The 55,344-nt window shown below is 61.3% G+C and carries 55 protein-coding genes, 1 tRNA gene and 1 pseudogene (1 of these 57 only partly in view); 19 read left to right on the top strand and 38 right to left on the bottom strand.

Going from position 1 to position 55,344, the window contains the following annotated elements:
• Positions 1-2 precede the first annotated feature (2 nt).
• Positions 3-2,252, top strand: a complete 2,250-nt coding sequence (locus PRZ01_RS11895) for a tetratricopeptide repeat protein (protein ID WP_273597003.1) — start codon at positions 3-5, stop codon at positions 2,250-2,252.
• A gap of 45 nt (positions 2,253-2,297) precedes the next feature.
• Here the strand turns inward: PRZ01_RS11895 and PRZ01_RS11890 are convergent, their stop codons facing one another.
• The 3 genes from PRZ01_RS11890 to PRZ01_RS11880 all read right to left on the bottom strand — a co-directional run bounded on the left by PRZ01_RS11890 (position 2,298) and on the right by PRZ01_RS11880 (position 4,492).
• Positions 2,298-3,260, bottom strand: a complete 963-nt coding sequence (locus tag PRZ01_RS11890) for a 2-hydroxyacid dehydrogenase (protein WP_273597002.1) — start codon at positions 3,258-3,260, stop codon at positions 2,298-2,300.
• A gap of 69 nt (positions 3,261-3,329) precedes the next feature.
• Positions 3,330-4,052, bottom strand: coding sequence for a nitroreductase (locus PRZ01_RS11885; protein ID WP_273597001.1), 723 nt, complete (start codon positions 4,050-4,052; stop codon positions 3,330-3,332).
• Positions 4,049-4,492 carry an acyl-CoA thioesterase gene (locus PRZ01_RS11880; RefSeq protein WP_273597000.1) on the bottom strand — a complete coding sequence of 148 codons (444 nt, stop codon included), beginning with the start codon at positions 4,490-4,492 and terminating at the stop codon, positions 4,049-4,051. The genes PRZ01_RS11885 and PRZ01_RS11880 overlap by 4 nt, the downstream gene beginning before the upstream one ends.
• A gap of 353 nt (positions 4,493-4,845) precedes the next feature.
• Between PRZ01_RS11880 and PRZ01_RS11875 the strand changes: the two genes are divergently transcribed.
• Together PRZ01_RS11875 and PRZ01_RS11870 are read left to right on the top strand one after the other, a co-directional pair.
• A complete protein-coding gene (locus tag PRZ01_RS11875) occupies positions 4,846-5,403 on the top strand; it encodes a phasin family protein (RefSeq protein WP_273596999.1) in 558 nt (185 codons plus the stop codon).
• Positions 5,404-5,575: 172 nt separating this feature from the next.
• Positions 5,576-6,577, top strand: a complete 1,002-nt coding sequence (locus PRZ01_RS11870) for a DUF3667 domain-containing protein (protein WP_273596998.1) — start codon at positions 5,576-5,578, stop codon at positions 6,575-6,577.
• On the opposite strand, the gene PRZ01_RS11865 is transcribed toward PRZ01_RS11870, so the two are convergent.
• Together PRZ01_RS11865 and PRZ01_RS11860 are read right to left on the bottom strand one after the other, a co-directional pair.
• Positions 6,578-7,228: an LON peptidase substrate-binding domain-containing protein gene (locus PRZ01_RS11865; RefSeq protein WP_273596997.1), complete on the bottom strand. Its 651-nt coding sequence runs from the start codon at positions 7,226-7,228 to the stop codon at positions 6,578-6,580. It abuts the gene before it with no gap.
• A 98-nt stretch (positions 7,229-7,326) separates the two neighbouring features.
• Positions 7,327-8,190: a patatin-like phospholipase family protein gene (locus tag PRZ01_RS11860; protein WP_273596996.1), complete on the bottom strand. Its 864-nt coding sequence runs from the start codon at positions 8,188-8,190 to the stop codon at positions 7,327-7,329.
• A gap of 215 nt (positions 8,191-8,405) precedes the next feature.
• Here PRZ01_RS11860 and PRZ01_RS11855 point away from each other — a divergent pair, with 215 nt between their 5' ends.
• Positions 8,406-10,790 carry a penicillin acylase family protein gene (locus PRZ01_RS11855; protein WP_273596995.1) on the top strand — a complete coding sequence of 795 codons (2,385 nt, stop codon included), beginning with the start codon at positions 8,406-8,408 and terminating at the stop codon, positions 10,788-10,790.
• Positions 10,791-10,811: 21 nt separating this feature from the next.
• On the opposite strand, the gene PRZ01_RS11850 is transcribed toward PRZ01_RS11855, so the two are convergent.
• Complete coding sequence (locus PRZ01_RS11850; RefSeq protein ID WP_273596994.1) at positions 10,812-11,582, bottom strand: sterol desaturase family protein; 771 nt, start codon at positions 11,580-11,582, stop codon at positions 10,812-10,814.
• A 187-nt stretch (positions 11,583-11,769) separates the two neighbouring features.
• Here PRZ01_RS11850 and PRZ01_RS11845 point away from each other — a divergent pair, with 187 nt between their 5' ends.
• The 4 genes from PRZ01_RS11845 to PRZ01_RS11830 are packed head-to-tail and all read left to right on the top strand — an operon-like array spanning position 11,770 to position 15,387.
• Positions 11,770-12,939: an ABC transporter permease gene (locus tag PRZ01_RS11845; RefSeq protein ID WP_273596993.1), complete on the top strand. Its 1,170-nt coding sequence runs from the start codon at positions 11,770-11,772 to the stop codon at positions 12,937-12,939.
• Positions 12,939-13,745, top strand: coding sequence for an ABC transporter ATP-binding protein (locus PRZ01_RS11840; protein WP_273596992.1), 807 nt, complete (start codon positions 12,939-12,941; stop codon positions 13,743-13,745). Before PRZ01_RS11845 ends, PRZ01_RS11840 begins: the two co-directional genes overlap by 1 nt.
• Entirely contained in the window at positions 13,742-14,749 is a 1,008-nt protein-coding gene (locus tag PRZ01_RS11835; protein ID WP_273596991.1) for an MlaD family protein, read from the top strand. Before PRZ01_RS11840 ends, PRZ01_RS11835 begins: the two co-directional genes overlap by 4 nt.
• A gap of 2 nt (positions 14,750-14,751) precedes the next feature.
• Complete coding sequence (locus PRZ01_RS11830) at positions 14,752-15,387, top strand: PqiC family protein (protein ID WP_273596990.1); 636 nt, start codon at positions 14,752-14,754, stop codon at positions 15,385-15,387.
• Between the two features lie 40 nt (positions 15,388-15,427).
• Here PRZ01_RS11830 and PRZ01_RS11825 read toward each other — a convergent pair whose 3' ends face one another.
• Positions 15,428-15,853: an Lrp/AsnC family transcriptional regulator gene (locus PRZ01_RS11825; RefSeq protein WP_273596989.1), complete on the bottom strand. Its 426-nt coding sequence runs from the start codon at positions 15,851-15,853 to the stop codon at positions 15,428-15,430.
• 224 nt (positions 15,854-16,077) lie between these two features.
• Between PRZ01_RS11825 and PRZ01_RS11820 the strand changes: the two genes are divergently transcribed.
• Entirely contained in the window at positions 16,078-17,175 is a 1,098-nt protein-coding gene (locus tag PRZ01_RS11820) for an ornithine cyclodeaminase (protein WP_273596988.1), read from the top strand.
• Positions 17,176-17,191: 16 nt separating this feature from the next.
• On the opposite strand, the gene PRZ01_RS11815 is transcribed toward PRZ01_RS11820, so the two are convergent.
• Positions 17,192-17,440, bottom strand: a complete 249-nt coding sequence (locus PRZ01_RS11815) for a (2Fe-2S)-binding protein (RefSeq protein WP_273596987.1) — start codon at positions 17,438-17,440, stop codon at positions 17,192-17,194.
• Positions 17,441-17,568: 128 nt separating this feature from the next.
• Entirely contained in the window at positions 17,569-18,054 is a 486-nt protein-coding gene (bfr, locus tag PRZ01_RS11810) for a bacterioferritin (protein WP_273596986.1), read from the bottom strand.
• 148 nt (positions 18,055-18,202) lie between these two features.
• Between bfr and hemP the strand changes: the two genes are divergently transcribed.
• Positions 18,203-18,421 carry a hemin uptake protein HemP gene (gene hemP, locus PRZ01_RS11805; RefSeq protein WP_273596985.1) on the top strand — a complete coding sequence of 73 codons (219 nt, stop codon included), beginning with the start codon at positions 18,203-18,205 and terminating at the stop codon, positions 18,419-18,421.
• A 201-nt stretch (positions 18,422-18,622) separates the two neighbouring features.
• Positions 18,623-19,654 carry a collagen-binding domain-containing protein gene (locus PRZ01_RS11800; protein ID WP_273596984.1) on the top strand — a complete coding sequence of 344 codons (1,032 nt, stop codon included), beginning with the start codon at positions 18,623-18,625 and terminating at the stop codon, positions 19,652-19,654.
• Positions 19,655-19,768: 114 nt separating this feature from the next.
• Here the strand turns inward: PRZ01_RS11800 and PRZ01_RS11795 are convergent, their stop codons facing one another.
• The 3 genes from PRZ01_RS11795 to secA form a co-directional block, all read right to left on the bottom strand.
• Positions 19,769-20,437: a PEP-CTERM sorting domain-containing protein gene (locus tag PRZ01_RS11795; RefSeq protein ID WP_273596983.1), complete on the bottom strand. Its 669-nt coding sequence runs from the start codon at positions 20,435-20,437 to the stop codon at positions 19,769-19,771.
• A 44-nt stretch (positions 20,438-20,481) separates the two neighbouring features.
• Positions 20,482-21,039, bottom strand: coding sequence for a PEP-CTERM sorting domain-containing protein (locus PRZ01_RS11790; protein WP_273596982.1), 558 nt, complete (start codon positions 21,037-21,039; stop codon positions 20,482-20,484).
• A gap of 307 nt (positions 21,040-21,346) precedes the next feature.
• Positions 21,347-24,088, bottom strand: coding sequence for a preprotein translocase subunit SecA (secA, locus tag PRZ01_RS11785; RefSeq protein ID WP_273596981.1), 2,742 nt, complete (start codon positions 24,086-24,088; stop codon positions 21,347-21,349).
• A 252-nt stretch (positions 24,089-24,340) separates the two neighbouring features.
• Between secA and PRZ01_RS11780 the strand changes: the two genes are divergently transcribed.
• Positions 24,341-24,676 (top strand): hypothetical protein, encoded by a 336-nt coding sequence (locus tag PRZ01_RS11780; RefSeq protein ID WP_273596980.1) that lies wholly within the window; start codon positions 24,341-24,343, stop codon positions 24,674-24,676.
• A gap of 103 nt (positions 24,677-24,779) precedes the next feature.
• Here PRZ01_RS11780 and PRZ01_RS11775 read toward each other — a convergent pair.
• From PRZ01_RS11775 to petA, 6 genes are all read right to left on the bottom strand, one after another.
• Positions 24,780-24,855 (bottom strand) — tRNA-Thr (locus tag PRZ01_RS11775).
• A gap of 50 nt (positions 24,856-24,905) precedes the next feature.
• Positions 24,906-25,541, bottom strand: a complete 636-nt coding sequence (locus PRZ01_RS11770) for a ClpXP protease specificity-enhancing factor (protein WP_273596979.1) — start codon at positions 25,539-25,541, stop codon at positions 24,906-24,908.
• Between the two features lie 14 nt (positions 25,542-25,555).
• Positions 25,556-26,173 carry a glutathione S-transferase N-terminal domain-containing protein gene (locus PRZ01_RS11765; RefSeq protein ID WP_137941068.1) on the bottom strand — a complete coding sequence of 206 codons (618 nt, stop codon included), beginning with the start codon at positions 26,171-26,173 and terminating at the stop codon, positions 25,556-25,558.
• A gap of 150 nt (positions 26,174-26,323) precedes the next feature.
• The gene (locus tag PRZ01_RS11760; protein ID WP_273596978.1) at positions 26,324-27,106 is read right to left on the bottom strand and encodes a cytochrome c1; all 783 of its coding nucleotides are present in this window, start codon (positions 27,104-27,106) and stop codon (positions 26,324-26,326) included.
• Positions 27,107-27,131: 25 nt separating this feature from the next.
• Positions 27,132-28,541 carry a cytochrome b gene (locus tag PRZ01_RS11755; protein ID WP_273596977.1) on the bottom strand — a complete coding sequence of 470 codons (1,410 nt, stop codon included), beginning with the start codon at positions 28,539-28,541 and terminating at the stop codon, positions 27,132-27,134.
• Positions 28,542-28,603: 62 nt separating this feature from the next.
• The gene (gene petA, locus PRZ01_RS11750; RefSeq protein ID WP_273596976.1) at positions 28,604-29,200 is read right to left on the bottom strand and encodes a ubiquinol-cytochrome c reductase iron-sulfur subunit; all 597 of its coding nucleotides are present in this window, start codon (positions 29,198-29,200) and stop codon (positions 28,604-28,606) included.
• A 226-nt stretch (positions 29,201-29,426) separates the two neighbouring features.
• Between petA and mscL the strand changes: the two genes are divergently transcribed.
• Both mscL and PRZ01_RS11740 read left to right on the top strand, forming a co-directional pair.
• The gene (mscL, locus tag PRZ01_RS11745; protein ID WP_273596975.1) at positions 29,427-29,867 is read left to right on the top strand and encodes a large conductance mechanosensitive channel protein MscL; all 441 of its coding nucleotides are present in this window, start codon (positions 29,427-29,429) and stop codon (positions 29,865-29,867) included.
• A gap of 228 nt (positions 29,868-30,095) precedes the next feature.
• A complete protein-coding gene (locus tag PRZ01_RS11740; protein WP_273596974.1) occupies positions 30,096-32,588 on the top strand; it encodes a DUF1631 family protein in 2,493 nt (830 codons plus the stop codon).
• 1 nt (position 32,589) lies between these two features.
• On the opposite strand, the gene pdxA is transcribed toward PRZ01_RS11740, so the two are convergent.
• Positions 32,590-33,597, bottom strand: a complete 1,008-nt coding sequence (gene pdxA / locus PRZ01_RS11735; protein WP_273596973.1) for a 4-hydroxythreonine-4-phosphate dehydrogenase PdxA — start codon at positions 33,595-33,597, stop codon at positions 32,590-32,592.
• Positions 33,598-33,608: 11 nt separating this feature from the next.
• Positions 33,609-34,367, bottom strand: a complete 759-nt coding sequence (locus tag PRZ01_RS11730) for a Nif3-like dinuclear metal center hexameric protein (protein ID WP_273596972.1) — start codon at positions 34,365-34,367, stop codon at positions 33,609-33,611.
• Between the two features lie 82 nt (positions 34,368-34,449).
• On the opposite strand from PRZ01_RS11730, the gene PRZ01_RS11725 reads away from it, so the two are divergent.
• Positions 34,450-35,634 (top strand): S1C family serine protease, encoded by a 1,185-nt coding sequence (locus tag PRZ01_RS11725; protein WP_273597040.1) that lies wholly within the window; start codon positions 34,450-34,452, stop codon positions 35,632-35,634.
• Positions 35,635-35,678: 44 nt separating this feature from the next.
• Here PRZ01_RS11725 and tatC read toward each other — a convergent pair whose 3' ends face one another.
• The 8 genes and pseudogenes from tatC to PRZ01_RS11685 form a co-directional block, all read right to left on the bottom strand.
• Positions 35,679-36,482 carry a twin-arginine translocase subunit TatC gene (gene tatC, locus PRZ01_RS11720; protein ID WP_273596971.1) on the bottom strand — a complete coding sequence of 268 codons (804 nt, stop codon included), beginning with the start codon at positions 36,480-36,482 and terminating at the stop codon, positions 35,679-35,681.
• Between the two features lie 16 nt (positions 36,483-36,498).
• A complete protein-coding gene (gene tatB, locus PRZ01_RS11715) occupies positions 36,499-37,005 on the bottom strand; it encodes a Sec-independent protein translocase protein TatB (RefSeq protein WP_273596970.1) in 507 nt (168 codons plus the stop codon).
• Between the two features lie 54 nt (positions 37,006-37,059).
• Complete coding sequence (gene tatA / locus PRZ01_RS11710; RefSeq protein WP_273596969.1) at positions 37,060-37,296, bottom strand: Sec-independent protein translocase subunit TatA; 237 nt, start codon at positions 37,294-37,296, stop codon at positions 37,060-37,062.
• 117 nt (positions 37,297-37,413) lie between these two features.
• Positions 37,414-37,800 (bottom strand): histidine triad nucleotide-binding protein, encoded by a 387-nt coding sequence (locus tag PRZ01_RS11705; RefSeq protein ID WP_273596968.1) that lies wholly within the window; start codon positions 37,798-37,800, stop codon positions 37,414-37,416.
• Positions 37,793-38,158, bottom strand: coding sequence for a phosphoribosyl-ATP diphosphatase (locus PRZ01_RS11700; protein ID WP_273596967.1), 366 nt, complete (start codon positions 38,156-38,158; stop codon positions 37,793-37,795). Before PRZ01_RS11700 ends, PRZ01_RS11705 begins: the two co-directional genes overlap by 8 nt.
• Complete coding sequence (gene hisI / locus PRZ01_RS11695; RefSeq protein ID WP_273597039.1) at positions 38,158-38,550, bottom strand: phosphoribosyl-AMP cyclohydrolase; 393 nt, start codon at positions 38,548-38,550, stop codon at positions 38,158-38,160. Before hisI ends, PRZ01_RS11700 begins: the two co-directional genes overlap by 1 nt.
• Before the next feature lie 6 nt (positions 38,551-38,556).
• Positions 38,557-38,997 (bottom strand): annotated as a pseudogene (locus tag PRZ01_RS11690) (NUDIX domain-containing protein); the annotation flags it as partial.
• Complete coding sequence (locus PRZ01_RS11685; protein ID WP_273596966.1) at positions 38,990-39,916, bottom strand: ATP-binding protein; 927 nt, start codon at positions 39,914-39,916, stop codon at positions 38,990-38,992. The pseudogene PRZ01_RS11690 and the gene PRZ01_RS11685, both read right to left, overlap by 8 nt.
• A 225-nt stretch (positions 39,917-40,141) precedes the next feature.
• On the opposite strand from PRZ01_RS11685, the gene PRZ01_RS11680 reads away from it, so the two are divergent.
• From PRZ01_RS11680 to PRZ01_RS11670, 3 genes are read left to right on the top strand one after another with little or no spacing between them, the layout of a single operon-like run.
• On the top strand, positions 40,142-40,750 hold the full coding sequence (locus PRZ01_RS11680; RefSeq protein ID WP_273596965.1) for a PEP-CTERM sorting domain-containing protein: 609 nt from the start codon (positions 40,142-40,144) through the stop codon (positions 40,748-40,750).
• A gap of 46 nt (positions 40,751-40,796) precedes the next feature.
• Positions 40,797-42,731 (top strand): bifunctional metallophosphatase/5'-nucleotidase, encoded by a 1,935-nt coding sequence (locus tag PRZ01_RS11675; protein ID WP_273596964.1) that lies wholly within the window; start codon positions 40,797-40,799, stop codon positions 42,729-42,731.
• Positions 42,732-42,743: 12 nt separating this feature from the next.
• Complete coding sequence (locus PRZ01_RS11670; protein WP_273596963.1) at positions 42,744-43,973, top strand: hypothetical protein; 1,230 nt, start codon at positions 42,744-42,746, stop codon at positions 43,971-43,973.
• Positions 43,974-44,007: 34 nt separating this feature from the next.
• Here PRZ01_RS11670 and slmA read toward each other — a convergent pair whose 3' ends face one another.
• From slmA to argB, 3 genes are all read right to left on the bottom strand, one after another.
• Positions 44,008-44,748: a nucleoid occlusion factor SlmA gene (slmA, locus tag PRZ01_RS11665; RefSeq protein WP_273596962.1), complete on the bottom strand. Its 741-nt coding sequence runs from the start codon at positions 44,746-44,748 to the stop codon at positions 44,008-44,010.
• 89 nt (positions 44,749-44,837) lie between these two features.
• Entirely contained in the window at positions 44,838-45,530 is a 693-nt protein-coding gene (locus tag PRZ01_RS11660; protein ID WP_273596961.1) for a response regulator, read from the bottom strand.
• Between the two features lie 485 nt (positions 45,531-46,015).
• Complete coding sequence (gene argB / locus PRZ01_RS11655; RefSeq protein WP_273596960.1) at positions 46,016-46,936, bottom strand: acetylglutamate kinase; 921 nt, start codon at positions 46,934-46,936, stop codon at positions 46,016-46,018.
• A gap of 128 nt (positions 46,937-47,064) precedes the next feature.
• Between argB and dtd the strand changes: the two genes are divergently transcribed.
• On the top strand, positions 47,065-47,505 hold the full coding sequence (gene dtd, locus PRZ01_RS11650) for a D-aminoacyl-tRNA deacylase (RefSeq protein WP_273596959.1): 441 nt from the start codon (positions 47,065-47,067) through the stop codon (positions 47,503-47,505).
• A 43-nt stretch (positions 47,506-47,548) separates the two neighbouring features.
• On the opposite strand, the gene PRZ01_RS11645 is transcribed toward dtd, so the two are convergent.
• The 7 genes from PRZ01_RS11645 to PRZ01_RS11615 all read right to left on the bottom strand — a co-directional run.
• On the bottom strand, positions 47,549-48,574 hold the full coding sequence (locus PRZ01_RS11645) for a tripartite tricarboxylate transporter substrate-binding protein (RefSeq protein ID WP_409993843.1): 1,026 nt from the start codon (positions 48,572-48,574) through the stop codon (positions 47,549-47,551).
• Between the two features lie 164 nt (positions 48,575-48,738).
• Positions 48,739-50,016, bottom strand: coding sequence for a phenylacetate--CoA ligase family protein (locus PRZ01_RS11640; protein WP_273596957.1), 1,278 nt, complete (start codon positions 50,014-50,016; stop codon positions 48,739-48,741).
• Positions 50,017-50,062: 46 nt separating this feature from the next.
• Positions 50,063-50,887 (bottom strand): ABC transporter ATP-binding protein, encoded by an 825-nt coding sequence (locus tag PRZ01_RS11635; RefSeq protein WP_273596956.1) that lies wholly within the window; start codon positions 50,885-50,887, stop codon positions 50,063-50,065.
• Positions 50,888-50,926: 39 nt separating this feature from the next.
• Positions 50,927-52,255: an ABC transporter substrate-binding protein gene (locus tag PRZ01_RS11630; protein WP_273596955.1), complete on the bottom strand. Its 1,329-nt coding sequence runs from the start codon at positions 52,253-52,255 to the stop codon at positions 50,927-50,929.
• A 108-nt stretch (positions 52,256-52,363) separates the two neighbouring features.
• A complete protein-coding gene (locus PRZ01_RS11625) occupies positions 52,364-53,428 on the bottom strand; it encodes a branched-chain amino acid ABC transporter permease (protein ID WP_273596954.1) in 1,065 nt (354 codons plus the stop codon).
• Between the two features lie 266 nt (positions 53,429-53,694).
• Positions 53,695-54,624 carry a branched-chain amino acid ABC transporter permease gene (locus tag PRZ01_RS11620; RefSeq protein WP_273596953.1) on the bottom strand — a complete coding sequence of 310 codons (930 nt, stop codon included), beginning with the start codon at positions 54,622-54,624 and terminating at the stop codon, positions 53,695-53,697.
• 57 nt (positions 54,625-54,681) lie between these two features.
• Positions 54,682-55,344, bottom strand: the 3' portion of a protein-coding gene (locus tag PRZ01_RS11615; RefSeq protein WP_273597038.1) for an ABC transporter ATP-binding protein. The gene runs 123 nt beyond the window's last position; 663 of the gene's 786 nt are visible here — the last part of the coding sequence; its start codon lies beyond the right edge, outside the window — the gene reads right to left on this strand; it ends in the stop codon at positions 54,682-54,684.

The raw sequence follows: 55,344 nt of genomic DNA, 5'->3' as shown, positions 1-55,344 counted from the left end.
CCATGAACCCAGCCGCACTCCTCCGCACCGCAGCCACACTGGGGCAGCAAGGCAAGCATGCCGAGGCGGCGGCGGTCTATCGGACGCTGTTGCAGAAATTCCCTCTGCGCGAAGATGCCAATAAGGGTTTGTTGATCGCGCTGGAGTCCAGTGGCGCCTGGGCCGAGTTGGAGCAGCAGGCCGGGCATTTGCTTGAAAGGCTGCCGCAATTTCTGCCAGCGTGGCTGTCGTTGGCGCGCGCTTTGCTCATGCAGCAAAAAGATGCGTTGGCCGCCTGCCAGCGCTGTGTCAAGCTTGATCCCAAAAATCCGGGCGCGTACGACTACCTGGGCGTGGCCTGTCGGCGTGCAGGCCGGCTCGACGAGGCTGCGGTTGCGCTCAAGAACTCGCTGCGCTTGCGCCCGCACAGCCTCTCCACCCGCAGCAATCTGGCCAATGTGTGGCGAGAAGCGGGACGGTTGAGCGAAGCAGTTCAGCTGTACAAAGAAGTGCTGGAGGCCGACCCGCAGCGGCTGGATACGTTCTACAACTACGCCCTGGCCTTGTCTGACCTGGGGCATTTGCAGGCGGCTGAGCAGCTGCTGCGGCAGCTCTTGTCCAACGCACCGGGGCTGGCCGATGCCCACAACGCATTGGGCTCGGTGCTGCAGACTCAGGGCCGTTTGCCCGAGGCCGAACAGGCGTACCGGGCGGCGCTGGCGATCAAGCCGGACATGCCGGATGCCGTGTCCAATTTGCTGCTGGTGCTTCACAACCAAAACAAGCTGACCGAGATGCAGCCCTACCTGGGCCGCGCGGTCGCGCTGATGCCGTCGAGCGCCATGTTCCGCCTGGCGGCGTTGGTGTTTGCCTTGCCCAAGATGGCGGGCAGCCAAAAGGACGCGGCCCAGCGACTGGCACAGTTTGACGCGGGCCTGGACGCCTATGCACTTTGGCGAGACGCCGCCGTGCAGCAAGGTGGCTTGCGGCATGACCGCCTGGCCAATCTACCCTTTGCCTTGGCCTATCTGCCGGGCAATCACAAGGACCGGCTGTCAAGATTTGCCGATCTGAGCGCTCAAGAAAACACGCAGCCGCCTCAGCGCCCCGATTGGGCGCCCCGCGCCGCCGGCGAACGTATTCGCCTGGGCATTGTGTCCGCGCACATTCGCCGTCACTCGGTCTGGGACATTGTGCTCAAGGGCTTGATCGAGCATCTGGACGCGAGCTTGTTCGAACTCACGATCTACCACCTCGGCGCCATCGAAGATGCGCAAACCGAGCTCGCCAAACAGGCCGTTGCGCAGTGGCGGGATGCTGGTTCGCTGGCCGGCAGCACGGGTTGGGCAGATCGGATCGCGCAAGACCGGCAAGATGTTTTGTACTACCCGGAGTTGGGCATGGACACCGTGTGCTACGGCTTGGCGCAACAAAGGCTGGCGCCCTTGCAAGCGGCAGGCTGGGGGCACCCCATCACGACCGGCCTCGCCACGATCGACTTGTTTTTCTCGGGCCAGTTGATCGAGCCGGAAGACGGCCAGGCTCATTACCGGGAGCACTTGATCCGTTTGCCCGGCACTGGCTGTTGCACCCGCCCGTTTGAGATTGAAGTTGGGCTTGAAATTGAAGCCCAAGCCAGCGAAGCCGTGGCCCGCCTCATGTCGAACGCAAACGGCGCGTCGCTGTTTCTGATTCCGCAGAGCTTGCTCAAATTCGCGCCTGAGTTTGATGCGGTGTATGTCGAAATCGCCCGCAGACTGGGCCCCTGCCGCTTTGTGATCCCAGTGAGCGAATCCATGCAGGGCCTGCGCGAACCCCTGCACGCGCGCTTGGCGGCGGCATTCGATGCGGCGGGTTTAAAGGCCGACGATTTCGTGGCTTTTCTGCCTTGGCTGAACGAGGGTGAGTTCAGGCACGCGCTGCAGGTCTGCACCGTGTTTCTGGACTGCCCTGCATTCTCGGGCTACACGACCGCGTGGAAGGCGGTGCGCGAAGGCATCCCCGTGCTGACGCTCGAAGGGCCGTTCATGCGGCAACGGCTGGCAGCTGGGTTGCTGCGCCAAATTGGCATGCCGGACTTGATCGCTGGCGCGGTGCCCGCCTACATCGACAAGGCGGTAGCGCTGGCCCAAGAGCCCGCAGCAGATCAACAAGCCCGCCGCCGGGCCATCGCGGCTGCAGCGCCCCGGGCCGATCATGATGTGTCAGTGGTTCGCGCCTTCGAGCGCGAACTATTAAAGCGGATGCCCGGGGCGCCGGCACTCAGCCCCTGAGCACGGCGCACGAGCACGAGCACGAGCACGAGCACGAGCACGAGGCTAGTTGACGGGCGTCACGGCGGCTGCGCCGCTCAGCAGGGCGATCAAGTTGTCGGCTGCGAGATTGCACATGGCCCGCCGCGTGGGGACCGAGGCGCTGGCGATATGGGGCGTCAGCACCACATTGTTCAAGGCCAGCAAGCGGGGGTTCACTGCGGGCTCGCCTTCAAAAACATCCAGCCCGGCGGCCGCCAAACGCCCTTCACCCAGGGCTTGCGCAAGTGCGTTTTCATCTACCACGCCGCCACGCGCGATGTTGGTGAGCGTGGCACTGCGCTTCATCAGCGCCAGCTCAGGCGCGGCAATCAGGTGATGGGATGCGGGCGAGTAAGGCAGCACCAGAACCAAATGATCGGCCTGGGCCAGCACATCTTCTTTGCTGACCCAGCGGGCCCCCAGGGGCGCCTCTTGCTCAGCGCTCAAGCGGCTGCGGTTGTGATAAATCACCCGCATGCCAAAGCCCAGGGCGCCCCGCCGGGCAATGGCTTGGCCGATGCGGCCCATGCCCAAAATGCCCAAGGTGCTGCCGTGAATGTCTGCGCCCGCAAACAGATCCACGCGCCACTGCGTCCACTCACCGCGGCGCAGATAGTGCTCGCTTTCGGTGATGCGCCGGGCGGCAGCCATCATGAGGGCGAAGCCGAAATCTGCGGTCGTCTCAGTCAGCACGTCAGGCGCATTGGTCACCACGACACCGCGCGCCGTACAGGCAGCGATGTCCACATTGTTGTAGCCCACGGTCATCAGGCACACGGCCTTCAAATCAGGGCAAGCGGCCACCAGTTCAGCAGTGATCTGCTCGCTGCCTGAGGCAAAAACACCCTGCTTGCCTTGCAGGCGGCGCTGTAGTTGTTCCGCACTGAGTGGCTCGTTTTCGTCATACCAATCCACGTCGAAGACGGTGCGCAAACGCGCCACTACTTCAGGAAAAATGCGACGGGTGACCAGAATTTTTGGCTTCATGAAAAGTCTTGTGCTTGTGCTTGTGGCTTATATCAGCGGACCCGATTCAGCAGGCAGAGCCAGGCCAGCCTACTCGTAAAACCGCGTGAACTCGGCCACCGGCACGCGCTCGGTCACCAAGCTGTTTTCAATGGCCTGCGGGTCGGCATAACCCAAGGCCATGCCGCACACCAGCATCTGCTCGGGCGCGAATTGCAGCTCGTCGGCGATCAGGCGGTGGAACTGCGTGAAGGCCGCCTGCGGGCAGGTGTGTAGGCCGCGTGCACGCGCGGCCACCATGATGTTCTGCAAAAACATGCCGTAATCCAGCCAACTGCCCTGCTGCATCACCCGGTCGATGCTGAAGATCAGGCCCACCGGCGCATCAAAAAACTCGTAGTTGCGGCCATGCTGCTGCTGCATGCGCGCCTTGTCGGTCTTGGCGATGTCGAGCAAGCCGTACAAGTCCCAGCCCACCTTGCGGCGGCGGTCGATATAGGGCGACTTCCACTGCTCGGGGTAGTAGGCGTACTCCTCTTGGTGGGCGGCGTTCTGCGCAGGGTCGAGATAGGCTGCCGTGATGCGGTCACTCAGACGGGCCTTGGCCGCGCCGGTCAGCACATGCACTTGCCAGGGCTGGGTATTGGTGCCCGAAGGCGCAAATGAGGCCACCCGCAGCAAGTCCTCAATCACCGGCCGCTCCACCGGGCGCGGCAAATAGGCGCGCATGGAATGGCGGGTCAGGATGGCCGCGTCCACAGCGGCCCCTTCCAGCGCCGAAGGCGTGGCAAAGCGTGGGTTGTCAGAGCTCACAGGGTCAGTCCTTTCAAGGCAGACAAGGTTTCAATCGGCAGCGCGGACACCGGCCGGCGCGTGGCCCGGTCCACATAGACATGGACGAAGTGCCCGCGTGCGGCGCACAACTCGGCGCCCGCCGCGAACAGGCCAATCTCGTAACGCACGCTGGAGCGGCCCTGATGGCCGATGCGGATGCCGGCCTCAATGACCTGCGGAAATGCCAGCGAATCGAAGAAGTTGCAATGCGTTTCGATCACCAAGCCAATCACCGAGCCGGCGTGAATGTCCAGGGCGCCCGTGCGGATCAGGTACTGGTTCACCGCCGTATCGAAGAGGCTGTAGTAAACGACATTGTTGAGATGCCCGTAAACATCGTTGTCCATCCAACGGGTGCTCAGGGTCTCGAAATGCGCAAAGGCAGCGCGCCCTTGGGCCTGGGGTCGTGATTCACTCATGGGCATTCGTTCATTTCCCTTCACGCGCGTTGAAATTGCAGCCTGCGCGGCTGCCACCATAGCGGAAAGCGCCCCTCGATGATGTCATGCCCGCGTCATCCCCACGTCATGGCCCTGCGCCATCCTGCGGGCACGGCATCTCGACCGTCCAGCCCTTGAAGGTGGGTGCGTTTGATCTGGCGCAATTGTTGAAATGCACGTTTCGCGTCTTTTTGCTGCATTGCAACAAATTTCACTTGCAAAAGAAATTCTGAGCCCTATACTTTGAATTGTTGCAGTGCAACATTTTACTGACAAAGATCTTCTTTGCAGACCATAACCCGGGGTAGCCCCCGAATCAGGAGTGCTCCATCATGCTGACCGCAGAACAAATCATCGCCGCCCACAAAGCCAACGTCGAAACCCTGTTTGGTTTGACCAATAAGGCCTTCGAGGGTGTTGAAAAGCTCGTCGAATTGAACCTGCAAGTGGCCAAGACGGCCCTGGGTGAAGTCGCCGAATCCGCCAACGCCGTGCTGTCCGTCAAGGACGCGCAAGAGTTGCTGGCCCTGCAATCTTCGCTGCTGCAACCCAGCGCCGAGAAGGCAGCTTCGTACAGCCGCCATCTGTATGACATCGCCTCCAGCACCAATGCCGAAGTGGCCAAGGTCGCTGAAGCTCAACTGGCCGACATCCAAGCCAAGTTCACGGCTGTGGTTGAAAGCGCCGCCAAGAATGCGCCCGCCGGCACCGAAAACGCTGTCGCCCTGGTGAAGTCCGCCGTGGCAGCTGCCAACAACGCGTTCGAGTCCGTGCAGAAGGCTGCCAAGCAAGCTGCTGACGTCGCTGAAGCCAACTTCGAAGCCGCCACCAACTCGGCTGTCAAGGCTTCACAAACGACGGCTCGCGCCACCAAGCGCAGCGCTGCCTAAGCAAGCCAGCACCTGCTGCCCAACCCGGCGTCAACACTGACGCCCTTGGCGCAAAGCCCAGATCCTGTTCGCAGGGCCTGGGCTTTTTTGTGTTCATCCGCAGCCCAAAAGGCATGGGCACCTCTTCCCGCAGCCGACCTCGGTGATGCGCAGATACGGTCTAATGACCGCCATGCCGCAAGCCATGCACAAGCTGATCACTCCTGCTGAATCTGAGCCTGAGCCCGCCCCGGCGACGCCACGTTGGGGCGGCTGGCGCGGCCTTCACCGTTTGTGGCCGACGGCTGTTCTTGCCCCCACGCCCGGCATTTGTCCCAACTGCGGGGTGAGTCTGCCCAACCCGCAGCCCAACTACTGCGGTCATTGTGGACAGGAGACGCAGTTGCTGCCGCCCACGCTGCTGGAATTCGCCCAGCAATTTGGCGGCAGCTACATCGCCATGGAGGGTGCTTTGTGGCGCACCCTGTGGCGCTTGCTGCTGTGGCCGGGTCAACTCACGCTCGAATATTTCGCCGGCCGGCGTCGGCGTTATGTGCTGCCACTCAGGCTGTACCTCACCATCAGCGTGCTGGCGCTGGTACTGCTGCGCATGGTCACCACCCAACAGTTGGAGAAGTTGCCTGACGGCGGCATCCGGTTGGACACCGGCGAGGCGCAGGAGTTAACCCTAGAGTTGGGTCCGTTCCAAGCCGGCATACACAAAGGTGAATTCTTCTGCCGAAATTTCCCGGCCTCAGCCTGTGAACGCCTGAAGCGGCGCATGAAGATGGACCCGCAAGCCCTCAGCGCGGAAATACGCGAGGCACCGGCGCGTTTTTTCAGCCACCTGGGCAGTGCCATGTTCTTGATGCTGCCGGCGTATGCCTTGTGGCTCAAGCTGGTTTACATCGACAAACGGCGCCGCTACACCGAGCACCTCGTCTATGCCCTGCATTTGCACGCATTCTGGTTCGCCATGCTCATCGTCATGGTGGCTGGCCGTGGCTTGGGTGTGCCCGGCTTGGACGGCTTGAGCCTGAGCGCCGCAGCGCTGTATCCCCTGATCGCCATGAGCCGGGTCTACACGGCGCGGTGGTGGAGCACCGGGCTGCGCGCGCTCAGCCTGCTCCTGCTGTACGGCATTACCATGACCGCGATGCTGACCTCGGTCACGATCTGGACGCTGATGAGTTGATCAGCGGCCGGGGGGTTGGCCCAAACGGTCCAACTGATCAGCCACCAGTTCGAGTCTCAGCAAAGGGTTGTCCAGTTGCATGAGGCGCTGGCGTTCATCACCCGTCAAGGGCAACATCTCTGCCCACCGGTTGGCCAGCCAGCCGCTGTCTGACCATTGATAGGGCGGCTGAAAAGGCATGTCCGCCGCCGCCGCACCCTGCTCCAGGCTGTGCAGCAAGGTCTGCAGCAGCACGGCAGCAGGTGCCAGGTCGCCAGGCACGGGCACGGTCGCGTCGGGCGCCAACAGCTCAATCTCACCCATCCACAATCCGTGCGGCAAACATTGGCGGTTTTTCAGTTGAAAGCGCGCCCCGCCATGGCAGCGGACCTGCAGCAAACCCGCGCCCTGCTGCGCAAGAAAATCGATATGCGCCAAGGTTCCGACCTCATGAAAGCGCTCCCTCACAAAACCCGAACCATCGCCCGCGTGTTCATCGCGCTGCCGTATTTCGCCACCTTCGATCAGCAAGACAACGCCGAACGCCTGGCCCGCTTTGTGAACCCGCGAAATCATGTCCAGATAGCGCGGCTCAAAGACACGCAGCGGCAAATACCCGCCCGGAAACAAGACCGTATTCAGCGGAAAAATCGGCACGGTCTGAGTCGTCATGGTGCGGGCCTCTCTCCACAAGGGTGGGCTGAATTGGGCCAGGGTTCGCGCCGGGTTGGTCTCATGGTTTACCGCAGCAATAACGCATTAGTGGCGCATTACTTTGACTTCGCCTCGATGCGTGCGCGCAGCTGCGGCATCATCAAATTGGCTGCATCCCGACCGGCCTGAATGGACTGCCGACGCGCGGCGAAATCGGCGCTGCCCACCCCATCCAGCTTGGGGCGGATCACCACGTCCGCCTCACTCAGCTCGAAGTTATTGATGCTGCGACCCATGATGGAAAAAGTCTGAAGCAGCATGCGCATCGCATCGCCCGGCGGGTTTTTGTCGGGAGGCGATGAAATGTCGACCCCCACCACCAATTCGGCGCCCATCTGCCGCGCATAGCGCACCGGCACCGGCGCAACCAAACCGCCGTCCACATACTCATGCACGCCGATCTTCACAGGTTGGAACACCGCCGGGACTGAGCTGGAAGCCCGCACCGCCGTGCCCGTGTCACCCCGCCGGAACAAGGCGCCCGAGCCATCTGACAAATCGGTGGCCACAATCCCGAGCGGCAGCTTCATTTGCTCAATCAGCTTGCCGCCCGTTTTTTCGCGCACATAACGCGCCAAGGCCTCGCCACGAATCAAGCCGCGGGTCGGAAAGGCCCAGTCCGTGATCGCGCCCTCGTCCATGCTGTCGGCCAGCTTCGCCAGCTCGCGCCCAGTCATGCCCGAGGCGTACAGCGCCGCCACCAAACTGCCGGCGGAAGTTCCGGCCACCAGATCGACCTTGATGCCCTGCTCCTCCAGCACCTGAATGACACCAATGTGCGCAAAGCCCCGCGCCGCGCCGCCCCCCAAGGCCAAGCCCACCCGGGGCAACACTGGGGTAGCCTTGACCGGTGGGACAACAGGTGGCTCCGGTGCCTTGCTGACAGGGGCCGTGGAGCAAGCCACCAAAACCAGGCTCACGGCCAGCGGGCCAAGGATGCCACGAAGGCTGAAATGACGACGTTGGCGGCGAGGGTACAGTGATGTCACTGCAGAAAAAGGGGAACGATTCATCCCGCGATTCTAGGGAGTCCCTGCTGTTCAGTGCTTTGGCACGGTGAGATGATGCCCAGCTCGCCAGAGCCATCCACCCGACGGCCAAGACGTCACCGCCCTCCAACCCACGACAACCCACCATGCCCGTCCGCGCCAATTCCCGCTCCGTTCCACAACTTCTGGGCCGAGCGCTCATCGGCTTGGCTCTGCTGCTGATCTTGTTGCTGGCCGTGGCCTGGGCCTTGCTGCGGGCCAGCGTGCCGCAGCTCAATGGCCGCATCGCCTTGCCCGGCCTGCAAGCACCGCTGAGCATTGGCCGCGATGCCCTGGGCACGGCCGTCCTGCAGGGAAGCCAGCGCCTGGACCTGGCCCGCGGGCTGGGTTTTGTGCACGCGCAAGAGCGCTTCTTCGAGATGGATCTGACCCGGCGTTCTGCCGCGGGCGAGCTGTCCGCCTTGTTCGGCGCCAAAGCCCTGGAGCGCGACAAGCAGCGGCGGCTTCATCGCATGCGCGCGCGCCTGAGCGAGCGTTTTGCCGAACTCCCCGCCGCTGACCGGGCATTGCTGGAGGCCTATGCCAACGGCGTGAACGCAGGCTTGGCCGCGCAGACCGTTCGCCCCTGGCAATACCTGCTGCTGCGTGGCCAGCCTGAAGCCTGGACGCCCGTGGACTCCCTGCTGGTCGTCAGCGAAATGTTCTGGATGCTGCAAGGCACGGGGCTGGATGCCGGCTTTGAGCGGGCGCAACTGCGGGAGCAGGCGGGAGACGCCTTGTTCGACTGGCTCAACCCGAGGGGCGGCAGCTGGGACGCCGCGCTGGACGGCAGCGCCGTCACTCACGCCATGAGCCTGCCCACGCCGGAGCAGTTCGACCTGCGTGGCCCCGCAGGAACAGCTGCACCGCGGGCAACAAGCCCATCAACCCCACCGAGCCTCAGCGCACTCAACAGCACCGCCGAAGCCCCCGTGATTGGCAGCAACAACTGGGCGATTGCGGGCAGCCGAAATGCCCATGGCGATGGTGCCGCCTTGCTGGCCGATGACATGCACCTGGGCCTGGGAGTGCCCAGCATCTGGTATCGCGCGCAGCTTCAGTTGGGCACCGCGCGCGCCGTCGGCTTGACACTGCCGGGCATGCCCAGTCTGGTGGTCGGCAGCAATGGCGCGGTGGCGTGGGGCTTTACGAACGCCTACGGCCAATGGTTCGATTGGATCAAGCTCCCCACCGACCTGCCCGACAGTGCTGTGCAGCAATTCACCGAAACCATCGCCGTCAAGGGTGAAGCGCCACAGACCTTGCAAGTGCGTGAATTCAAGGGCGCGCCTATCGTGCGTACGCTGGGCAAGCAAAACTATGCCTTGCGCTGGATCGCCCACCAGGGCCAGGCTTTCAACCTGGACTTGGACCATCTGCTGCAAGCCCGCAACGTGGATGAAGCCATCTCGATTGCGCAGGGCGCGGGCATCCCGCACCAGAACATTCTTCTGGCTGACGCGCAGGGCCACATTGCATGGACCATCGCTGGACGGCTGTGGACGCAAGCCGGTGTGGCCCAAAGTTATGCCCGCTTCCAGGTGCCCGATGTGCCCCAGCACACCTGGACGCCAAGCGCGCTCTACCCGCTGGTCAAAGACCCCAAAGGCGGCCAACTGTGGACCGCCAACAATCGCCAGATCGATGGGGAAAGCCTGGGCGACGGCGGCTTCGATCTCGGCGCCCGTGCGCAGCAGATCCGCGACCGCCTGCGTGAGCGTGCCACCCACGACGAACAAAGCCTGGCCGCCGTTCATCTCGACAACGAAGCGCGCTTTCTCAAGACCTGGGGCCAACGGCTGAATCAAGTGCTGACGAGGGATGCCAAGTACGCAGCCACTGCCGCGCAGTTGCAGGCCTGGAATGGCCGAGCCGACGCTGACCAAGTGGGCTACCGCTTGATTCGCGCGGTACGCCTGAAAACGCTGGACACCCTCTGGACGGCCTGGACCCTGCCCTTGCTCGGTGAGCAGCAACTCGATGAAAAGCGTCGCCTGCCCTGGCGTGCCCAATTCGAGTACAGCGCCACCGCCGCACTCGATCAACAACCCGCGCATTTGCTGCCCAAGGGCTTTGCTGATTGGAACGCCCTGCTGCTGGCGCAGGTGGATGCCGCCGTGCAAGAACTCACCCACTCAGGGCAACAAGCACTGAGCCAAGCCACCTGGGGCCAGCACAACACCAGCCACATCCAACACGTGCTATCCAAGGCCATCCCCGCGCTGGGGCCGCTCCTTGACATGCCGGCCCGGCCCCAGGGCGGCGACAGCAACCTGCCGCATGTCGCGGCAGCCGCCTTCGGGCAATCCGAGCGCCTGGTGGTGTCACCCGGACATGAAGAGCGGGCCATGCTGTCGATGCCCGGCGGGCAAAGCGGTCACCCCTTGTCTCCCTTCTACGGTGCGGGCCATCAAGACTGGGTGGAAGCCAAACCCACGCCATTGCTGGCAGGTACAGCCTTGCATCATCTGGAAGCGGTACCGGCACAGTAGTGACGTCGTGAGGTTGTGAGGTCAGCTCGCCTGCCCGTACTTCGGATCGGTTGTCCCCATCAACCGGTCCCAAAACATGAAGTAGAAACCGTAGTTGTAGCGGCCCTGCCCATGGTGGGCGGCATGCGCCGTCGAGGTATTGACCCAACGACCAAGGGGATGATTCGCCACCTCGACAGGATAGAACTCACGCCCACAGTGCCCGTAGATGTTGTAGGCCGTGGAGAAGGTCTGAAAAATCAGCAACGCAAGGGGATGAGCCGGGATGACGTACACGATCACGGTGACGATCAAGGCTTCAGCCAAAGCTTCGGTCGGGTGAAAGCTGTAGGCCGCGAAGACGGTAGGGTGAGTCGACTGGTGATGCACCTTGTGCATCAGGCCAAACAGCAGACGCGTGTGCATGGCCCGGTGCAACCAGTAAAACAAGGTGTCGTGCAAGATCACCATGACCGGAATGCTCAGCACGAACCACCACACCGGATAGGCGCTGATGCGAAAGTACACCAGGCTGTGCTGGATCAAGCCCCAGCCGAACAACACCCCGTTGACCGCGCCAAAAATCGCCAATGAGATCAGCGAGTTGCCCAACTCGCGCCGGATGTGCTGACGGGCCGCAAAACGCAAAGGCGCATTGCGGTGCGGTCGCCCCCAGCCGCCTTGTGGCGTAGGCCGTGCCACCCGGTAGGCCAGGGCCGCCATCGCCAGATAACGCAGCCCGTAGATCAGCGTCACGAACATCATGGGCCACACAAAGGGATGCGTGGGCAGCAGAACTTGCCAACTGTTCATCAGCGGCACCTCCTCAGTTTGAACACAGCCAGAGCGTTGCGACGGCTCGATTTCATCACGATGTTCAAGGGCGTCAATCCCATTTTGCAGGATGAATGGGCGTGCCGCCAACACCGCTTAGCGGGCGGTTGGTTCAACACGCAAAGCTCATGCGACACTCGCCCAAACAAGCAAGGAGTGGAGTCCCATGGATGTGGCCAGGACCCGTTTTGAAGTCCTGAGAGATACCGAGCCGCCAGGCGGCATGGGCGGCATGGGCGACGGCAATGGTCAAAGCGCAACCGCCCGCTGGGTGTTCACGGGCTCTTGGCGTCTCACCGATCGATTGCCTCCGGCGGCCGAACTGATAGCCCTCGCTGGCCCCGCTTCGCCGGCAGTTGCCCTGGATGCCAGGGGCGTCACAACCTGGGACAGCGGCTTCGCAGTGCTGCTGCGCAGCCTCATCCAACAACTTCGCGCCGACGGCGTACAACTCAGTTTGGCAGACCTGCCTGAGGGCATACGGCGACTCCTGCAACTGGCTGAGTTGGGTGAGCCCCCAGACGCGGCGCACCCCGCGGAGGCCGGCTTCCTGAAAGAACTTGGGCTTTTTGCCATCGGCCTGGGGCGCGACCTGCTCGCCTTTGCCACCTTCATTGGTGAATTGGTGGCTGCGGCTGGGCTGGCCTTGGTCGGCAAGGGCTCGTTCCGCGCCCGCGACTTCTGGGGCATTGTTCAACAAGTAGGACCGCAGGCCCTGGGCATTGTTGCGCTGATCAGCTTTCTGGTGGGCTTGATCCTGGCGTATATGGGCGCTGCGCAATTGGCCTTGTTCGGCGCGCAAATCTACATTGCCGATCTGGTCGGCATCGGCATGGTGCGAGAGATTGGTGCCTTGATGACCGGCATCGTCATCGCCGGCCGCTCGGGTGCAGCCTTTGCTGCACAGCTGGGCACCATGCAGGTCAACGAAGAAATTGATGCCTACCGCACGGCGGGCATGGCGCCCATGCGTTTTCTCGTCTTACCGCGCGTGCTGGCCTTGCTGCTGATGATGCCGCTGCTCACGATTTACGCCAGTGTCATGGGCATTTTGGCCGGGCTGACTGTGGCGGTGCTGGTGTTCAACCTCGACGCCTCAGCCTATCTGCATCAAACGGTGGAAGTGCTGAGCCTCACCGCGCTGTGGGTCGGCCTGATCAAGGCCTGCGTATACGGCGTGATGGTGGCGATCTCTGGCTGCCTGCGCGGCATGCAATGCGGGCGCAGCGCCCAATCGGTGGGTGAGGCCGCCACCTCGGCGGTGGTCACGGGTATTTTGTTGATCGTGGTGACCGCCTCGATGCTGACCATCATGTTCTACAAGCTGGGGATCTGATGACCATCTCAGACACGCCCCCACTGCAATCCCATGTGCCCAGCCCCATCGTGGTCGAGAACCTCACCATGGCCTATGGCCCACGGGTGATTCAGCGGGATTTGAATTTCGACGTCAAGCGCGGTGAGATCTTTGTGATTATGGGCGGCAGCGGCTGCGGCAAGAGCACCTTGCTGCGCCACCTGATTGGCTTGCAGACGCCCGCCCAGGGCCGCGTCATGATCAAGGGGCATGATTTTTGGGCCGGCGAGGAGGCGGACCGGGAACGATTGCAGCGCCAATTTGGCGTGCTGTTCCAAAGTGGCGCGCTCTGGAGCTCGCTCACGCTGAACGAGAACGTGGCCCTCATCATCGAGCAACACCTGGACCTCAGCACCGCTGAGATCCGGGCGCTGGCCAGTTTCAAGCTCGATCTCGTGGGCCTGCGCGGCTTTGACGACTACTACCCTAGCGAAATCAGCGGCGGCATGCGCAAGCGCGCAGGCCTGGCGCGTGCGCTTGCCATGGACCCGGAGATCTTGTTCATCGACGAACCCTCGGCCGGCTTGGACCCGATCAGCTCCAAAAACCTCGACGATCTGATCCTTGAATTGCGCGACAGCCTGGGCGCCACCGTGGTCATGGTCACCCATGAGTTGCCCAGCATCCTGAGCATTGCGGACCGGGCCGTATTTCTGGACGCAAAGACCCGTACCATGATTGCCCTGGGCAGCCCGGCACAACTCCTCGTCAGCACCGACCCGCAGGTGCGCAACTTCATGACGCGCGGCGCGGCCCAAGCCACATCCGAGACCCATCAACCATGAGCAAACCCGCCAACCCCACCTTGATCGGCGCCTTCGTCATCATCGGCTGCGTGATGGGCTTCATCGCCGTCATGCTGCTGGCTCGGGGCAGCTTGTTCCAGAAGCCCGAGCGCGCGGTCATGTACTTCGAAGGCTCGGTCTACGGCCTGCAGATCGGCGCACCCGTGGTGTTTATGGGCGTCAAAGTGGGGCAGGTCAGCAGCATCGGCATCTCGGTCTCGCCTGAGACCAAAAAATTCGTGATTCCCGTCGTCGTTGAATTTTCGGCAGATGCAGAGAAACGCTTGCGCAGCACCGGTGTCAACGATCTCGACTCTATGCGCCGACGCGGCCTGCGCGCCCAGCTGCAAAGCCAAAGCCTGCTGACCGGCCTGCTGATGGTGGATCTGTCGCTGCAGCCCAGCACGAAGGAGAAGCTGTACGCCCTGAGCAATGAGATGGGCGAAATCCCAACCTTGCCCTCCCGCTTCGACCAAGTCACGGCACGGCTGGAGCAACTGCCGATTGAGGAGATGATTTCTGACCTCGGCAGCACCATGCGGGCTGTCAAGATTTTGGTGAATTCGCCTGAACTGAAAGCCGCCGTGGGCAGCGTCAGTGGCACCCTGCTTGGCCTCAAGCGCACGCTCGCCGCGCTTGAACGGCTGGAGCTGAATGCCGAAGCCCAGGGCGTGCTACCCCAGGCCAAGCAGACCATGCTCCAGCTTCAACAGACCGCTGACAAGACCGGCACGGCCATGGACAGCGTGGCCGAACTCACTTCAGAAAATTCCAACACCCTCAAGAGCCTGCGCGCCAGCCTGGAGGAAGTGAGCGCCGCCGCACGCAGCTTGCGCGAGATCACCGCACGCGATTCCACCGCCGTCTGGCAGCTCGAACAAACGGCCCGTGAACTCGAAAATTCAGCGGTCAGCCTGCGCCAGCTCTCCGACGCGGTCGAAGCCAGGCCCGATGTCCTCATCTGGGGCCGCAAACCCCGACCCCAAAAGGTGGAACAACCGTGAGAATGCCTCTGCCCCTCCTGATCCGGCCGATCCTGGTGTTGCCCCTGCTGCTGGCCGCCTGCGCCAGCGAAGTACCGGCCCCGCGCACGCTGGCACTGCAAGCCATCCCCGGCAAGTTGCCCGCCGCAGCCGGGGCGGCGAGTGCAGCGATGGCGCCAAACCCCGCCTCTGTCGACGTGGTGGTTGACCGCGTGATTCTTCCCGACCTGATCAAGCGCAACACCTTGCTGGAGCGCATCGCCCCGGGCGAAGTGGTCTACCACGATGCCGCCCGCTGGGCCGAGCCGCTGAGCGAAGCCCTGCCCCGCGTCTTGGCCGATGACCTGAGCACGCGGCTGTCCCGCAGCGTCGGGCTGAACAAGCTGCGCCCGCTCTCCAATACCGCTGCGCCCGCCTGGTTGCTGTGGGTGGATGTTCGTCGCCTGGAGGTCGACCCGCAGGGCCAAGTCACCTTGGTCGCCCTCTGGACCTGGCAGCGTGAAGGCACAAGCAACACCCACTGGCAGCAAGGCCACTTCACCGCCACCGCCAGCAGCCGTGACCCCGAACGCGTAGCCTATGCCCACAGCCAAGTCTTGAGCGAATTCGCCCAAGCCATCGCCACCGGCTTCGCCCAGGGCATCTGGGCTGCGCCCTGAGCAACGCACCGGGACGCTCAAACTAGGCATACGCCCGGCGTCAAGTCGTTTTGTAGTGCTGCAAGTGAATGCTGGTTTCGGTGGCGCCGATGCCTTTGATCAAGCGCACCCGCTCCAGCACCTGTGCCAACTCACCCAGGGTGGCGGCGCGCAGTTCCGCCAGCAAATCCCAGCGGCCGTTGGTGTCGAACAAGCTTGAAACACCCGGCTCACCCAGCAAGATGCTGATGACCTCGCGCGTTTTGTTGCCCTCCACCGCGATGCTCATCCAGGCGGTGATCTCGTTGGGAGTCACGTCGGGGCGCAGGCGCACCGTGTAGCCCACGATCACCCCGGCGTCTTCCAGCTTGGTGATGCGGTTGCCCACCGTGCCCCGCGACACCTTGAGCTTGTGCGCCAAGGTGGCTACCGTGGCGCGGGCGTCCGCGCGCAGCAGCGCCAGCAGTTGTTGGTCCAAGGTGTCCATTTGCTCATTTTGCCAGCCGAGGCTGCCACTATGTCAAATTTCTGCCTATTTCAATACAAAACTGGCACTTCATCTTCAGTTTGACCTTGGGAAGAATGGGCTCACCCCAAACACCTCTCGATCAGCACCGATCGCACCGCCGAGCCCACAAGCCCTGCGGTAAGGGGGCGGCAGGGTGACAAAGCCGCAAAGACGCAAGACCACAAGATCGACCGGAGACCGCCATGACCACGTTGCTGACCACCCAAGATGTTGCCCACATCGCCCAAAGCCTGGGCCTGCCGGCGCTGCTGCAGCGCATGGCGGCCTATATCGAAGCCGATTTCCTGCGCTGGCAGGAGTTCGACAAATGCGCCCGCGTGGCCAGCCATTCGCAGAATGGTGTGATCGAATTGATGCCCATTGCCGACGCCTCGCTGTACAGCTTCAAGTATGTCAATGGCCACCCCAGCAACACCCGCCGCGGCCTGCCCACGGTGATGGCGCTGGGAGTTTTGGCGGATGTGGCTACCGGTCGCCCCGACTTGCTCAGCGAACTGACCTTGACCACCGCCCTGCGCACCGCCGCCACCTCCGCCATGGTTGCCCGGCGGTTGGCGCGCAAGAACGCCCGCAGCATGGCCCTGATCGGCAACGGCGCGCAGAGCGAATTCCAGGCTCTGGCTTTTCACCATCTGCTGGGCATCGAAGAGATTCGGCTGTTCGACCTCGACCCTCAAGCCACCGCAAAACTCCAGCGCCATCTGCAAGGTGTACCCGGCTTGACGCTGTGTGTCTGCGCCAACACCGCCGAGGCCGTGCGCGGTGCCGACATCGTCACCACCGTGACCGCCGACAAGCGCAATGCCACCATCCTCACACCTGACATGATTGAGCCCGGCATGCACATCAATGGCGTAGGGGGCGACTGCCCCGGCAAAACCGAACTGCACCGCGATGTCTTGTCGATGGGCCGCGTGTTCGTCGAGTTCGAGCCCCAGTCGCGCATGGAAGGCGATGTGCAGCAAATGCCCGCCAACTTCCCGGTCACCGAGTTCTGGCGCGTCCTCAAAGGCTGGGATGCCGGCCGCAGCAACGACACCGAAGTCACCGTGTTCGACTCCGTAGGCTTCGCGTTAGAAGATTTTTCAGCCCTGCGCTTGCTGCGCGACACCGCCGATGAATTGGGCCTGGGTCAACAAGTCAGCCTGGTACCGGCGATGGGCGACCCCAAAGACCTGTTCGGCCAGTTGCAAATGAATGCTGCGCAAGCAGTGGAAGGCGTGAAAGCGGCGCAAAGCGCCGTGCTCTTCAATGACAAGCTCTACGCCATGGCGGATTGACGGTACGGACAAGTTCTCAGGCCGCCGACGCGCTCAACACGCGAATGCCCGCAAGACTGGCGCAGGAACCCGTCTTGCCTGAGCATTGGGCCCGGCCGCTCCGGGCCAAAGCCTCGTCAAACACCTCCTGGGCGCAATCCATGCAACAGGCGCAGGCAGACGCAACGCCTGTTTCGTCCTGCAAGGCGTCAAAGGTCCGAACGCCGGATTCGACACTTCGGCGAATATCGCGATCAGAGACACGGCGGCACAGGCAAACAATCATGGCGGGGATTTCGTCAGTTCAACAAAGACCCGAGGGCTGAGTTGAACTTTAACGCAAATGCGAATCCATCTCAATAGTGATTCTCAATCGCCCGCCTGCCTGTGGGCCCTTAGAACATCGCGGCGATCTCAGCTAGCGCCGCCGCCGCCGCCCACCTGAGACTGCAGCCAATTCTGCTCACCCAGTTGTGCCACCAACTCGATCTGCGTTTCGAGATGGTCGATGTGGTCCTCGGTGTCAGACAGGATTTCTTCCAGCACCGTTCGCGACACATAGTCACGCACACTTTCACAATAGGCGATGGCCTCTTTGAGCAATGGGTGCGAACCTGTTTCAATCTTCAGGTCGCAATGCAAGACCTCTACGGCGGACTCGCCCACGTAGAGTTTGCCCAGGTCCTGCAGGTTGGGCAGCCCCTCAAGCATCAAGATGCGGTCCACCAACTTGTCGGCGTGCTTCATCTCCTCAATCGACTCTTCGTACTCATGTTTGGCCAGCTTCTCAAAGCCCCAATTCTTCAGCATCCTGTAGTGCAGGAAGTACTGATTGATGGCCGTCAGCTCGTTTTTCAGCTGAGCGTTGAGATAGTCCAGGACCTTGGCGTCGCCCTTCATGTGCATCTCCTCAAACGATCGAAATCAGGCCGTTGAATTGTGCGGTGACTGCCGGAAGCTGGCAGTATTTTTTTCGTCGATCCATTGAACCCAAGCAACCCTTGCATGCACAATTAATTGCTAATGATTTGCATTTACAATGCAAATCATGGATCCTATTCAAACGCGCCAAACGACCCAACACCCCCCAGAGACGCCGTCAGCGGTGCCAAAAGCCGCGCCCGATAGTCAGTCGATCACCGCTGACCTTCCCCGCGTCACCAGTCAAGCCCTGCTGGGCAACGGGCGCGAACTGGAGATCGATCACGCAGGCAGCGTTTATCGCCTGCGGTTGACCTCCTTGGGCAAATTGATTCTCACCAAATAGGCCAAGGCGACAAGCCAGCGGCCAGCAACAGTCGGGTCAAGAACCCGTCATCGTTGCCACATCAAAAGTTCGTGCAAAACTCACAAACCAATTTAATACCACTTAAGTTGAGGGGGTTCAAAACCAAGGGTTTTTCTTAGAATTACCCCTATCAAATCGCCACCCAAAGGCGAGCAACTCAGTCAACTTCAGGGATAAAACATGGACTACACCTCGTCATCGCGTTTCAGTGGATCCAAACTGGTATTGGCGATCATGGCCATGTCGAGCACCCTGGCGGCCCAGGCCCTGCCTGTTCTCAATCTGGGTGAGGCGGGCAACTACAGCGGCTTCTTCTTCGGCGATGTCACGGCGCACTCGGACGTTGAGGGACGCTTGGCGGTTCGGGGCGACTTGACTATTCCCAGCATTTCGGTGGGCTATCGCAATGCCTATGGCGACAATTCGCCTTCCGTGGTGGTGGGTGGTAACGTCAATGTGGGCGACGGCGCGATTTACAACGGCGCGAAAGACCCTTCGATCAACACGAATCTGACGATTGGCCCCTCCACCGCGTATTGGGTTCCGGGCGCAGTCAATGCTGGCACCGGCATGTATGGCGGCAGCAATCTAGGTAACCAAAATCTGGGGTTCACACAAGGATCCAGCACTGCCATCAACAAGCTGTTTGCGGACAGCGCCAGCTACCTCTCAAGCTTTCAATCCGCATTGAGCGGCCTGGCCAATACCGGAACCATCAACAGCAGTGGCTGGGACATCGCCTTGAGCGACGCCAGCAAGCCCTCGGGCAATGTGCATGTGTTCAATGTCTCCAGCAATCAGTTAAAGGCGTTCAGCCTGGACACCACCAATTTCGGGGCCAATGACTACATCGTGATCAACCTGACTGCCTCTGGGAAGATAAGTTTTGCGGCGGACTACACCGGCAGCAATATGGCCTCGTTCAGCGACCGGATTCTGTTCAACGCACCCAATGCCACCAGCATCGACCTGAAGTCCGGCTTTGGCGCGTTGATTGCTCCCAAGGCAGACATCCTCGCGTCAAGCAGCGGCCACTGGGAAGGCACCTTGATTGCCAATAACAACGCCTCGACCATCGAGATCGGCTACGAGCCCTTCGCAGCCACAGGTGGAGTGACGTCGGCGGTGCCGGAGCCTGAGACCTACGCAATGCTTCTGGCTGGCCTGTCGGCCGTGGGCTTTGTCGCCCGTCGCAGAAACCAATCGCGCTGAACTTCAGCGCAAGCAAACCGGCGCCTATGAGCGCCCATTGAAAAAGGCCCGATGAGGGCCTTTTTTTGTGGGCAGCTGCGCCGCTGCGAGCTTAGTGCGGCGCCTCGCTGCGCCTCAGCCAGCCAAGCGCCGACGAGCCATAAATCCTAGGCCGACCAAGCCGGCCATCAGCAGCGAGAAACTACCAGGTTCAGGAACTGCCGTGGCCACTACCAAGTCCTGATAGCTGGCGTTCGTCAACTTCGTCAAGCTGTACTGGGCCGCACCCTGGTACTGGACCGCTGCGGTGAGATAGCCATTCACTTGCGTGACAAGGGGATTGCTTGGATCACTTGAACCGGTGCCGGTTAAATAGAACGAGCCGCTGCCGTTCACCACGCTCATCCCTGTGGTTGAAGTATCTTGGACGATCTCCCACACAGCGGTCTGGAAGGCCGCCTGGTCAGTCGCTGAGCTCAATCCAGCGTAACTGCTTGAGAAAAGGCCTTGCAGCAAGGTAGCCTGCAGGCCATCAAAGCTGGCCAGCGTATAGGTCTTGAACCCCAACTTTGCCGGCGCATAGTCTTGTGCCAGTTCGACGCAATAGGCATAAAAGCTGTTGTTCGAGCTATCCACATAACTCATGCGGCCCGTGAGGTAGTTTTGGGTGTCGCTGGTGCTGATCGTCTGCCCCAAAGTGCCCGCGGTGCCGTACTTGATGTCCAAGGTAGCGGCCGCACTGAATGCCGACATCGCCAGCAAAGACAAAGCCAAAGCGGTTTGACGGAGTGTTGGGGTCTTCATGTCAATCATTCCTCAAATGAGAAGGCTGTTCTAAGGGCGTCAATTCACGCCGCACGGCGTCGGCGCAGGGCGATGCCCATTGCTCCCACGGCGGTCAAACTCAACAGCATCCCGGCAGGCTCTGGGACATGTAACGGTGCGTTGTAGGACACAGCCGTCAGAGTGCCCTGATACGCACTCTCTCTCTTGGAACCCAAGCCTTGCTCAACCACTACCATCTGCCAATCTCCGGCCGACAAGAGGACGGGCGTCAGCGTCCACTGCTCAAACGCGTTGGCGGCGTTCGTCCAGTCCGCACCTAGGGTTTCCAAAAAACTGACGCGTTGCTCGCTCGAGGCGTTCCACAGGTAAGCGTCGGAAATGTCGATGGCAGGCAAATAGGTTTTGAATCCGAGCGTGCTCACAGTCCCCTGGACGGTGGCACTTTGATCGAGGTGAAATGCAAAATCATCCGTCACGACCTCGGTCACCTGAATGCCGCCCTTGCCAAACGTGAAGGGAGAGGCGGCAGACAGAACGGGCGAGGCCTGGGCAAGTCCCACCGCCATCAAGCCAGCGACAGCCACGGCCTTGCGCAGAACGATTGACAGTTTCTTGCTCATAGTGATCCTCATCCCTCGACGATTTTGTTGCGCTGCACATCCGCCTAACGGCGAGTTGCAGCAGCTATTTCTAGACAGTTCACATGCTAGAGGACCTGTATGACAGTGTCCCCCCGCACCCTAGGGGATACGCTGACTTGAGCGTGCGAAAAGCACGCCAATTCAGCGAAAAGCAACGCGTTCCGGCGTCAAATTCCCGAGCAACACCATCCGCCCAACAAAAAGCCGCCGGGCTGTACCGGCGGCTTTGGAGAGGTATGGCAGGGTGAATGCGGCAGTTGCCGCCAGGTCGCCTGCAATCAGCCTATCAGGCCAGCTTGCCGTGACAAGCTTTGTACTTTTTACCGCTACCGCAAGGGCAAGGATCGTTACGGCCCACGTGTCCCATTTGAGCGAATGAATCGGGCGCGCTGTCTTGCGAGACCGATCCGTCCTCGTTCGGGTGGGTGTAAGTGACGTTGCTGACCTGCTCCGCACGGTCTTCGATGACTTGCGCCGCGTGGGCGGCTTCTTCTTGTGACTGGATGCGCACATTCATCAAGGTGCGCGTCACTTCCATCTTCACCACGTCCAGCATCTGCGAGAACAAGTCAAAGGCTTCGCGCTTGTATTCCTGCTTGGGATTCTTCTGCGCGTAACCACGCAGATGGATGCCCTGACGCAGATAGTCCAGCGAGGCCAGATGTTCGCGCCAATGCTGATCAATGCTTTGCAGCAGCACCATGCGCATGAAGGGCGTGAACTGCTCAATGCCAACGCGCTCCACCTTCTCGTCAAAAGCGGCGTTGGCGGCCTTCACCACTTCTTCAACGATGTCTTCGTCGGTGATCGAATTGCTCTTCTCGACCAGCGCCTTCAAGGGCACGTCAAGTTGCCATTCGTCTTTGAGCACCCGCTCCAACGACACCAGGTCCCATTGTTCTTCAACGCTTTCGGTCGGCACAAAAGTACGCACCACATCGCTCATGGTGCTGGCACGCAGATGGGTGATTTGCGCGCTCAGGCTCTCAGCCTCCAAGATCTCATTGCGCTGTTGATAGATAACCTTGCGCTGATCGTTGGAAACGTCGTCGTACTCCAGCAGCTGCTTGCGGACGTCGAAGTTGCGGGCCTCAACCTTGCGCTGCGCGCTTTCGATCGAGCGGCTGACGATGCCCGCCTCAATCGCTTCGCCCTCGGGCATCTTCAGGCGGTCCATGATGGCGCGCACGCGGTCACCCGCGAAGATGCGCATCAACTGATCGTCCAGCGACAGATAGAAGCGCGACGCACCCGGGTCGCCCTGACGGCCAGCACGGCCACGTAACTGGTTATCGATGCGGCGGCTTTCATGCCGCTCGGTGGCGATGATGCGCAAACCGCCCGCAGCCTTGACGGCGTCGTGCAGGCCTTGCCACTCGTCCTTGAGCTTTTGAATGCGCGCAGCACGATCAGCTTCGGCAATCGAGGCGTCGGCCTCCAGCAACTTGATTTGGTTCTCGACATTGCCGCCCAAGACGATGTCGGTACCGCGGCCGGCCATGTTCGTGGCGATGGTGATCACGCCGGGGCGCCCGGCCTGGGCCACGATCTCAGCCTCCTTGGCGTGCTGCTTGGCGTTCAACACAGCATGCGGAAGTTTGGCCTTGCTCAGCAGCGCGGAGATCAGCTCGGAGTTCTCGATGGACGTCGTGCCCACCAGCACCGGCTGACCCCGCTCGTGGCAGTTGCGGATGTCAGCGGTGACGGCGTCGAACTTTTCCTTGTTGGTCTTGTAGACCAAGTCTTGCTCGTCCTTGCGCTGACGTTGGCGATTCGGTGGGATGACGATGGTTTCCAGGCCGTAAATTTCCTGGAATTCATAGGCCTCGGTATCGGCCGTGCCAGTCATGCCGGCCAGCTTGCCGTACATGCGGAAGTAGTTCTGGAAGGTGATCGAGGCCAGCGTCTGGTTCTCGCTCTGCACCGCCACGCCTTCCTTGGCTTCCACGGCTTGGTGCAGGCCGTCGCTCCAACGGCGGCCGGTCATCAGGCGGCCGGTGAACTCGTCAACAATGGTCACTTCGCCGTTTTGCACCACGTAATGCTGGTCGCGGTGATACACATGGTGCGCGCGCAGAGCGGCGTACAGATGGTGCATCAAGGTGATGTTGGCGGCGTCGTACAGGCTGGCGCCTTCCGCCAGCAAGCCGGCCTCTGCCAGCAGGCGCTCGGCGTTGTCGTGGCCGTCTTCGGTCAGATAGATCTGGTGCGATTTTTCATCAACGGTGAAATCACCCGGGTCGATAACGCCCTCGCCGGTGCGAATATCCAACTCACCGATTTGCTTCTTCAGCTTCGGTGCGACTTGGTTGATGGCCAGATAAACATCGGTCTGGTCATCGGCCTGGCCGGAAATGATCAGCGGCGTGCGTGCCTCGTCAATCAGGATGGAGTCCACCTCGTCGACGATGGCGTAGGCCAGTGGACGCTGCACGCGGTCGCGCACCTCGTGAACCATATTGTCACGAAGGTAGTCAAAGCCGTATTCGTTGTTGGTGCCATAGGTCACGTCGGCGGCGTAAGCGGCTTGCTTTTGCTCACGTGGCATCTGCGGCAGGTTCACACCCACCGTCAGACCGAGAAAATTGTAGAGCTTGGCCATCCACTCGGCGTCGCGCTGTACCAAGTAATCGTTGACCGTTACCAAGTGCACGCCCTTGCCCGTCAAGGCATTCAGGTAGACCGGCAATGTGGCGGTCAGGGTCTTGCCCTCGCCGGTGCCCATTTCAGGGATCTTGCCATCGTGCAAGGCCATGCCGCCAATCAGCTGCACATCGAAGTGACGCATCTTGAAGACGCGCTTGCCGGCCTCACGCACCACGGCAAAAGCCTCAGGCAACAAGGCGTCCAGCGACTCGCCCTGGGCGACGCGGGCCTTGAACTCGTCGGTCTTGGCTTTCAACGCGTCGTCGTCGAGCTGCTCGAACTGAGGCTCCATCGCATTGATCTGCGCCACGACGCGGCGATAACCTTTTAGCAGGCGCTCATTACGGCTACCGAAAATCTGAGTGAGAAGCTTGGGCAACATGCAGCGTTTGATTCTTTGACGAGTGGACGGAGCGGCGGTCACGACCACAAACCTCTCGGCTCACATGTCATACCCCGCACGCACCAGGCTCGAGCGCTTGGCCCTCGAGTTTTGCGAGCAATTCAGGACCGATCGAACCAGGGCAGCATCTCTGAAAACTCAGAAACGCCATTTCCCTTGGCCAGCGGCCAGCCCAGAAAAAAACTCTTGGAGTTTAGCATCCGGGCCGCACGCCTATTGCGTCACTACACTATGGGGATGCGTCGCGCCCATTTCAAGGCAACCGGACTTGCTGTACCGGACCCCCAGCCGATTGCCCAGGCTTTGCAAAGCCATCAGGGCTTGGCCAGGCTCGGCCTCTTGCTGCAAGAATCCAATCGCCGCATGGTCATCATCGCCCCCGCCCTTCCCGGGCCGCTGGGCCGACACGTCAAACCCGGCCCGATCGATGAGGAAGGTTGGAGTCTCCTGGCGACCAACGCCGCCGTTGCCGCCAAATTACGACACCTGCAGCCCCGTCTTGAAGCCATGATCGAGGCCGAGGGGCTGAGCCCATCCCGCATACGCATCAAGGTATTGCAAGACTGAGCACCAAGAGGTGATGGCGATGTGCTGATTCAGTGGCTGCATAGCAATTGACCACCCAAAGAAAAAGCCTCTGGATTTCTCCAGAGGCTTTTTGACTTGTACATGGTGCCGACTGTCGGATTCGAACTGACGACCTACCGCTTACAAGGCGGTTGCTCTACCAACTGAGCTAAGCCGGCACAAGCCTAAGAGTATAGCAACAATTCTGTACCCAAAAACTGATTGCGCGTTATTTGACGCGTTTCAATGCAGGTCGCCCCCCAGAAGGACCAGGCCCCTCAGGTTCGTCATCAGGGCCGGCGGTCAAAGCGTTCGTGTCCGGCGCCAAGGTGGGCGCAAGCCCCTCGCTCTTGCCGGATTCCGGCATTGCCTCAGGGGGCGGGCCACCAGGGCTTGTGGCTAAACGCAGGCCCCGTGCCGGTTTGGCGGGTACAGCGTCAACCTCAACGTCAGTCTCAGCGCCGGACGATGACAAACCGGTTCGGCTCTGCGTCTCCGGGCTCAGCACGTCCGACACTTCTGGCGGCGGAAAGGCCATGCCTTGCCCGTTCTCCCGCGCGTAAATCGCGACCACGTGATCCACGGGCACGATGATTTCACGCGCAATGCCACCAAACCGTGCCTTGAACTGAACCACATCGTTACCCAGGTCCAGGCTGCTGGTGGCCTCGAAACCAACATTGAGCACGATCTCGTTGTTGGAGACGTACTCCATCGGCACCTGTACAAACCGGTCCACATGCACTGCGATATAGGGCGTGAAGCCGTTGTCCGTACACCAACCGTGCAGCGCACGAATGAGGTACGGCCGCGTTGAAGTGCCAGACGTCGCCACGGTGCCGTCCTTGTCCTTATTCTGATCCATGAACGCTGCCGGTTTTACTTGCGCATGACCTTTTCGGACGGCGTCAGCGCTTCAATGTACGCAGGACGCGAGAAGATGCGTTCCGCGTACTTCAGCAGCGGCAAGGCGTTCTTCGACATGTCGATGCCGTAGTAGTCCAGGCGCCACAGCAGCGGTGCAATGGCCACGTCGAGCATCGAAAAATCGTCGCCCAGCATGTACTTGTTCTTCAAAAAGATCGGCGCCAGTTGCGTCAGGCGATCGCGGATTTGCGCGCGCGCTTTTTCCAACTGTTTGTCGGTGGCCTTCACGGCTTGGCTGCGGCCTTCCAGCACGTTGACGTGCGCGAACAGCTCCTTCTCGAAGTTCAGCAAGAACAAGCGCACACGGGCACGGGCCACCGGGTCGCCGGGCATCAGTTGGGGGTGCGGAAAGCGCTCGTCGATGTATTCGTTGATGATGTGCGACTCATACAAGATCAAGTCGCGCTCGACCAGAATGGGCACCTCGTTGTAGGGGTTCATCAGAGCGATGTCTTCGGGCTTGGCGAACAGGTCGACATCACGGATTTCGAAGTCCATGCCCTTCTCAAACAGCACGAAGCGGCAGCGATGCGAGTAAGGGCAGGTGGTTCCAGAATAAAGCACCATCATGGCGGCAAGCTCCCGAGGATCAGGTAGAAAACAAGCGGTCCGATTGTTGGATCCGCACAAAAGGCAAACGCAGTGGGCGCTCAAAAAGCGTTCCACTGCGCGATGCGGTCCGTCACCAGCCGGCAAGCCGGTGTCGGACTCAGGTCTGGCTTACTTCACATCTTTCCAGTAAGCAGCGTTCAGGCGCCAGGCGAACAAGGTCAACACGGACAAGAACAAGAGCACGCCCACACCCAGGCGGAAGCGCTGGGCTTGTGCCGGCTCGCCCATCCACTGCAGATAAGCCACCAAGTCGCCGACAGCGCCGTTGTACTCTTGCTCGCTCAACTTGCCAGGAGTGATTTGCTCGTAGCCGGCAAACTCGTGCACCGTCTTGCCGTGCTCATGGGGATCTTCCTTCTCCGTGAACTTGGCGGTACGCTGACCTTGCAATTCCCACAGCACATGCGGCATAGCCACACTTGGGAATGCACGGTTGTTCCAGCCCGTGGCCTTGGTGTCGTCACGGTAGAAGGTGCGCATATAGGTGTACAGATAGTCTGCACCCGAACCCTTGGCCCCATCCGCACGCGAGCGGGCGATCACGGTCAGGTCAGGCGGCGTCGCGCCGAACCAATCCTTGGCCTGCTTGGGGTCCATCGAGATCTTCATCTGCTCACCCACCTTGTCGGCGGCGAACATCAGATTGTCCTTGATCTGGGTTTCCGTCAGACCCAGGTCGCGCAGGCGGTTGTAGCGGTTGTAAGCCGCCGAATGGCAGTTCAGGCAGTAGTTGACGAACAGCTTGGCGCCGTTCTGCAAGGCCGCCATGTCTTGCATCTTTTCTTTGGGGAACTTGTCCCACTCGATGCCGCCTGCGTTGGCCTGCGCACCGGTCTGCAGACCCAGGCTGACGAGCAGCGAGGTCAGCAGCGTAGCGATGAGTTTCTTCATTCTTTGGACTCCGTTGCTTGTCGGGTCAATGGGCATGGAAGGTCACGCGGTCAGGCACTTGCTTGAAGGTGCCCAGCTTGCTCCACCACGGCATCAACAAGAAGAAGCCGAAATAGAACAGCGTGCCGATTTGCGCCACCAGGGTGCCCAGGTCGGTCGGGGGCTGGATGCCCAGATAACCCAGAACCAAGAAGAACACCACGAACACAGCGTAGACGGTGGAGTGCCAGCCCGGACGATAACGAATCGACTTCACCGGGCTGTGATCCAGCCAAGGTAGGAAGAACAAGATCACCACTGCGCCGCCCATCACCACCACGCCCCAGAACTTAGCGTCGAAGGTCTTGAGCAAGAAGCAAGCCACCGCAGCAATCACCAGCACGGCAATCTTGGCCTTGCCGTTGAAGCTGCCTTTCAACACGGTCAGCAGGGCGCCCAAGCCGACAATGCCCACCAGCACATTCACCATGGTGTCGGTGGTGGCACGCAGCATCGAATAGAACGGCGTGAAGTACCACACCGGGGCAATGTGCGCGGGCGTCTTCAGCGGGTCAGCAGGGATGAAATTGTTGTACTCCAGGAAGTAACCACCCAGCTCCGGCGAGAAGAAAATGATGCCCGTGAAGACCATCAGGAACAGGCACAGCGCATAAATGTCATGCACCGAGTAGTAGGGATGGAACGGCACGCCGTCCAGTGGATGGCCGTTGGCATCCTTGGGCGCCTTGGGGCCCTTGATTTCCACGCCGTCAGGGTTGTTGGAACCCACTTCGTGCAGCGCAATGATGTGTGCCACCACCAGACCCAGCAGCACCAGCGGCACGGCAATGACGTGGAAGCTGAAGAAGCGATTCAGCGTGGCATCACCCACCACATAGTCGCCACGGATCAGCAAAGCCAGATCGGGGCCGACGAAAGGCACGGCAGCGAACAGGTTCACGATCACCTGGGCGCCCCAGTAGGACATCTGGCCCCAAGGCAGCAAATAGCCCATGAAGGCCTCTGCCATCAAGCACAGGAAAATGCCGCAGCCGAAAATCCATACCAGCTCGCGCGGCTTGCGGTACGAACCGTACAACAGGCCTCGGAACATGTGCAGGTACACCACCACGAAGAACGCCGAAGCGCCCGTGGAGTGCATGTAGCGGATCAACCAGCCCCAGGGCACATCGCGCATGATGTACTCGACCGAAGCAAACGCCAGGGCAGCGTCCGGCTTGTAGTGCATCACCAGGAAAATGCCGGTGACGATCTGGATCACCAGCACGACCAAGGCCAGCGAGCCGAAGATGTACCACCAGTTGAAATTCTTCGGAGCGTAGTACTCCGACATATGCTCTTTGAAGAGCTGGGTCGCCGGGAAGCGATTGTCGACCCATGTCATGAACTGCTCGCCCTTGCTTGCGCCGGCGGGAGCTTCTTTGAATTCAGCCATATTGACCTCTGTCCTTTAACCTGTTTCGGCCCGTGGTCGGCGGTTAGCCGGCCACTTGGGCATCAAGCCTTCTTGTCTTCGCCAATCAAGATCCTGGCGTCGGACAGATACATGTGCGGCGGCACCTCAAGGTTGTCCGGCGCAGGCTTGTTCTTGAACACGCGGCCGGCCAGGTCAAAGGTCGAGCCATGGCACGGGCAGAGGAAGCCGCCATGCCAGTCGTCCGGCAGAGAAGGCTGCGCGCCCATCTGGAATTTGTCGCTTGGCGAGCAACCCAGATGTGAACAGATGCCCACCACCACCAGGAACTCGGGCTTGATGGAACGCGCGGCATTGCGGGCGTACTCAGGCGTCGGGTAGGCGGTACGTTGAGAGTTGGGGTCGGCCAGCTCATTGTCGAACTTGGAGAGAGCCGCAAGCTGTTCCGGCGTGCGACGCACGATCCAGACTGGCTTGCCGCGCCATTCCACGGTCAACTTTTCGCCCGGCTTGATGCCGCTGATATCAGCCTCCACCGGGGCTCCGGCCGCTTTGGCGCGCTCCGAAGGGGCGAAAGTACTGACGAAAGGCACGGCGGTGGCGACACCGCCAACGGCACCGGCGCAACTCGTGGCGATGAGCCAGGTGCGCTTGCCGTGGTCCACTTGCTGGTCACTCATGAGGATCCTCAAACGAGACTTCTGATCGGGGGCAACCCGGAATTCTAACGGACTGTGAAGCCTCCCAAGCCACGCGATGCAGATTGGCAGGCTTCCGCGCCACAATATCAGCGTTTTTACCGCTACATTGTTGTCCGTCCCAGCCAACATCATGCCTTGAGGAAACGCTGGCCCTCCTTACTTTTCGTCAATATCCGGACCTGTCGCCGGCATCGGAGCAACAAAAATGAGTTTTTTCTCGGAGTTCAAAGAATTCGCCGTCAAAGGCAATGTGGTGGATCTCGCCGTGGGCGTGATCATTGGCGGTGCCTTTGGCAAGATTGTTGACTCCGTGGTCAAGGATCTGATCATGCCGCTGATCGGCAAAGTCGTTGGCGGCCTGGACTTTTCGAACTACTTCATCCTATTGTCTAACCCGCCCGCAGACTACAAGGGCCCCATGACTTATGACGCCCTGGTCAAGGCAGGCGTTCCCTTGTTCGCTTACGGCACCTTCCTGACCGTGCTGCTGAACTTCCTCATCCTGGCCTTCATTATTTTCTTGATGATCCGCCAGATCAACCGACTCAAGCGCGCCGAAGTGCCTGCACCCGCACCGGTTGAAGCCCCAATCACGCCGGAAGATGTGCTGCTCCTGCGCGAAATTCGCGACTCGCTGAAGCGCTAAAGTGCTCAGCTACGGCCTCATTGATCAAATCAATGCAGGCAGTCCGTGTGAAAAATACCCTGGTCCACCATTGAGCGGGCCGGGGTTCAGAATTCTCCGCGCCAAGGCGTCAGCTTTTGGCACCTCAAGCCCTTTTGAGGTATTGCGTCACCCACGGTCATGGAGAATCAAGGCGATACTTGCGGCGATGACTTGTAGTGATAACGCTACAGTCAATGTTGCCCGCCCATGATTTCGACCGACGCTCGCCTCAACCCGCATCTGGAAACCGCCCTCCAGCGAGTTCGCACGGCCGCCGAACAGGCTGCCGAGCGCTGTGCCGAGGGCCTGGGGCTTTCCGCCCTGTCCGCCGGGATGATCAAACGCCGGGACGCGCTGCTGGCAGCCCAACTCCTGTTTCGCAAACAGCAAGGTCAATTTGCACACGGTTTCGCGCAGAGCCTGCGGGAGCAGATCGGGCCGGAAAAAGCAGGGGGCAAGGGCGCCCCAGTCCAAAACAATTGGACCGAACTGTCCCTGATGGACGACGAGCAGGTCGATGCGCTGGTAGCGGCCGACCGAATCGGCTTGGCCATTGGCCATCAAAGCGAATGGGAATTGCGTGAGGTTGAATCCTACGTGGCCGGCCTGCAGTTGGGAGAGCGTCACCCGCTTCGCCCCGAAGCGATTGGCCAGGCCCTGCTGAGCGCCGTGCACCAACTCACTGACGATGCGCAAAGCCGCCAAATCCTGGTGGATGAATTAACCCGCGCCATGGCGCAGGAGATGCGCGCCTGCTATGCCGACATTGCGGGCCTGTTTCGCAGCCGCGGCCTGCGGCCCCAGGATTTGCGAGTTCGCCCTGTCGACTCCGCCTCAGGCGCTGCCGCCAACAGCCGGGCACAAGCTCTCAACTCGGTCAGCGGTGCTGACTTAGGGCGCGAATTGGGGCGAGATTCACGCAGCGGCGGCAATGCCGGCCCTTCCGGCACATCGGCGCTGAATGCAGGCGTGCCATCTGGCACTGGCGGCCTCGGCAGCGGCGGCGCGTACAGCTTTTCTCCAGCCGCACATCCGTCCGGCCCAGTCGGCGGACTCGGGGCAGTCGACCCGCAACTCATGGACCTGCTGCGCCGTCTGGCTCAGGCGGCCAGCCCGCTGAACTCAGGCAGCAACAACCCCAGCACAGGCGCTGGCTCCAGTGCTTGGGGGGAGCTCGGCCCCGGTTCGACGTATGGCCCCCATGCAGGAACAGGCAGCCGGGATTGGCATGATGAATTTCTCTCGCCCAGCCAGGCTGGACATCTGCCCGCCAATCTGATTCACCAGCACCGCGACGAATTGCGCCAGGCGGCAACCGGGCGCCTGGACCACATGGTGATTGACGTGGTCGCCAGTCTGTTCGATCAGGTGCTGTCCGACCCCAAAGTGCCACCGCAGATGGCCCGCCTGCTGGCACGACTGCAGCTGCCAGTGCTGCGAGCCGCCTTGGGCGACCCCACATTTTTCTCGCAGCGTCGCCATCCGGTGCGCTTGTTCGTCAACCGCATGGCCTCGCTCGCCTGCGCCTATGACGACTTCAGTGTCGAGCCCGGACGATCCTTTCTAGGCCACGTGCGGGCCCTGGTCGAAGAGTTGGTCAATGGTGACTTCGAACGCATGGATGTCTTCGAGGGCAAGTTGGCCGCGCTCGAACAGTTCATCGTCCGCCAAATCCACGAAGAATTGCAAACCCAGGGCGCCCTGCCAGAGATGCTGGCACGCCAAGAGGTTGATCTGCGTCTGCAGCAAAGCTACGCCCGCCAGTTGGCCACAACGCTGCAGCCCGTTCCCACGCCGGAGTTTTTGCGCGAATTTCTGGCCAGCACATGGAGCCAGGCCATCATGCGGGCGGCCCGCGACCCCCATGGGGCACCGGAGCGAGTCCAACGCTTTCAAAAGCTGGGGCAAGCGCTCATCATCAGCGTCCAACCCAAGGGACGGACGGCTGAACGTCAAGTGTTTTTGGCGCAATTGCCGTCACTCATGGCCACATTGGGTGAAGGCCTGGACCTGATCGCCTGGCCCGAGGTGGCTCGAAAAGAGTTCTTTGCAGCCCTGCTTCCGGCTCACGCTGAATCACTCAAGGGCCACACCCCAACACCTCTGGAAACCAATCTGCTCAACAAGCAATTGGCCCAGGTTTTCGGCGCGCCCTTGCCCACTGAACAAGACGTGGCGAACCTCGCCACGTCCAGCCTGTCACCGGATGTCGACCCGGCACAAGGCCTCAGTGCCAGTGAGGTGCAGGGCTTGGGTCTGATGACCGAAGCACAAGTGGATTGGAACGGTGAGCTGGACATCGATCTAAGCGCCGAACCCGCGCTGCAAGCCGTGGACATCAGCATCGACGGGCTGCCCGCCGCCGCTGAAGCACCGGAGCCGAGCGAAGGCGAATTGCTGGTCGACAACCTGCACGTGGGTTTTTCTTACCAGATGCGCAGCGGCGAGCGCTGGCAAAAAGTGCGCTTGGCTCACATCAGTGAAGGCCGCAGCTTTTTCATCTTCACCCACGGCGCCAAGCACCAGGAAACGGTCACAATGACCGCCCGCATGCTAAAACGCCTGTGCGAAGCAAAACGCCTGCGCGCCTTTGAAAATGCCTACCTGCTCGAACGCGCGATGGCCCGCACTCGCAAGCAGTTGGCTGAAATCAGCAGCAAAAAAAGCGAAGCGGCGATGAAGGGGCCCTTGCGCCCCTGAGCTAGGGTCCAGGGCTCGACAACCGCCGCGCCATGCGAATCGCAGCCTGCAGGCTGGCCGGGTCTGCCTCGCCCTGGCCGGCGATATCAAACGCAGTGCCATGGTCGGGGCTGGTGCGCACAAAGGGCAAACCCAGCGTCACGTTGACGCCTTGTTCAACTCCCAGATACTTGACTGGGATCAGCCCATGGTCATGCGTCATGGCCACCACCACATCGAACTCACCGGGATGGGTGGCCGTGTGGCGCGCCCGCATGAACACAGTGTCAGGCGCAAACGGGCCGCTCGCGTGGATGCCCTCCGCCTGCGCCAGGCGAATCGCCGGCGCGATGTGCAGTACCTCTTCATCCCCAAACAAACCGCCCTCCCCCGCATGTGGATTCAAGCCCGCCACGGCAATACGCGGCTGCGCAAGCCCGAACCGGCGCAGTGCCTGATGGCTGATACGCAAGGTCTGCAAGACCGATTCACAGCTGATCTGGTCAATGGCGGTGCGCAAGGAACAATGAATGGTGACCAGCACCGTGCGCAATTCGTCATTGGCCAACATCATGCGCACCGGAGGCATCGCGCCCCCCTGTGCCGCCAAAAACTGCAGCATCTCGGTATGCCCCGGAAAAGGCACACCCGCTGCATGCAGCGCCTCTTTGTGGATCGGGGCTGTGACCACGCCGGCCGCGTGGCCCTGCAGCACCTGGGCCACCGCGGCCTCGATACAACGTGCAGCCGCCGCACCGGCGCATGCGTCGATGGTACCCATGGGCAGGGCTGCCAGCTCTTCCCCCAAACCCGGCACTTGCCAAACCGGCAAACAATTTGGCGGCACCAATTCAGACACGACGCCCACCTGAACCACCGGCAAGGTCAGTCCACACTGCCGAATGGCGCGGCGCATAACGCCCACGTCACCCGCCACGCAGCAGTCAGGCGCAGCGCCTGCCGCAAATGTTTTGGCGATGATTTCAGGACCGATGCCACAGGGGTCGCCCTGGGTGATCAACAGGGTCATGGGTGTCGGATTCATGCGGGATTGGGGATGTCAATGAACTGCTGGGTGATGCCAAATTCCTCCGCCAGATGCTGCGCCAACGCCTGCACGCCATAACGCTCCGTCGCGTGATGGCCGGCGGCGATGTACGCCACCCCCGACTCCGCTGCGTAATGGGCCTGCGCCTCGGAAATTTCCCCGGTCACGAACACATCGGCACCCGCCGCGATGGCCTCCTCAAAATAGCTTTGCGCCCCACCGGTGCACCAAGCCACCCGCCGCAAATCACGCCCGTCACCCCGTGCCAGCACCGGCTCACGCCCCAGCGTGTGGCCGAGTTGCTGGGCCAGCGCATCCAAACTCAAACAACTGCTGTCAGCAGTCAACGCGCCCACCGAACCCAACGCCTGCTCGCCAAACCGCGCATCAGTCTGCCACCCCATCAAGCGCCCCAACTGCGCGTTGTTGCCCAACTCGGGATGCGCATCCAGAGGCAGGTGATAGGCCAGCACATTGATATCGTGCGCCAGCAAGCGCGCCAATCGCCGCTTCAGCCAGCCCGTGACACGTCCCTCCTGACCGCGCCAGAACAAACCATGGTGAACCAGCACCGCGTCGGCCTTGGCCGCAATCGCAGCGTCAATGAAGGCCAGGCTGGCTGTCACGCCACAGACCAGATGGCCAATCCCTTCCCGTCCCTCAACCTGCAGGCCATTCGGCCCATAATCCTTGAAACGGGCGGTCTCCAGCAAACGGGCCAAGTGGCGTTCAACAACATTTCTATGAATCATGTGTGGGGATGCTTGGGCCGATTCAACACGCTGCATTGCCTGGCAATGCCAGCATTGATATCGAATTGAAAAAGGGATGGGTGTGCGCAGACTTTGGTTGATTTTCGCTCAGGCTACCACTGTGACCCTGGCCATCGTGTTCGTGCTGAACACCCTCAAACCGAATTGGCTGGCCAGACCGCGCCCAACGGCGCCGGCCACGGTGGTTCTGGGCGCGCCACCCAGTGCGCCGTTGTCTGGCCTGGATGCAGCAGAACGTGCAGCCCATCCAACCCATACGGGCTACAGCCGGGCCGCCCGACGCGCAGCACCCGCCGTGGTCAGCGTGATGGCCAGCAAAGCGCCCGCCCGCAATGCGGAGCTCGAAGCCCGCGCGCGGCGCTATCACTTCGGCCTGCCTGATCGCAGCAACAATGCGACGCAAGAGCCTTCTCAAACCGGACTCGGCTCAGGCGTCATTGTGTCGAGCCAAGGCTATCTGCTCACTAACAACCATGTCGTCGAGGGGGCGGCTGACATCGAAGTCTTGCTCAGCGATGGCCGGCAAACCAAAGCCACCTTGGTCGGCACCGACCCCGAAACCGACATCGCCGTTTTGAAAATTGAGCTCGACCGCTTGCCCGTGATTCAGCTCGGCCACATCGAGGGCCTGCAAGTGGGCGACGTGGTGCTGGCCATCGGCAACCCCTTCAATGTCGGGCAAACAGTCACCTCGGGCATCGTCAGCGCCTTGGGCCGCGACCAACTCGGCATCAACACCTTCGAGAATTTCATTCAAACGGACGCGGCCATCAATCCCGGCAACTCCGGCGGCGCGCTGGTGGACACCGATGGCAATCTGGTGGGCATCAACACCGCCATCTATTCGCGCAGCGGTGGGAGCCTGGGGATCGGCTTTGCGATCCCGATCAGCACGGCAAGCCAGGTGATGGAAAGCCTGATCCGCGACGGCCGCGTGGCACGCGGCTGGATTGGCGTGCAAACGCGCGAGTTGACGCCGGAATTCATCGACGCCTTCAAGCTTTCGGTGCGCGAAGGTGTGCTGATCAGCGGCGTGCTGGCCAATGCACCGGCCGCCAAGGCGGGCATCAAACCCGGCGATGTGATCACGCAGATCGGACCCAAAGCAGTTCATACGCCTGCGCAGCTGCTGCTGGCGGTTTCGGCCGTGCCGCCTCAAACGGCGACCAAGGTGTCGGTGCTGCGTGGCAAACAATCGCTGGAACTTGACGTTACCGTGGCACAGCGGCCCGTGCCCAAACCCTGAGATTCAGCGCACCAATTGGAGGCCGGCACCCGGCCTCCAACGCCTTACTTGCTGGCATCGCCCGAGGCCAGAGCCTCATCATCTTCAGGCGCCTTCGAATAACGGATGAAATACGCGGAGGCCAAAACCCCCAGTTCATACAACATGCACATCGGCACCGCCAAGGCGAGCATGGAGACAATGTCAGGTGGGGTGATCACCGCAGCGATCACGAACGCCAACACCACGAAATAGCCGCGGTATTCGCGCAATTGCGCCACCGAAATCAAGCCCATGCGCGCCGCCACCACCACCACCACCGGCACCTCGAATGCGGCACCAAAGGCGATGAACATGGAGAGTACAAAGCTCAGGTAGGCCTCGATGTCTGGGGCGGCCATGATGCTCTTGGGCGCAAAGCTCTGAATGAACTTGAACACCTGCCCGAACACGAAGAAGTAGCAAAACGCCACGCCCACGAAAAACAGCACCGTGCTGGACAGCACCAAAGGCAGCACCAAGCGCTTCTCGTGGGAGTACAAGCCGGGGGCCACAAACGCCCACACTTGGTACAGCACCACCGGCAATGCCAGCAAAAATGCAGCCATCAAGGTGATCTTCAAAGGCACCAAAAAGGGCGAAATCACGTTGGTGGCGATCATGGTCGAGCCCTTGGGCAAATGCGCCACAAGGGGCGCCGCCAACAGGTCGTACAGCGCGGATGGGCCCGGGAAAATGGCCAGAATGCCAAACATGATGGCTACGGCAATCGTGGCCCGAACCAAGCGATCGCGCAGTTCAATCAAGTGGGAGACAAAGGGCTGCTCGGTGCCGGCGAGTTCATCCTCGGGCTTGGGGGCGTCACTCATGGGTGGGATCAAATTTTCAAGCTAGGGGGCGACGGGGTGCAGCGGACCGGCCAGCGGGCCGAAACCGGGCCACGCGGGCGGCGCCCGATTGCACGTGCTGGCGAACGCCTTCGCGCTGCTTGTACCACCGTGGTGTGGCGGCACGTTTGATGCGCCACTTCTTGTTGGGATGTTTATAGCCGGGGCTGCCGGAATTGCCATCGTAAGCATGGCCATAACGCCCACTTTCGCCGGACGTGGCATCGGTCCAAGTCTGGTCAAACACTTGATGGACCGAATCGACCTCCTGCTGCATCGACGCGCCAATATCGCGAGCCGCCTCTTCGACGTTTTTCTTCATCTTCTGCAGCTCTTCCAACTCCATGGAGCGGCTGACTTCGGCTTTCACGTCAGACACATAGCGCTGTGCCTTGCCCAGCAAATGGCCCACCGTGCGAGCCACCCGGGGCAAACGCTCGGGACCCAACACCACCAATGCCACAGCACCGATGAGGGCGATTTTGTCAAAACCGAAGTCAATCATGCCGGGTACCGTAGAAGGTCGTGCGTGCTTGCCATGGGCCGGAAGCGATGCCCATCAAGACTTGGTCTTGGCTTCAACGTCCACCGTGTTGGCGTCTTGGCTTTTGCTGCTGTTGCTCACCTGCTGTGCCGGTGCGTTGGCCCCGTCGCTGCTGCCATCACGCATGCCGTCTTTGAATCCTTTAACTGCCGAGCCCAGATCGGAGCCGACATTCTTCAGCTTCTTGGTGCCGAACACCAACACAATGATCAGCAGCACGATGAGCCAGTGCCAAATGCTGAATGAACCCATGATTATTTCTCCTACAGTCGAATTGGTGATTCTAGTAGCCCCGGGGTGTCCGCCGCCTTGACCCTATTCAAGAGCGGCGCCCTCTGACAGAACGGGTCAGGACCTGGTTCGGTCCACTCAGCCTTTGGCCCAGGGCCTGGGGCCGCCCATCACATGCATATGCAGGTGATAGACCTCTTGGCCGCCGTCCGGCCCCGTGTTGATCACGGTGCGGAATCCGTTGCTCACACCCAGCTCGCGCATCAGGCGGGGTGCCAGCAGCGACATCTTGCCCAGCAAGGCGGCGTGGCCTTCGGCCAAATCTGCCATCGTGGCGATGTGCAGCTTGGGGATGATCAAGACATGCACCGGCGCCCAGGGGTTGATGTCGTGAAAGGCCAGCAACTCCTCGTCCTCATAGGCTTTGCGGGAAGGAATCTGGCCTGCAATGATTTTGCAAAAAATGCAGTGGGGGTCAGCGGACTGAGTGATATCGGCAGCGGCTGTAAAAGTGGCGTCAGTCATTGGGCTCTTCCTCGGCGGCCTTTTTGCTGCGGGCAGCAAACTCCTGCAGGCCCGACAAACCTTCGCGGCGCGCCAATTCCACCAGCACCTGCTCGGGTTTCAGGCCAAAGTGGGCGAGTGCAATCATGGAGTGAAACCAGAGGTCGGCCACTTCGTACACGATCTTTTGCGCATCGCCGTCCTTGCCGGCCATGACTGTTTCGCAAGCCTCTTCGCCCACCTTTTTCAAGATCGCGTCCAGGCCCTTGTCGAACAGCTTGGCCACATAGCTGGTGGCCGGATCGCCGCCGTTGGCCGGCTTGCGGGACTCAATCACGGCGGCCACGCGGGCCAGAATGTCGGCTTCAGTTGCACTCATCATTTGCTGTAGATTGTTTGCGGGTCCTTGAGCACCGGCTCGGTGGCTGTCCAGACGCCATTTTCAAGGCGTTGATAGAAGCAGGAATGGCGGCCGGTATGGCAGGCGATGCCGGGTTCATGGCCTTGCTGCGTGATGCGCATCAGGAGCACATCGTTGTCGCAGTCCATGCGTAGCTCATGCACTTTCTGGATATGGCCCGACTCCTCACCCTTGTGCCATAACTTGCCGCGCGAGCGGCTCCAGTACACCGCCTCACCCAATTCGATGGTGCGCTTCAGCGCTTCGCGGTTCATCCAGGCAAACATCAGCACGTCACCGGAGCTGTGTTCTTGCGCAATCACCGGCACCAGGCCGGCGGCGTCCCATTTGATGTCGTCAAGGCAATTCATGGGCTCAGTGTAGGTGGGTCCTGTGAATTTTCGCTCTTCGGCAAACCAGGCCAGCACAGGCACCGTCCCCGGCAGCACCGGATGGACGGTTGCCGGCAGATTTTGCCAAGCCATGGCTTGTTGCTCGCGCATCTCGAAATCACCCGCCCAGTTGTACACCTTGCAAAAATGCAGACGGACGCGGGCGTGTGCATAGTCCATCACCAGCTCTTTCCAGGGATGCGCAGCCCCGATGGTGATGCCCAACTCCTCATGAAGCTCGCGCGCCAGCGCCTGCGCCACGGTTTCGCCAGCTTCCAGCTTGCCGCCCGGGAATTCCCAATAACCGGCGTAAACCTTGCCCTCGGGCCGGGAGGTCAGGAGGAATCGGCCTTCCCGGCCCTCAGCGTCGCGCTCCACCAGCACGCCCACGGCCACATCGACGATCTCTCGTTGCGCTTCAGACATGGTCCAGCCCCTCCGGTGGCGTGCTGTCGGCCACCGCGGCGGCCACGTGTTCGAGCCCACCGCGCCCTGCCAAATCACGGGCGAACTGATAGGCCACACGGCCGGAGCGTGACCCACGCTCCAGCGCCCAAACCAGCGCGGGCTGCCGGGCGGCCAAGATCACCGCCTCGTCCACCCCAAAGCTGCGCAGCCACTGGGCGGTGATGGCCAGGTATTCCGCCTGGCTGAAGGGATAGAAACTCAGCCACAGGCCAAAGCGCTCGGAGAGCGAAATTTTCTCCTCCACCGCCTCACCCGGATGCACTTCACCGTCTTCGGTGTGGGTGTAGCCCAGGTTGTCGCGCATGTGCTCGGGCAGCAGATGGCGGCGGTTGCTGGTGGCGTAGATCAGAACATTCTCACTCGCCGCCGCCACGGACCCATCGAGGATGGATTTAAGCGCCTTGTAGCCAGCCTCGCCATCATCAAAGCTGAGGTCGTCGCAGAAGATCACAAAACGCTCGGGGCGCTCGGCCACCAGGTCGATGAGATCGGGCAGTTCCACCAGATCGGCTTTGTCTACTTCGATCAAACGCAGGCCACGGTCGGAAAATTCGTTCAGTACGGCCTTGATCAAAGAGCTTTTGCCGGTGCCCCGTGCACCTGTCAGCAAGACATTGTTCGCGGGCCGGCCACTGACGAACTGCTCGGTGTTCTGCAGCAGGCGCAACTTTTGGGGCTCAACTTCCCGCAGATCTTGCAGGCGGATGCCCGCCACATGCCGCACCGGCTCCAACACACAACGACCGCCCCGCTTGCGGTAGCGAAAAGCCACCGAGGCCGACCAATCGACCGCAGCCGTGGCCGGAGGCAGCCAGGCCTCCAGCCGGCTCAAAAGGCCTTCGGCCCGGGTCAGAAAATTTTGCAGGGAATCAGTCATCGGGAATGTCAATCAGTCGCGCAATGCGCCGGACGGTGAACGGTAAACGGCTCGGCCAGTCGTCAGTGTAGCGGCGCGATGTTTCGATACATGGGCAGGCGATGCACGGCATAGGCCATGGTCCGAACTGCTCAGGGCCACCCGATCCGGGTCATGAGCGGGTCATGGCAGCCGGCCATTCTGTGTGCACTCTGTCACTGAATCCCTTTTTGAAAGGCCATTCCCATGAACATCGTTTGCTTGCGCCGCGGCGCCATTTTGGCCACCACTACCCTGGGCTGTGTCCTGTCGATCAGCGCACAAGCCGCCACCCCGCTGGCGGCCGATGGTAGCTGGGCCGCCTTCACGGTGGACGCCAATTTGCCCCCCTACAGCTTCAACTGGGTGGACGACAACGGCAGCGCCTTGAGCTTTTCCTTCGTCATACCAACGGGCTATGTGGGCACTTTGACAGTGGTGGACGCCGGCTTTTCTGGCGACCAGTTCCGGGTGGCTGACGGCGCTTCAGTGCTGGGCGACACCAGCGTGGGCGTGAATGGCGACGTCAATGGCGCTGTGCAATTCAGCTTTGACGCCGCGCTGGCCGATGGCAACTTCAGCCGCGGTGTCTACACGCTGGGCGCCGGCGCCCATGACATCAGCGGTTTGATGATCAAGTCCACCAGCTTCATCGACGCTACAACGGGTGCCACCTTGACGACCGACGCCACCCTCGGCGCAGTCAGCCTGACCCTGGCTGCTGCCGTGCCCGAACCCGGCACCAGCGCCAGCTTGATGGCCGGCCTGGGGCTGCTGGCCTGGGCGCTCCGCCGCAGCAACGTGCAACGCGACTGATTGCCGCCGCAACGCCCTGCCGATCCACCTTTTTCACCTCATCATCATGCAAACAAACTTTCGCCCCCTGCCTCTTTTGAAGACGCTGACGCTGGCCCTCGCCGCCACGTTTGGCGCAACCGCCGCGCACGCCATGGCTCAGGCCCCGATCAACGTCAAGATCATCGGCTTCAATGACTACCACGGCACACTGGAGTCGCCTGGCACGTTTGGCATCAACACCTCCGTGCCCAGCGCGTCGCGCCCAGCCGTAGGCGGTGCCGAATACTTGGCCGCCTATGTCGCGCAAATGCGCGCGGGCAACCCCAATACGGTGGTGGTGGGTGCAGGTGACTTCATCGGTGCCTCGCCGCTCATCTCGGCCTTGTTCTACGACGAACCGGCGGTTGAGACGCTCAACAAGATCGGCGTGGACTTCACCTCCGTGGGCAACCACGAGTTCGACAAGGGCAAGGACGAACTGCGCCGCCTGCAGTCGGGCGGTTGCAAGCTGGTCGGCGGCGTGCCGGACGCCAACAGCTGCCGCGGCTTCGGATCTTCCGCGCCAGGCACCTTTGACGGCGCCAAGTTCAAATGGCTCTCAGCCAACGTGATTGAAAACGCGACGGGCCGCCCCCTGATGGCACCCTATGGCGTGAAAAGCTTTGGCGGCGTCAAAGTGGCCTTCATCGGCATGACGCTCAAGGGCACGCCCGGCATCGTCACACCAACGGGCGTTGCCGGCCTGACCTTCCAGGATGAAGCAGACACCGTCAACGCGCTGGTGCCCAAGCTGCGTGCCCAGGGCATCGAATCCATCGTCGTGCTGGTGCACCAGGGTGGTTTCCAGAACGCACCCGTGGCCGGTGGCTTCAACAACAGCGACATCAACGGTTGCTTGAACAACCTCAACAACAGCGACGGCAGCATCAGCGACATCGGCGCCATCGTCTCGCGCCTGGACAACGCGGTGGATCTGGTCATCAGCGCCCACACGCATGCCGCCTACAACTGCTCCAAGAACACCAATGACAACGGCAGCAGCGCACGCACAGCCGGCCTGCCCAACAAGGCCGGTCGCCTGGTGCCCGTGACCAGCGCCAGTGCCTTTGGCCGTGTGCTGACCGAAGTCGACATCCAGATCGACCCGATCAGCCGCGACATCATCGACGTCAGCCCCGTGAACCGCCTGGTGGACCGGACCAACGCCACGGTCACCGCCGCCATTGCCGCCAATCCCGAGGTGAAAAACGTGGTGGCCGCCTACAAGACGGCCGCCTCACCATTGGCCAACCAAGTGATTGGCGTCATCACCGCAGGCATGAGCAATGCCGCCAATGCCGCTGGCGAAATGGAAGCCGGCGACCTGATCGCCGACGCGCAATTGCAAGCCACGCAGCCGGCACCGCTGGGTGGTGCGGTCATGGCCTTCATGAATGCGGGTGGCGTGCGCAGCCCAGGTTTTGTGAAATCAGCGAGCGGCAGCTACCCCTATTCGCTGAGCTACGGTGAAGCCTTCACGGTTCAGCCCTTCGGCAACAGCCTGGTGACAATGACACTGACGGCCCAGCAACTCAAGGACGTTCTTGAGCAGCAGTTCGCTGGCTGCAAAGGCCAGACCACGCAGCGCATCATGCAAATCTCCAACGGCTTGCGCTATTCGTGGAAGGCCAGCGGCGCGGCTTGCGCCAAGATCACCGACGTGGCCTTCACGCCCACCGATGTGACGGTCTACCCTCCCCAAATCACCGGCCCGGTGGACAACGTGGTGATCGGCGGCGTGGTGCAGAACCCAAGCAAGACCTACCGCGTCACCGTCAACAACTACATGGCCAATGGCGGCGACGGCTTCGCAACACTGCTGGGTGGCAGCAACACGCAAGGCGGCGCGCAAGACATCGACGCGCTGGTGGCCTATTTGTCCGGCTACAAGACGACCGCCGCACCCTACATCCCCAGCAGCCCGGTCTTCAGCAAGCCCCGCATCACACAACTGCCTTGATCTGATTGCCTTGTGACACCTTTGTCCAACGAAGGGCCCGCTGACGGGCCCAATCTCCCCCGCCGCACTGCCGCAGCCAAGCTCCTGAGCCTGGCTGCGACATTTTGCTGTGCCCTACCCACCGGCCAAGCCCGCGCGCATGCCACAGACGCACACCCACCTCCGCCCGCACAGGCCGCCGAGCGCGCCGCGCTGCTGCAGGCCGCCCAAACCGCTCTGAGCCAGGGGCAAAGCCGGGTGGCGCTGGCACATTTGGAGCGCGCAGCGCTGATGAGCCACGACGCCGACACCGAAATGCTGATGGTGATGGCCTTGCTGCAAGCCGGCGAGTTTCGCAATGCCCTGAATTTCGCCTCCCACACCGCCGGCGCCCACAAGGACGAGCCTGAAGCGCTGGCCTTGTACGCCTGCCTGCAGGCGCTGAGCGGCCAACCCGCTTTTGCCGCACGCCTCGTGGACGCCGGCCTGCAAAGGCAGGCTGGCCTGCCCGCCTTGCTGGCAGTTCAGCCGCTGGTTCAGGCCTTGGCAGGCGCTGCCCCGGCCAATACGTCATCCACCTGGACCGGCCCCGGCCCTTGGCCCTTCGGCATCCAAGCGCCAGCCCATGCAAGGGTGCAAGCTCGGGGCACAGGCCTGCTCTTGAACAAAGGGCAGCACGCCTTGTTGCCGCTGCAACCCAGCCCGGTCTTTTGGCTGCGCAATGGCCTGGGCGAAATGACCGAGGCCCAGCCTGACACCACGGCCGACTTTGCAGCCCTGAACGACGCCCTGGCGGCGTTGGGTTTGTGCATAGCCCCCCTCTCGCCAGCGCTGAAACTGCCCGCCGGCCTGGCGGCGCTGCGCTGCGCCCCACGCAGCGCCTTTGCCGGTAGCCCCGTGGCAGCCTTGACCTATGCGCCCGTGCCGCAAGCCCAGCCCGCTTGGCCCGCCATGCAACTGGGCTTCATGGGGCGGGGCGACGCCAGTGCAGGTCAAGCCGTCTTGGACCGCGCCCTGCCCTTTGCGGCGACCAGCGGCCCGGTGTTCGACCCTGCAGGGCGCTGGCTCGGCTTTGTCGTGCCCACAGCATCAAGCGAGCCCGGCAGAGGCGCCACCTGGGTGACGCAAAGCGTCTTGACGCCGATGTTGTCCGCCCTATTGGGACCCTTGCCCGTCGATCGACAAGGGGTCGCTCAGCCCAGCGATCAGCTCTACGAAAGTCTCTTGCCACTGACGCTGCAAATCGTCTCCGCCGAGGCCTGATCGCTGAGAATACTCCGCGTCAAACTCCGCGTCATCAAGCGACCAGCAGCTTGAGCGAAAACTCCAGTTGCTCGGTCGGCATGCGCTTGAAACCTGAGCGGGCGTAACGCTGCAAGCGCCCGATCATGAAGCTCAACAGCACCGACGCCTGCGCATTGGCCTCGACCGTGGGCGTGCTCGAGCCCTGAGCCTCTGCGGCGTTGCGCAACACTTGCCGCAAGGTGGACTCGATGCGGTCAAAAAACTGGTTCATGCGTGCCACCAACCGCTCGTTCTCGTACACCAACGCGTCCCCCACCATCACGCGGGTCATGCCGGGATTGCGTTCGCCAAACTGCATCAACACCGCCACGATTTTTTGCGCTTGAGCCTGCCCTGCACCTTCGCGCTCGACGATCTGATTCAGCAGCGTGAAGATACTGCTTTCAATGAACTCAATCAGCCCCTCGAACATCTGCGCCTTGCTCGCGAAATGCCGATACAGCGCAGCCTCGCTCACCGCCAGCTTGGCCGCCAGCGCCGCGGTGGTGACCCGCTCCGCCCCCGGTTGCTCCAACATGCCCGCCAGCGCTTGCAAAATTTGAACACGCCGCTCACCAGGTCGGGGTCGCTTGCGTGCGGCTGGGACGGTTGCCGCTGCCGCTGCCGTTGCGGGTGCGGAGGTGGCCGATTCCGCAACCCTGCTGTCGGCGGCGCTTGCAACATCCAGCGCTCGCGCTGCCTCGGGCTGCACGGTCGACGCGGTGACGATCAATTCGGGCAGAGATGCAGGCATCGGCTGAAGTGGTTGAACTGGGGTCCGGCGATTCTGTCACAGCCCGGTGATGGCTCGTCATGCCATCCGTCTGACACACCGCAGCTTGCTCAATCACGCAGCCAACCCAAGCGCCTCGCCTCGTAAATTGCCTCCACCTTCGAGCGTACATGCAGCTTGCGATAAACCCGCTTCACGTAGGTGGTCACCGTATGGCTGGACACCTCCATGAATTGCGCAATTTCGTAAAAAGTGAAGCCCTTTGCGGCCAGGTGCAGCACGCGCGACTCTTGCTCGGAGAGCGCAATCGCGTCTTCTTCAACCAGGCTGCGCAAACGAGCCTCCTTGGCGAGAAAGCTGCTCCCGGGAGGGCCACTGATTGGCGAGAGACGCTGCAGCAAACGGCGAGCGATGATGGGGCTGATGGGGCTGCCACCCGCACGCAAGCTGCGCAATTGGTCGGGCAGATCCAGCGCCAGACTGTCCTTGAGCAAATAGCCCGTGGCGCCTGCCTCCACGCTGGACAAGACATGTTGCTCGTCGCCGAACACAGAGATCACCATCACATCGCAGTCCGGCTTGGCCTGCGCTGCATGCCGAATCAGGTCGATGCCACTACCACCCGGTAGATCCAGATCGACCAGCAACACATCGGGCCGGTAGTGATCAAACATGCGGGTGCCCTGCATCAAGTCAGCCGCAACACCGACCAGACGGATGTCCCTGACGCTCGACAGGGACAAGACAAATGCATCGCGAAACCGAGCCTGGTCTTCGACAATCAACACTGAAAAAGTAGGCATGGCAAATACTGAGGCGTCGAAAGCCTGCCAGACTGCCAAAAAAACAAAGGGCCGATTCCCTGTTTTCCTACTCCTTCAGGCAGCCTAGCGCGAAGCGACAAGTGAGAAGGCTCTGCGGTACACCTTACCGCGTGCTTCCCGCAAAACTCACCCTACGATCATGGGGTTGCTGCGCCGAAAACGAACAACCCCCTTGAGATGCCCCATCAACTCATGACAAATTCACGAATAGCGTCGATTTGTTGAATACCACTTGCGACGCCCTGTCGCACTCACGCGGTACAAGTGTTGCCGCCTGAAAACTCAGAACCGTGGCAATTTCGCCAAAGTCGGCCTCTGCATTGGCGCAGGGGGCGCCCAATCATCGCAAGTCCTCGCTCCGCTCGGACGCGGAACGACGATCCGATCCCTCGTGACCTGGCACGCTGAAATCAAATCATCGCAAGTCCTCGCTCCGCTCGGACGCGGAACGACGATCCGATCCCTTAGTGGGATCGAATCATCGTTCCGTAAGCCTGATCGCTGAGGATTTCAAGGAGCATGGCGTGGGGGACGCGTCCGTCGATGATGTGCACGGCATTGACGCCGCTGCGGGCCGCCTCCAGGGCGGAGGCAATCTTGGGCAGCATGCCGCCGGACAAGGTGCCGTCAGCAAACAAGGCATCGATCTCGCGAGCGCTGAGGTCGGTCAGCAAATTGCCCGCCTTGTCGAGCACGCCGGGCGTATTGGTCAACAACACCAGCTTTTCAGCCTTCAGTACCTCGGCCAATTTTCCGGCCACCACGTCGGCGTTGATGTTGTAGCTCTCGTTTTGTTCGCCAAAACCGATAGGGCTGATGACGGGGATGAACTGGTCGTCTTGCAAGGCCTTGACCACGCTCGGGTCGATGCTGACGATGTCGCCCACCTGGCCCACATCGTGTTCTTTGGCGGGGTCGTCTTTGTCGACCATCTTCAACTTCTTGGCGCGGATCATGCCGCCGTCGCGCCCAGTCAGGCCCACCGCCTTGCCGCCGGCCACATTGATCAGGCCAACGATGTCTTGCTGCACCTGGCCGGCCAGCACCCACTCCACCACTTCCATGGTTTCTTCGTCGGTGACGCGCATGCCCTGGATGAACTGCCCCTTCTTGCCCAGGCGGCTCAAAGCGCCTTCAATCTGCGGGCCACCGCCATGCACCACAACCGGGTTCAGGCCGACGAGCTTAAGCAGCACCACATCTTCCGCAAAGTCTTGCTGCAGCGCCGGATCGGTCATGGCGTTGCCACCGTATTTGATGACGATGGTCTTGCCATGAAACTTGCGAATATAGGGCAAGGCCTGAGAAAGAATCTCCGCCTTTTCGCGCGGCGCGATGTGGGAGACCTCGGTGGTGGTAGCGGGCGCGGCGGACTCGATTTTCATGGTGGCGTGCTCTGAAAAGCTGAGGGCTTTAAAAGTTAGGGATAAATTCAAAGAGGGCGGCGTTGTTGCGCAAGATTGTAGGACGCGCCTGCCGCTCACCGACAATGCGGGCAAAGGAGTTGCCTCACGTGATTGCCGTATTGCAAAGAGTCCGCCATGCCAAAGTCGAAGTCGCCGGCCGCGTCACGGGCGCCATTGACCAGGGCCTGCTGATGCTGGTCTGCGCTGAGCCTGGCGACACCCCCGCGCAGGCCGAAAAGCTGATTCAGAAGGCGTTGAAGCTGCGCATCTTCAGCGATGCCGCCGGCAAGATGAACTTGAGCGTGCAAGACGTGGGCGGTGGCCTTTTGATCGTCTCGCAATTCACCCTGGCAGCCGATTGCACGAGCGGCAATCGGCCCAGCTTCACCGGCGCAGCAGGGGCTGAGCAAGGCCGACTGCTCTACGAGCATTGCCTGAACTTCGCCAAAAGCCAGCACACCGTGGTGCAGTGCGGCGAGTTCGGCGCGGACATGCAAGTCAGCCTGCTCAACGATGGGCCCGTGACCATTCCGCTGCGCATCCTGTGAATTTGAGGCCTCACCCGGCCCCGCCAATGGGTGGAACGAATTCCTAATTGGCCTCGTCACCGGCGGCACGCAGGGCTGCGCCCCATTTGATGATTTCAGCCTTGACGAAACGCTTGTGCTCAAGGCCCTGACCGCGCACATCCACCACCACGCTGGCCCCCGCGACCGAGGCACCCTCGATGAAGTCAGGGTCTGCGCGGACACGCTGCAAGGCACTGGCCAAGCGCTCCAGCGCCGGTTTGGGCGTACCGGCTGGTGCGTAAAGGCCGTACCACACGGTCACCGAAAAGCCTTTCAGCCCGAGTTCATCCAGCGTCGGCACGTCCGCCAATTCCGGCACCTGCGTCAGGCGATGGCTGCTGGTCACGGCGTAGGCCCGAATGCGCCCCTTGCGGATCTGCGCCAAAGTGTCGGTGCTCATGTCGCACATCAAATCGACCTGCCCCGCCAGCAGATCGGCCATGGCCGGGGACGCACCGCGATAGCGCACGCTGCGCAGATCCAGCCGGGTCACGTTGCGAAACATCAGGCCGCACAGATGGGAGGCCGAACCCTGGCCCGCGTTGGCCCAATTGACCTTGCCTCGATTGGCCACCATCCAGGCGCTCAGCTGTGCATAGTCTTTGGCCGGCAAGCCTGGTCGGCCCACCAAGGTCATGGGCACCTCCTGCAGCAGGCCCAAGTATTCAAAATCGTCCAGCGGCTTGTAAGGCAGGGCCGGATAGAGCGCTGGCGCGGTCGCCATGCCAATGTGGTGGAGCAGCAAGGTGCGCCCATCAGGCTGTGCACGCGCGGCCTTTTGCACCCCCACCGTGCCGCCGCCACCGCCGATATTTTCGATCTGAACCCCGGTTGCCAGCGCCTTGCCCAGCGCGCGCGCCAAATTGCGGGCCAATTGATCACTGGGGCCGCCGGCCGGAAATGGCACGATCAAAGTCAACGATCGCTCAGGCTCGACGGCCCAAACCGATGCCAGCACACCGCTCCAAGCCAAAGTTATGGCCAAGCCCTTCCCCGCCCATGCCCATGCCAAGCGGCGTCTTTTGAAGTTCCAAGCGCTGCGGCCCATCATGTATCTGCCCTTGCCCCGCGTTTGCTCATTTCGAGCCCCTCACCCTCGCGCACCGAAATGCAGTGCGACGCACCCCTGAATGCTAGAACCCAGGCAGGGGCGGCGGACAACGGAAACTACGTAAGAGCTTGGTGACGGCGACAGAATTCGCCGCCAGGCATTCAGGTATGGCGCCGCGCGTCTTCAAGCACGATGCCGTCGTTGGGCAGGCTGCCTGGCGGCAACAGTTCAATCTCGCCCCTCAGTTTGGTGATGTCTCTGAGCGCCTGGGCCAAGCGCTCGCTCAATCCCTCGGGCGCGCCACTCACCTCAACCTTCAAGCACATACGGTCTTGCGCCATCTCGCCTTCCACCACCAGACGCAGGCGGCCTAACTCGGGGAATCGACGTAGCATCTCGGTCATCTGCGAGGCATGGACAAACATGCCGCGCACCTTGGCCGATTGGTCCGCCCGGCCCATCCAACCCTTGATACGCGCATTGCTGCGGCCGGTGGGACAAGTGCCGGGCAAGATGGCCGAGAGATCCCCGGTGCCGAAGCGGATCAGCGGATAGTGGGGCGTCAAGGTCGTCACCACCAGCTCCCCTACCTCGCCCGCAGGCAGGGGCTCGCCGCTACCGGGGCGGACGATTTCAACAATCACCCCTTCGGCCAGCACCAAGCCCTCGCGGGCGGTCGTTTCATAGGCAATCAACCCGAGGTCGGCGGTGGCATAGCACTGATAGCCCGCCACACCCCGCTCGCCCATCCAATCACGCAGCGCCGCAGGAAAAACCTCGCCGCTGAACAGCGCCTTGCGCACCGAGCTGATTGCCACGCCTGTTTCAGCAGCCTTGTCGAGCAGGATCTTCAAAAAACTGGGCGTGCCCACATAACCCTGTGGCCGCAGCTCCGCCATGGCCTGCAACTGCAACTCGGTGTGGCCCACACCGCCTGGAAACACGGTGCAACCCATCCGGTGCGCGCCAGCCTCCATCATGGCGCCCGCCGGTGTCAGGTGGTAGCTGAAACTGTTGTGCAGCAAATCACCCGCGCGCATGCCCGCCGCGTACAAGGCACGCGCCACACGCCAGAAGTCGTCGCCGTGCCCTTGTGGTTCATAAATCGTGCCGGGCGACTGGAACACCCGCAGCGCGCCCTGCGCACGCGCCAGCCCAGCCCAGCCGATGGCTGAAAAGCCACCAAATGGGTCGCTCGCCCGCCCCGCCTGCTGGCGCGCCAGCAACTCGCTCTTGCGGGTGACAGGCAAGCGGGCCAGGGCCTCCCGGCTGTTGACGGCGAGGGCGTCTACGCCGTGCAGAATTTCGGTGAATGCGGAGGTGGCGGCTTGCGCATGCGCGACCTGTTGCGGTAAGGCCTGCATCAACATTTGCTCGCGCTGTACCGGATCTTGCGTTTCCATCGCATCAAAAAATGCGGCGTCATGGCTATGGCTCATCGTCTGATCCTGTCCCTTGAGGCGTTGAATCCGTGGACCCTGACCGTCAGGCCAACCAGCGTTTGCGGCGCTTGTAGCTCTTCACGTCCTTGAAGCTCTTGCGCGGGTTGTCAGCGCTCGCGCCACCGGTGCCGAGGTAGAACTCCTTCACGTCTTCGTTTTCACGCAGAGCATGGGCTTCGCCGTCCAGCACCACGCGGCCGCTCTCGAGGATGTAGCCGTAGTCGGCATAACGCAGCGCCATGCCGGTGTTTTGTTCGGCGAGCAAAAAGGTCACGCCTTCACGGGCGTTCAGGTCTTTGACGATCTCAAACACCTCTGCCACGATCTGCGGTGCCAAACCCATCGAAGGCTCGTCCAGCAGCACCATGCGGGGATTGGCCATCAAGGCACGGCCGATGGCGCACATCTGCTGCTCACCGCCGGAGGTGTAGGCGGCCTGGCTACCGCGCCGGGTCTTGAGACGGGGGAAATAGCTGTAGACCTTTTCCAGCGTGGTCGCCACCGCAGCCTTGCCGTCTTTGCGGGTGTAGGCGCCGGTGAGCAAATTCTCTTCGATGCTGAGATGGGCGAAGCAATGCCGCCCTTCCATCACCTGAACCACACCCCGCTCCACCATTTGTGCGGTCGAGAGCTTTTCAATGCGCTCGCCACGCAGCTCGATCGCCCCCTTGGTCACCTCGCCGCGTTCGCCCTCCAGCAAGTTGCTGATCGCCCTCAGCGTGGTCGTCTTGCCCGCCCCGTTGCCGCCGAGCAAGGCCACGATACTGCCTTCTCGCACCTGCAGGGACACGCCCTTCAGCACGAGAATCACATGGTTGTAAATCACCTTGATGCCGTTGACATTGAGAAGCAGGTTGGCGTTGCTCATGGGGGCCTTTGCAAGTGGCGAGGGCATCAAGACGGGCAGTCAGGATTGGCAGTCAGCGGGCGTGCGACGCTCGAGCTTTTTCTCCGCCGCGTATTTTTCGGCCGCCACCTTCACCATGGGCTTGAGGATTTGCTCGTCGGCTTGCAGCCAATCGGAGCTGAAGTTCCATTTCGCGCCGTCCCAGGTGTGCACGCGCGCCCAGGTCGAGCCCATATGGTCCTGGCAAGAGGTACTGATGGGGCGCAGCACGCCCGAGAAGCCCAGCGCGTCCAGCCGCTTCTGGTCAAGCGCCAGGTTCTCCAGGCCCCAGCGCACTTGTTCGGCGCTCATCACCTTGCCCTTGCCGAAGCGCTCTTGCGCACGCCGCACGGCCTCCACGCCCAGCATCTGGATGATCAAACCCCGCGTGTAGAGCACCGACCCCACTTCATCCTTGGGGCCCGTACCCTCGCCCTTGGCATGCACGTACTTGAGGATGTCTTGAATCACCTTAGGCGCCTGACCCGAGGTGTTCAGCGCCAGGGCGTTATAGCCCTTGGCGCCCTCACCCACGTCCTTGACATCAGGTTCAGCGCCCGCCCACCAGACGCCGTACATCTTCTCGCGCGGGTAGCCCGTGGCTTGCGCCTCTTTCAGCGCCGTGGAGTTCATCACGCCCCAGCCCCACAGCAGCACATAGTCGGGCCGCTGTTGGCGCACTTGCAGCCAGGCGGACTTTTGCTCGACGCCGGGCGCCGTCACCGGGATCTTAATCAGCTCAAAACCATGCATCTTCTGGCGCTCGTCCAACAGCGGCATGGGCTCTTTGCCGAAGGGCGAATCGTGATAGACCAGCGCAATCTTCTTGCCCTTCAATTTATCGAAGCCGCCTTCCTTCTTGGCCAGGTGCTGGATCAGCATGTCCGCCGCCGTCCAGTAGCTGCCCATCAAGGGAAAGTTCCATTTGAAGACACCGCCGTCCTGCGATGCCGCCAGGCCGTAGCCCAGCGTGACCAGCGGTATCTTGTCCTTGATCACCTTGTCGGTCAGCGCAAAGGTGATACCCGTGGCCTGCGGATCGAACAGGCTGGCGCCCTTGCCTTTCAAGCGCTCATAGCACTCCACACCCTTGTCGGTGGCGTAGCCTGTTTCGCATTCTTCAAACGTGATCTTCACGCCATTGATGCCGCCGTCGCGCGCGTTGACCATCTTGATGTAGTCCTGCTTGCCATTGGCCCAGGGCGTGCCATTGGGCGCATAAGGCCCGGTACGGTAAACCAGCAAGGGGAAGAACTGCTCCTTGGTCTCGGCCCCCGCCACGGCGGCGCTGCCCACCAGGCTCAGCACAGCCAAGGTGGACGTCAGCACGAAGGTTGTCAGGTTTTTCATGAACGTTGTCTCCGGTGATGCGCACGCTTGGGCACGCTGTTTTAGATGGAACCTCGGGTCGGGCAAGAACAGTGAATCAAGATGAGTCGGTCAGTGGGGTCAATGCGGTCAATGCGGAAATGGCCAAAGCCGCAACTTCTCCTTGGCGGTGGACCACAGCCGTGCCAGGCCATGCGGCTCCTTGATCAGAAAGAAAATAATCAGGGCGCCGAACACCATTAGCTCAAGGTGCGAGGCGGTTTCAGTCCCAATCTGCAGGCCCAGCAAACGCGGCAACTGGTTCAAGGCGATGGGTAGAAAAATGATGAAGGCCGCGCCAAAAAAACTGCCCATCACCGACCCCAGGCCGCCAATGATGACCATGAACAAAAGCTGGAAAGAGCGGTCGATGGAAAAGGCCGCAGGCTCCCAAGAGCCCAGATGCACAAAGCCCCACAGCGCACCGGCCACGCCCACGATGAAGCTGCTGACCGCAAACGCGCTGAGCTTGGCGTAGACCGGACGAATGCCGATCACGGCAGCCGCCACGTCCATATCGCGCATGGCCATCCATTCACGGCCGATGGCACCGCGCACCAGATTTTTGGTCAGCAGGGCAAACACGGTGACAAGGCTCAGACAGAACAGGTACTTCTGCACCGGTGCGTCGATGGCGAGCCCCAACACACTCAATTCAGACACCGACACATTGCCCGAGGACGAGTTGTTGGTGAACCATTTGATACGCAAAAAAGCCCAGTCGCAGAAGAACTGCGCCGCCAAGGTGGCCACCGCCAGATACAGCCCCTTGATGCGCAGCGAGGGGATGCCGAACAGCACACCCACGGCCGTGGCGCACAGCCCCCCCATCAGCAGTGACACCAGCAAGGGCATGCCCTCGATGCGCACCTGGAAGTTGTATGCCGCATACGCCCCCACCGCCATGAAGGCCCCCGTGCCCAGGGAGATCTGCCCGCAATAGCCGACCAGCACATTCAAGCCCAGCGCCGCCAGCGAGAGGATCAAAAACGGAATCAGGATGGCGCTGAACAGATAGTCAGTGGCCAATAAGGGCAGCCCCACGAAAGCCAGCAACAACAGCGCGGCAACAGCGACGCGGTCCTGCCGGATCGGGAAGATCTGGCTGTCTGCCCGGTAAGAAGTTTTGAACTGGCCGTTCTCACGATAGAACATGGGCTGATTCCTCAATGATTCTTTGACGCTGTCCGCTCACTGACTTCGTTGAAAAAATAATTGCTCGCGTCATACGCAATGGATGACCTTTTTTAGTTCCGGCCGCGCCGTTCGGCGCTTAACTTGGACGAGTCCAAGTTAGCCTTCTCTGAAAAATAATTGCTCGCGTCATACGCAATGGATGACCTTTTTAGTTCCGGCCGCGCCGTTCGGCGCTTAACTTGGACGAGTCCAAGTTAGCCTTCTCTGAAAAATAATTGCTCGCGTCATACGCGATCAATTATTTTTTCGCCAAACAAACCTTGCGGGCGGACCAGCAAGAACAACAGCGCCAGCACATAGGCGAACCAGATCTCGATGCCGCCCCCCATCAGGGGCCCGAGATAGACCTCAGAGACTTTCTCGCCCACACCAATCACGAGCCCGCCAATGATGGCGCCGGGCACCGAGGTGAGGCCGCCCAGAATCACCACCGGCAAGGCCTTCAGCGCGACCAGGGAGAGGGAGAACTGCACGCCCAGTTTGCTGCCCCAGATGACACCGGCCACCAGAGCCACGAAACCCGCCACCGCCCACACGATGACCCAGATGCGTGAGAGCGGGATGCCGATGGATTGCGCCGCCTGGTGATCATCCGCCACCGCCCGCAAGGCGCGGCCCGTTGCCGTCTTCTGAAAAAACAGCGCCAGCAGCGCCACCATGGCCGCAGCGATCAGGGCGGCGTACAAGTCTTCTTTGTTGACCAGCACGCCGCCTTCAAAGGTTTTTTCGAACAAAAAGATCGGGTCCTTGGGCATGCCTACATCGATCTTGTAGATGTCCGAGCCGAACAGGGTCTGCCCCAGTCCTTCCATCAGATAGGTCACGCCGATGGTGGCCATCAGCAGGGTGATACCTTCCTGATTGACCAACTTGCTGAGCACCAGTCGCTCGATCAGCCAGGCGACCAGCACCATCACCGCGCAAGCCGCCAGAAATCCGAGCCCGTTGACCAGCAGCGGCTGCGTAAGGCCCGTCCATTGCGGAATCCATTCGGTGAAGCGCGCCATGGCCAATGCCGCGAACAGCACCATCGCGCCCTGCGCAAAATTGAACACGCCGCTGGCCTTGTAGATCAGCACAAAGCCCAGCGCAATGAGCGAATACAGCATGCCCGTCATCAGGCCGCCGAAGATGGTTTCAATCAAAAATCCCATGGCGAAAACCTCTCCAAGGGCAAGAACAAGGTGATGGGGTGGCGCATATTGGTATCCTCAATGCGAAGTGCCAAGATAGGCGCGGATCACGTCCTCGTTACGTCGAACCTCATCGGGCAGGCCGTCACCAATCTTCTTGCCGTAGTCCAACACCACCACGCGGTCTGAAATGTCCATCACCACGCCCATGTCATGCTCGATCAGCACGATGGTGGTACCGAACTCCTTGTTCACATCCAGGATGAAACGGCACATGTCTTGTTTCTCTTCGACATTCATGCCGGCCATGGGTTCGTCCAGCAACAGCACCTCGGGCTCCATGGCCAGTGCGCGGCCCAGGTCCACACGCTTTTGCAGGCCGTAGGGCAAACGGCCTACCGGGGTTTTGCGGTGCGCCTGAATTTCCAGGAAGTCGATGATGTGCTCAACCTTCTCGCGCTGCGCCATCTCCTCGCGTTCCGCCGGGCCCCAGCGCAGTGCCTGCAGCAGCAGGCCGGTTTTCATGTGCAGGGTGCGGCCGGTCATGATGTTGTCCAGCACACTCATGCCCTTGAAGAGCGCCAGGTTCTGAAAGGTGCGCGCCACCCCCATCTCCGCCACCTGCCGCGAACTCATGTGTTTGAAGGTCTGCCCTCGAAAAGCGATGGAGCCCACCTGCGGCTGATACACGCCGTTGATGCAGTTCAGCATGGAACTTTTGCCCGCGCCGTTGGGGCCAAT

It is taken from the genome of Roseateles koreensis (genome assembly GCF_028595305.1).
Lineage (GTDB): Bacteria > Pseudomonadota > Gammaproteobacteria > Burkholderiales > Burkholderiaceae_C > Paucibacter_A > Paucibacter_A koreensis.
Note: the sequence above shows the minus strand (reverse complement) of the source record. Positions and strands in the feature narration are given on the sequence as shown.

Bases quoted from the DNA above. Each gene is read 5' to 3' on its own strand.
- PRZ01_RS11895 (WP_273597003.1), top strand. From the start codon at position 3: ATGAACCCAGCCGCACTCCTCCGCACCGCAGCCACACTGGGGCAGCAA.
- PRZ01_RS11890 (WP_273597002.1), bottom strand. From the start codon at position 3,260: ATGAAGCCAAAAATTCTGGTCACCCGTCGCATTTTTCCTGAAGTAGTG.
- PRZ01_RS11880 (WP_273597000.1), bottom strand. From the start codon at position 4,492: ATGAGTGAATCACGACCCCAGGCCCAAGGGCGCGCTGCCTTTGCGCAT.
- PRZ01_RS11875 (WP_273596999.1), top strand. From the start codon at position 4,846: ATGCTGACCGCAGAACAAATCATCGCCGCCCACAAAGCCAACGTCGAA.
- PRZ01_RS11870 (WP_273596998.1), top strand. From the start codon at position 5,576: ATGCCGCAAGCCATGCACAAGCTGATCACTCCTGCTGAATCTGAGCCT.
- PRZ01_RS11865 (WP_273596997.1), bottom strand. From the start codon at position 7,228: ATGACGACTCAGACCGTGCCGATTTTTCCGCTGAATACGGTCTTGTTT.
- PRZ01_RS11855 (WP_273596995.1), top strand. From the start codon at position 8,406: ATGCCCGTCCGCGCCAATTCCCGCTCCGTTCCACAACTTCTGGGCCGA.
- PRZ01_RS11850 (WP_273596994.1), bottom strand. From the start codon at position 11,582: ATGAACAGTTGGCAAGTTCTGCTGCCCACGCATCCCTTTGTGTGGCCC.
- PRZ01_RS11845 (WP_273596993.1), top strand. From the start codon at position 11,770: ATGGATGTGGCCAGGACCCGTTTTGAAGTCCTGAGAGATACCGAGCCG.
- PRZ01_RS11840 (WP_273596992.1), top strand. From the start codon at position 12,939: ATGACCATCTCAGACACGCCCCCACTGCAATCCCATGTGCCCAGCCCC.
- PRZ01_RS11835 (WP_273596991.1), top strand. From the start codon at position 13,742: ATGAGCAAACCCGCCAACCCCACCTTGATCGGCGCCTTCGTCATCATC.
- PRZ01_RS11830 (WP_273596990.1), top strand. From the start codon at position 14,752: ATGCCTCTGCCCCTCCTGATCCGGCCGATCCTGGTGTTGCCCCTGCTG.
- PRZ01_RS11825 (WP_273596989.1), bottom strand. From the start codon at position 15,853: ATGGACACCTTGGACCAACAACTGCTGGCGCTGCTGCGCGCGGACGCC.
- PRZ01_RS11820 (WP_273596988.1), top strand. From the start codon at position 16,078: ATGACCACGTTGCTGACCACCCAAGATGTTGCCCACATCGCCCAAAGC.
- PRZ01_RS11815 (WP_273596987.1), bottom strand. From the start codon at position 17,440: ATGATTGTTTGCCTGTGCCGCCGTGTCTCTGATCGCGATATTCGCCGA.
- bfr (WP_273596986.1), bottom strand. From the start codon at position 18,054: ATGAAGGGCGACGCCAAGGTCCTGGACTATCTCAACGCTCAGCTGAAA.
- hemP (WP_273596985.1), top strand. From the start codon at position 18,203: ATGGATCCTATTCAAACGCGCCAAACGACCCAACACCCCCCAGAGACG.
- PRZ01_RS11800 (WP_273596984.1), top strand. From the start codon at position 18,623: ATGGACTACACCTCGTCATCGCGTTTCAGTGGATCCAAACTGGTATTG.
- PRZ01_RS11795 (WP_273596983.1), bottom strand. From the start codon at position 20,437: ATGAAGACCCCAACACTCCGTCAAACCGCTTTGGCTTTGTCTTTGCTG.
- PRZ01_RS11790 (WP_273596982.1), bottom strand. From the start codon at position 21,039: ATGAGCAAGAAACTGTCAATCGTTCTGCGCAAGGCCGTGGCTGTCGCT.
- secA (WP_273596981.1), bottom strand. From the start codon at position 24,088: ATGTTGCCCAAGCTTCTCACTCAGATTTTCGGTAGCCGTAATGAGCGC.
- PRZ01_RS11780 (WP_273596980.1), top strand. From the start codon at position 24,341: ATGGGGATGCGTCGCGCCCATTTCAAGGCAACCGGACTTGCTGTACCG.
- PRZ01_RS11770 (WP_273596979.1), bottom strand. From the start codon at position 25,541: ATGGATCAGAATAAGGACAAGGACGGCACCGTGGCGACGTCTGGCACT.
- PRZ01_RS11765 (WP_137941068.1), bottom strand. From the start codon at position 26,173: ATGATGGTGCTTTATTCTGGAACCACCTGCCCTTACTCGCATCGCTGC.
- PRZ01_RS11760 (WP_273596978.1), bottom strand. From the start codon at position 27,106: ATGAAGAAACTCATCGCTACGCTGCTGACCTCGCTGCTCGTCAGCCTG.
- PRZ01_RS11755 (WP_273596977.1), bottom strand. From the start codon at position 28,541: ATGGCTGAATTCAAAGAAGCTCCCGCCGGCGCAAGCAAGGGCGAGCAG.
- petA (WP_273596976.1), bottom strand. From the start codon at position 29,200: ATGAGTGACCAGCAAGTGGACCACGGCAAGCGCACCTGGCTCATCGCC.
- mscL (WP_273596975.1), top strand. From the start codon at position 29,427: ATGAGTTTTTTCTCGGAGTTCAAAGAATTCGCCGTCAAAGGCAATGTG.
- PRZ01_RS11740 (WP_273596974.1), top strand. From the start codon at position 30,096: ATGATTTCGACCGACGCTCGCCTCAACCCGCATCTGGAAACCGCCCTC.
- pdxA (WP_273596973.1), bottom strand. From the start codon at position 33,597: ATGACCCTGTTGATCACCCAGGGCGACCCCTGTGGCATCGGTCCTGAA.
- PRZ01_RS11730 (WP_273596972.1), bottom strand. From the start codon at position 34,367: ATGATTCATAGAAATGTTGTTGAACGCCACTTGGCCCGTTTGCTGGAG.
- tatC (WP_273596971.1), bottom strand. From the start codon at position 36,482: ATGAGTGACGCCCCCAAGCCCGAGGATGAACTCGCCGGCACCGAGCAG.
- tatB (WP_273596970.1), bottom strand. From the start codon at position 37,005: ATGATTGACTTCGGTTTTGACAAAATCGCCCTCATCGGTGCTGTGGCA.
- tatA (WP_273596969.1), bottom strand. From the start codon at position 37,296: ATGGGTTCATTCAGCATTTGGCACTGGCTCATCGTGCTGCTGATCATT.
- PRZ01_RS11705 (WP_273596968.1), bottom strand. From the start codon at position 37,800: ATGACTGACGCCACTTTTACAGCCGCTGCCGATATCACTCAGTCCGCT.
- PRZ01_RS11700 (WP_273596967.1), bottom strand. From the start codon at position 38,158: ATGAGTGCAACTGAAGCCGACATTCTGGCCCGCGTGGCCGCCGTGATT.
- hisI (WP_273597039.1), bottom strand. From the start codon at position 38,550: ATGAATTGCCTTGACGACATCAAATGGGACGCCGCCGGCCTGGTGCCG.
- PRZ01_RS11685 (WP_273596966.1), bottom strand. From the start codon at position 39,916: ATGACTGATTCCCTGCAAAATTTTCTGACCCGGGCCGAAGGCCTTTTG.
- PRZ01_RS11680 (WP_273596965.1), top strand. From the start codon at position 40,142: ATGAACATCGTTTGCTTGCGCCGCGGCGCCATTTTGGCCACCACTACC.
- PRZ01_RS11675 (WP_273596964.1), top strand. From the start codon at position 40,797: ATGCAAACAAACTTTCGCCCCCTGCCTCTTTTGAAGACGCTGACGCTG.
- slmA (WP_273596962.1), bottom strand. From the start codon at position 44,748: ATGCCTGCATCTCTGCCCGAATTGATCGTCACCGCGTCGACCGTGCAG.
- PRZ01_RS11660 (WP_273596961.1), bottom strand. From the start codon at position 45,530: ATGCCTACTTTTTCAGTGTTGATTGTCGAAGACCAGGCTCGGTTTCGC.
- argB (WP_273596960.1), bottom strand. From the start codon at position 46,936: ATGAAAATCGAGTCCGCCGCGCCCGCTACCACCACCGAGGTCTCCCAC.
- PRZ01_RS11645 (WP_409993843.1), bottom strand. From the start codon at position 48,574: ATGGGCCGCAGCGCTTGGAACTTCAAAAGACGCCGCTTGGCATGGGCA.
- PRZ01_RS11640 (WP_273596957.1), bottom strand. From the start codon at position 50,016: ATGAGCCATAGCCATGACGCCGCATTTTTTGATGCGATGGAAACGCAA.
- PRZ01_RS11635 (WP_273596956.1), bottom strand. From the start codon at position 50,887: ATGAGCAACGCCAACCTGCTTCTCAATGTCAACGGCATCAAGGTGATT.
- PRZ01_RS11630 (WP_273596955.1), bottom strand. From the start codon at position 52,255: ATGAAAAACCTGACAACCTTCGTGCTGACGTCCACCTTGGCTGTGCTG.
- PRZ01_RS11625 (WP_273596954.1), bottom strand. From the start codon at position 53,428: ATGTTCTATCGTGAGAACGGCCAGTTCAAAACTTCTTACCGGGCAGAC.
- PRZ01_RS11620 (WP_273596953.1), bottom strand. From the start codon at position 54,624: ATGGGATTTTTGATTGAAACCATCTTCGGCGGCCTGATGACGGGCATG.